Source organism: Nocardia carnea NBRC 14403 (assembly GCF_000308515.1).
Classification (GTDB): domain Bacteria; phylum Actinomycetota; class Actinomycetes; order Mycobacteriales; family Mycobacteriaceae; genus Nocardia; species Nocardia carnea.
Window position 1 is genome coordinate 1 of the sequence record NZ_BAFV01000126.1, and the last position, 57671, is coordinate 57671.

Genomic DNA, 57671 nt, shown 5'->3' on the forward strand with positions numbered 1-57671 from the left:
CCCAAATTAAACATTACTCCCGACATGAGCAAACGCCCCTGTCTCATATAAGCCTCAATCAAACTGGTCGGTACAGTATTAAACAAATTCTTTTGACACTGTTTCATTCTGCGCTGTTTTACTTTACTCTGAGTCGTACGAAACGGTTTCAGTGATTGGGCGGGGGCGACGGCAGCGAATTGCGCTGCACGACAACCACTGCTGAGACCGCCCAACTCGATGAGTCAGGGGTGAGTACATGCAGCTCGCAAGGCCACACGCTGTACTGATCAGTGGAGGGAAAACCGCAAGCGACCGGTGCGAGCGTTACCGCCGGATGAGGCTTCCCGCGAATGTCGCGCCAGGCACCGATCTGATCGTGGTGTCCCTGACCGAGGGCGTGGATTCGGTGCCCGCTCCGCGCCTGCTGGCCCGGATCGCCTTCGACACACCAACGGTCCGCGCGCCACTCGGCCCGGTCGTCGAGCACCGGCGCAGCGACCGGCTCACCTTCCTCACCGCTCCCGCCCCGGCCCGGCACGACTACAACAGCCGCCTGGTGTATCTCAACGTCATCGCCGGAGGACAGCTCACACTGCTGCCCTCACCCGCCGACGAGCAAACACGTACCCGGCGATGGGCCGTCGAACCCACCGGCTCGGAGCTCCCGGAGATGCCCGCGGTAATCCACGCGCTGAAAGAGGCCGCCACCCGGTTGAGAACGATCTCGCCCGCCGCGGACTGGGTGAGAAGTGGCGAGCGCTGATGGATCCCGAGCTTTCACCGAGGCCGCACGAGCCGGACACCCATATCCGGATCAAGTGGCGCGAGGTCGACTTCCACTTCCGTGCGTGCCTGACCGCGGCCCGCAACTTCCTCGAGAAGTGGGCCGACAGCCACGCGCCCACTGCCGACGCCGCTGAGATCGGCGACGGTTGCCTTCCTGCCCGCCGATTGCCCTGCGAGGAGCTCTGGATATGACAGTCTTGACCGATTCCGTTGACGTTGTCTGTGCCCGGTACTAGCGCAGTCATGACCTGGCCGCCGAGGTCGGTCCGGGCGACCGGATCTACGTCCCCGCCGGCCAGGTGGATGCGATCCAGATGTCGCGCCCGCTCGGCGATCTCGTCCGCCGGCAGTTAAACCTGTCCGGGATCCAGACTCCGATTGTAGAAAACCTCGGCACCCATTACCTGACAGTCATCAGTGATGGCGCTGGCGCACACCCTGGTGATCGGCGCCCGCTCGTGATCAGAGAATCCGAACCGGGTTCGGAGGTGCTGCGACGCGATTCCGCGCTGTTCCACAGCGCCACAATCCGGACCCGTGGTGGACGCGCCAATCATGCTCCCAGGCCCCGGCGACAAGCGGTTGGGCTGGTTCGACGCCCCGGTCGGCAAGGCACGCAGCGACTTCGAGCAGCTGAGCAGATTTACCGTGACGGCCTCCGACCGACTACGGCACTGATGAACGTCTACAGTTTCGTCTCAGCCTGGGGGACCGATCGTCAGACCGGTGCGAGGTCCTGTCGTGGTGCCGGTTCAGGCCCGAGGCGTCCGGATGATCACGGCGCGCGATGGCGAAGCCGCCGAGAACTCGCCGCCGCCGGGTGGCGACAAGCTCAAGCGGTAACGAACTGGCATGTATCACCCAACCGGAGCACTGCGCGGTCGAGAAACACGCTGCGGCGATCCGTCAACAACTCAGCGTTTCTCGGGCATGATCAGCGTGGTACAGCGGAACCCGGTGTCGTTGTCGCGCATGGTCCGGGAGGCGTCGTTGAATGCTGCTGGTTGTGCACGGTCGAATGGCGAGGTGAAGGCCGATCCCTTGAGTTCGTAGCGATCTGGCGTGGTTTCTGTTGCGAGCCATTCCCAGACGTTGCCGCACAGGTCGTAGACGCCGTAGGGGGAAGCGCCGGATTTGTAGCGGTCGACCGGTGTGGTGGTGCCGGGGCCCGATCCGCGGCAGTTGCATTTCGCCGGTGTCGGCTGGTTGCCCCAGGGCCAGGTGGCTCCGCCGGTGCCACGTGCGGCTTTTTCCCATTGCAGGCTGGTGGGGAGCTGTTTGCCTGCCCAGTGTGCGTAGGCTTCGGCGTCGTCGTGGCCGACCCATACGACGGGGTGGTCGGCGATCTCGGGCAGGGGCCGGTGGTCTGGCCAGTGTTGTGGTGGCCGGTGGCCGGTGGCGGAGACAAAGCGCGAGTAGTCGGCGTTGCTGACCGGATAGGTGTCAATGTAGAAGCCGGCCAGCCACTCCGGCTGGTCCTGGGGGCCCGAGAGGAAGACCCCTTCTGGTATCCAGGTCACGAGCTTTCCGTCGCCAGGGTGACGGATATATGCAGGTTGCACTACTACATCGGTGTCGTGGGCTTCACCGATTGCCTCGGGTGCGACCGAGCCGGTGAACCGTATTCGTTCAGCGGCATCGAGTCTGGCCAGCGAGGTGTCGAGCGCAGCTTGGTTGACAGGTCGTGGTGTGACTCGCGCGCCTCCCGCTTCCCATTTCGAGACCAAGCGCTCGTGGACGCCCAAGTGTGCAGCGAACTCCCTGATGCTCATGCGCCGCGCCTCGCGCAAGGCACGGACGTCGGCTCCTGTCCAGGGCCGAACCAGGCTGATCATGGCGTGCAGTGTCCTTTTCCCGTGTGGTCGGGGTTCAGCCTATCGACGCGGGCGACACTGCTTCGGTCAGAGTCGCTGGGGCGGAATAGATTCGTATTCTCTGCGCAATGTGTCGATCAGTTCGTGCTCGACGGGCCAACGGTGGTTGTCGAGGCCGGATACGGGCCGCACACCGACAGCAGCGTTGGTCGCTACGACGCCGGCAAGCCGGTCGAGCTGGGACAGCGTGATGCGGTCGGTGACGACGTCTTCGTCGCGGGCTTGGTTGATCAGTCGCATGGTGGTGCCGACCAGGACATCAGCGTGCGGCCAGACCAGCTGTCCGGCGGTGGTGATGAATCCGATATTGCTGGTGGCGATTTCGGTGATCGTGCCGTCGGGTTCGCTGAATACGACATCGTCGTAGCCGGCGCGTTGCGCGCTGGCGCGGTGGTGCATCGCGCCGAAGAGTCCGAGGTGTTTGACTTTGGGCAGGTCGCGGGCGTAGACCGCCGATTGCAGTCTGAGCGGGGGCGGCGGTGTCGAGGACGCCGCGCGCATGGTGACCAGGATGTGTGGCTCGGCGGCAGCGCCGGGCCGGCCCATCTGGATCGCGGGGTCGTAGACACTGACCCGCACGACGGCAGGCCGCTCGGTGTCGCGCAGTGCATGGCGGACGAGTTCGCGGACGCGTTCGGCGTCCAGATCGGTGTCGAACACTGCGCGACAGTCCCGGGTCAGCCGATCCAGGTGCAGCGTCAGTCCTCGGACAGCGCGGTCTTCGACTCGCATCGAGGTGAAGTGACCGAAGTTGACCAGCCCCAATGGAGCGAGGTCGGCGAGCGTGACCGGCACACCGTTGAGTTCCATGCGGCCAGTGTTTCACCGCCGCAGGGTGTGACGGGAGTCGCCTGGCACCGAAGTTCGGCGCAAGGGCGGCGAGGTTCAGTGGCAGGGCAGTTCCCGACGGACAGATCCGAACCGAAGCTGAAGCGTGTGACGCCGGCGCGTCGTACGTCGGCGGTCTCCGCGCTGTCCGGTTCGGCGGGGGGGCCGGCCGACAGGGCGCAGATGATCGGCACAAGCGGTTGCCGGTAGTAGGGGTCGTGGTCGGTGGTTTCGGGGTCGCTGCAGATGCCGGACAGGATGTTGTCGAGAGGTATGGCTCGGTGTTGCGGCACGAACGTGTCTTCGAGGGTCAGCGTGTTGGAGCCTGTGCCGATCAGACCGTTGACGTCCCATTCGTCGCCGACGGTGAATTCTGATCGGGGTACAAGCAGCGCCAGCCGTTCAGTGCCGTCGAGCATGGCCGGGACCAGTACCCAGCCGGAGTGATTCTGGCCCGAGACGAACTCCCAGCGGCCCGTGACGAGCATGCCGCCGGCGGTCGGGGTGGCGGTGCCTGTCAGTGCGAAAACTCCGCATGCCCGTGTGTTTTCGCTGTTCAGAACTTCCGACGTGGTGCGGTCGCCGAACAGGCTGATCATGTAGGGCATCGCGGCGTTGATGGCCATGGTCCAGGCGGTGGATCCGTCGTACTCGCCGAGTGTGCGCAGTACCCGGTGCTGGTCTGTCATCGGCAGCTGCGATCCGCCGTGGCCCTGGGCCCAAGTCATGCGCGTGATGCCCTTGGCGTCCAAGGCGAGTACGACACGGTCCGGCAGGGTGCGGAGTCGGAAGGACTCGGGAACCGACTTGGTGATGAGGCTCCCGATCTCCTCGACGGCGTGGACGAGATCGTCCGCGCAATCGGGTTCATCGGGAGCAGTCGGGATCGAGACAGTCAACGTCGTGCCCTTTCGAAATGGGTGATATCGGGGCTGGATAGGGAGCTATCCGGTCGTGAATGAGTGTGGGTTACGTGCCGGTGAAGGCGCCGGGTTGTGGCGATGGGCCCGGTAGTCTGCGTGCGCCCGACAGCAGGTCTTCGGTGAGGTGCTCGTAGCCGATTGCCAATTCGTACAGGCTGTTCCACAGGTGTTCGAGCTGGCACGGGTGGTGAGAGCCCGGGTCGGTGTCGATCAGGACAGATCGGTAGGCGAGGCGGTCGATGACGGCGCCGATGGTCTCGGTGTGCAATCGAGCCGTATGGTCCATGCATATCGTGTGGTACACTCAGGCATCGGCCTCCCTGATCATTGCGTGGCGCTGCTGCGAGATCCGGTGCAGGGTCATGGGGTCTTTGGCGGTGACTCGATAGTTGTATTGCAGCGTCAGATCCCGCACCAGGACGAGGAGCGGGTGATCATCGGAGCACAGGTTGCCCCACATACGCACCGCGGCAATCATTTGCGGACCAGTAGGCAGTTCCATTTCTAGCAATTGCCAGGGGCCCAGGTGGTGCCGCTCAGCGTCGCCCGAAGTGGCGCGGCGCATGTGTGCGTGCGCGCATTCATGCTGTTTCCTTCCGATTCGCCCGGTGCACCCGGTCGGTTGCGGTGTTTCCCTCGAACATCGGCCGCGAACTCCGCAAGGGGGCCGGGACGCGCCAACGCTGGACCACCGCTGCTTGCCCGTTTCGCCGCGGAAGCAAGCACGCCGACCGGGTGCTGGTTACGATGCTGACCGATCAGATACACACTTGACCAGGGGTTGCTGGGGACAGTTTGGGGCCAATATTCTTTGTCCCCAGCTTGTCCCCAGCGCGGTCGACAGAGGGGACTCCGTGAACTGGGAATTCGGTGACGCAATGAGGCGGCTGCGAATCGAACGTGATCTCTCAACCGGCGAGTTGGCCGCCGCGGTCAACTACGACCGCAGCGGCTTGAGTCGGATAGAACGCGGGGGCCGCTTGCCGACACCACGTGTCACCGAGCGAATCGACACTGCACTCAGAGCGGGCGGTAGTCTTGTTCGTCTCGCCGAAAAGATCCGGTCCAGCACCGGTCTCGACATCGATCGGGAAGAACTGGCTGCTGCGGCGCGTGAGTCGAGCCAGTTCGCAGAATGGGCGACCGGTATTCGAGGCGACCTGGATGTCGACCAGATCTCTGACGAACTGACATCGATCGGGCGCCAATTCGTGTCCGCTACGCCACTTCCGTTGGTCGGCCGGCTCCGGTCACTGCGTGACGACATCCGCACGGCCTTGCAGGCCGGACCGGCACCATCACGTGCACGTGACCTGATACTGCTGGGAGGCATCACCATCGACCTTCTTGCCCACATCACGGAAAACCTTGGCTACGCCGCCGCCGCCGAGCGCCATGCTCGCGCGGCCGAGGCGATAGGGATCGAGCTGGGGCATCCAGGGTTGCAGGCATGGGCGGAAGGAACCCGGGCGTTGATCTGGGAGTGGAACCATCGCCCAGCCGAAGCGATGGCGCTGGCCGCCAAGGCAGCTGCCATCGCCCCGACGGGCGAGCAGCAGGTACGCCTCGCGGCGATCGAGGCACGCTGCGCAGCGCGGGTCGGGCGTGCCGAGACCGCGCACGACGCCATCACGCGAGCGATCGAAGCATCGGAAGCCACCGCCAATGACGAGGTCACCATGTTCGGTGGTGCTCTGAGGTTTCCGCCCAGCAAAGCGGCCTACTATTTCGGGTCGACGCACCAGCTGCTCGGCGAGTACGACCAGGCGCAGCGGTGGGCGCTGGCGGCGATATCTGGTTACGAGACCGGGCCGCCGGCTGAGCGTTCCTATGGCGATGAAGCACTCGCCCGTGCCGATGCCGCGATCGGCCGCATCCACGCCGGCGAACTCGACGGCGCCAAAGAAATCCTGCAACCAGTGCTCCGATTGCCCAGCGAGCAACGAATCCAGCCGATTACCGATGGTCTGCGCGCAGTTGACACCGCCCTGTCGAGCACCCACTATGCCAACGACAAAGCCACCATCCAGTTCAGCGAGGAGATCAACATGCTCGCCCCGTCCCGCCACCCGGGATGACCGAGGAAATCCTGTCCACAGCATGCGAGCTGGCCGGCTTCCCTGCCGACGATGCCCGCCTGCTGCGTGCGCACAGCAATACCGTCTATCTCCTGCCGTCGACCGGCGTTGTGGCCCGCGTCAACGGCAATGACCACGCCGGGCTGCGGGCGAAAGCCTCACTCACCCTCACTCGCTGGCTGGCAGACAACGCTGTGCCGGTTACCGAGGCTGCCTTCGACCGCGCGGTCGAAGTCGCCGGCTCGACAGTCACGTTCTGGATCTACTACCCCCAGCTGCCTGGCAGGGAGCGACCGACTGCGCGGCACCTAGCTGGGATCCTGCGGCGCCTTCACGCGCTCCCAGCTCCACCGTTCCCCCTTCCCGACTATGAGCCGTTGATTGGCCTCACCAGCATCCTCGCCGCCGACGAGACGGCGGCGGTGCTGTCCGGCACCGATCGGCGCTGGCTGAACCAGCAAGCTCAGCAGGCGATCAGCGAGTATCGGGGCCTGCCCACTGTGTTGGGCCGAGGCATGGTCCACGGTGATGCCTACGCCGGAAACACCCTCTGGTCTGGAGATACGGTGCTACTGGGGGACTGGGACGAGGCCGCGATCGCTCCGCGCGAGCTCGACCTGGCCAATACCGTGCAGTCGCGGCGGTTCGGCGCACGAGAAACCGACATCGACGGCTTCCTGCGCATTTACGGTCATGACCCGCGCGACATTCCGCTCTTTGGGGCGCTGGTCCGCATGCGTGACCTGCACACCCTCACCAGCTACATCCGCCGCGCACAACGCGGCGACGGTAACGCACACACCGAACTCACGACGCGGATCCGCAGTCTACGAGACCCCGCCGCGCCAGCTCGCTGGAAGAGCTCGTAGCGCAGGAGGCTCCTCGTACTCGCCAATGCCCGCGCGGCTGTCGATGTTTCATCGAGATATGTGCCGCCCGCACACGTAAAGAGTTGTGTAGGCCTGATCCCGGCCGTGCTTCGGCGTATCGGCCAGACATTGCTTTGGGCCTGGGCTCTGCCCCAAGATCGGGCGGTGGACAGTGAGCTCCGCTCGTTCATATCTGTCGGCACAGAGTATGAATCGGGTTCTCTACCATGTCACAGGAATAGATAATGACGGGATACTGGTCGTTGTCCGCGCAGTCAGATCAGCGGGACGCTTGCCAGATAGGGCGTGAACAAGGTGGCAACTGTTCTTCTCGGACAGAAGCGCGGTCACAGCCCCCGGCATGCTCGGTAGCGGAGTTGGAAACGGTAACTTGGTTTTGACCGATGAGAGTGGGTCACAAGATGTGGCGTTGCCGATCAGCGAGCACGCGATTAGGTATGGGGTCCACCGTAGGACGGTCTACCGCAATCTCGAGCGCGCGTGGAAGCGGTACCGGGACGGTCGGTCTTCGGAGCAGCCTCCCTCGCCCGTCGCTTCAGGCGGGTACGGCCCGAAGCGGTACGTGATCAGCGAGTTCGATAGCTGGTGGAGGAGCCTGCCCGTCGACGGGCGATCCAAAGGACGTGAAATACGTGTCTCAGAACACGACCATGAAGTGCGTGAGCGCGTCGCCGCGGCCGCGCGCTCGCTGCTGGCCGCATCTGGGCCCTCGGCGGTGCGACACCGGTCGGTGGCAGTGACTGCCGGGGTTGATCCAGCTGCGGTGCGCCGCCTTTATCCGACCTGCGCCGCTCTCCTCGATGTGGCCGGATATCGCTCAAGCGCGGGCCGCCGGACCCCGCCAGAGGAGCGTCGTGCCAGGACAGAACCTGCTACTGCCGTCCGGAGTAGGGGCCGTCCTGCGTCTCGATTCACGGAGGAGCTTCAGGTTTCGTTGTTGACGAAAGTGGGGGAAGGCGCGACGGTGAAGCAGGCTGCCGCCGCCCTGGATATAACCTCCCACCTTGTGCATGCATATGCACGTAGGGATTCAGAGTTCGGAAGACGGTTGAACGAGGCCCTGATAAATGGGTGTCCGGCTGGAGACCTGTGCGGAACGTACACCGGGTACTTGACCGGAGGGCATTGCCCGGCATGCAGGAAGACCAGACCGACAAACCCAAGGAATAGGAAGCATGCCGAAACCGTGAATCCAAGTCCGGGATCGAGAAAGCGAACAGCTTGAGGTACGACCATGCGGTCCTGCGCTCGTCCAGGTCCGCCGTCCAGGTCAGCGCCACTCAGTACTGCCGATGGGCCGCGCTCCGCGTTCCGGCTTCGGTTCCAATACCAGAACCAATGTGAGCCTGGCGGGTCGATCGCCACGGACCCCGACTCCGGTACAACACGCTGGTACATCTCTGCTCATCGAGGCTTGGCACAGATGCATGCGAGTTGACGGCAGAACAATCGCCCGGAGGCTGATGTGGGTTCGCGTAGTGGTGTTCAGGTTTGTCGCTACTTGTCGTCGAGGATGGCTTGTAGCTGGTGGCCTCGCCGATCGAAGTTCAGCTTGGTGGGTCTTTGAGCAGCGCGAAGACCTCATCAGGTGTGATGTTCCATTTGTCTTTGGCTGCTGCGAGGCGCTCGAAGATCGCTTTTGCGCCGTCGGCGAGACCGGTCGGTAGGTTCGCTACTTTCAGGGTCGACGAGATTTCATTCATCTCGAAGGCCCAGCGCCATGCGCGAGCAGCGACGCTGGGAATATAGTCTCGGTCGGCGAGCATCGGTGCGCGGAGGTGGTGTGCTTCCTGGATCAACGCGTCAGTGACACCGTAATGGGCGGCCAGTGCGTGGGTTTCCATTGCAGCCGCTCTGGCCGCGCGCATGTACGATGCGGTCATCATTTTGAAGGCGCTGGCCGCACCTATCTCGTCGCCGAGACGACGGGAGTCAAGTCGGCTACTTACCAGTAGTTCATCGACTGTGGCCGCCGCTTCCGGGGGTCCCGCCAGATAGATGCGGGGTTCGCCTTCACCGCCGGGTGGTGCTCCGCTGATCACTGCGTCGATTACCGTCGCGGTGTCAGCGAGGGCGTCGTTTATTGCGCGTGCTCGATCTGGCTTGATGGCGTTGGCTTCGACGAAAATGCCGGTGTAGCGGTGCTTCATCACGGATTCCGCGACCTCGTCGGCTGCCTCTGCGGGGCAGATCGACAGCACGATCTCCGCGGTGGAAACGAGTTCGGGCAGGGTGCTCGGTTGCAGCTTTGCCGCGGCGGCCCGCTCAGCGGTGGCAGGACTGCGCCGTTCCGGAGTCCAAAGGACTGTGTGACCGGCGCGGGTGAGTCGTTCGGCGATCGCCGAACCCATTCGGCCGGGGTGTAGGAGACCGACGATCATTTCTCATCCTCACTCGCGGGAAGCGGTGGTAGGGCGTGCACGGAAGCGTCGGATATGCGATCACGGAGGCTGATCGCTGCAAGCACGCCACGGAAGGTTGGCCTGTCGAGTGCGGCGTGCAGCTCGAACAGGCGCCGGGAGACGGACTCGGTGCGTCGCCCCGCACCTACGGCAAGGACGTCGTCGATATGTTGGGCGGCAGCCTCAAGATTCTGCTGTATTAGGCCGATCTCGGCCAAATCCAGTAACGCCAGAGACATCTCACCCATTCGCCGGTCGGCGGCAGGGACTTGCATGTACAGGCCGACGGCTTCGCTGGACAAGTTTTCGGCCTCGACGAGGTTGGAACGACCTTCCAGCATAAGCCGTGCCGCGCCACCGTAGAGCAGCTGTTTGGCCATTGGAAACTCCATCATCCCGCCGATTTCGTCGGGATCCGTGATCGCCTCGCGTGCCTGCTCGGCTCGGCGCAGTGCCTCCTCCGCGCCCCGGGGGTCTCCCATTCGGGCACGGGCGCGGGCTTCGATAGCCGCGGCGCGCACGCGCGCGGTGCCCGACTCGGGAACAACGGCCCATCCAGCGGCGGCAGCTTGTGCTGCGTCACGGTAGCGCCCATCCCAGTAGGCAATCAAGGCCTGGGTTCCCTTCACCCACGTGCGCAGGCCGTTGTGGCCTGCCTCGTCAGCGGCTGCCAGGGCTGAGCGGGCATGGGTTTCGGCGACTGGAAAATAGCCGAGATCAAACGCGGCATTGGCGAGCACACCGGAAAGGGCAGCCGCGAATACATACAGATCACGACGGAACCCCAAGTGCTGCTGCCCCTTCAGCAGCGTGAACACCTCGCCCCTCAGCAGTGAAGCATCCAGGAATGACGGCGCCACCTGCCTACTCGGGTATCGGGTGACGATATTACGCACGCTGCCATACAGCTGATCAATCGTCTGCGGGCCGACGTTGGACGCTTCCGTGCGTTGGATGAAGTGGTAGGACTCCGATTCAGCCGCTGCCATTATTGTCGCCTCCTTGAAGTGAGCTGACCCGATAACGGGCCCGCCGTGTCTCCAAACGTCCGAGGTTACTGTCAGTTCCGGGCCGAGGTTGATCGGGGCAAGCCCTAGCGCCATGCGCGCTGGATCAGGCATTCTCAAGCATGCGGCAATACGCTCGAGCACCGTCAATGCGGTCACAGCACGCTTGCGGTTGACGATCAGGCTCAGGATCGCGGGATCGATCCCCAACTCGAGCGCCAAGCGGGATTGGGTCAGTCTCGGTACATGATGCGTCTTGACCAGCGACAGAACGGTGGCAACATCGCGCTGCGATAAGGCATGCCTCATCTCCTGCAAGTTCCAGACGGAGGCAGGCACGGTCAATTCGAAGAAATCTTCACGCATACGTGGGCCTTCCGCTTGCGTTGTCCAGCACCGATGCGTCCCGGATAGAAAAATTATCAGAAAATATTGACGGCCCGTAATTGATACCAGCACGAGGTTTTGGCCTACTTGTCAAGCGGCACTACGCATCCGCTTGTCAAAGCACAGAGAGGGCTTCATGGCCGAATCGGCTCCTCGGACGGGGGTTCGCGCACCGGTCGGGGTGGATACCACCCGGCCGAGCATCGCCCGCGTCTACGACTACAGCCTCGGCGGCAAGGACAACTACGACGTCGACCGGGTGGCCTTCGAGCAGGTCCTGGAATTCGCACCGCGGCAGGGCGATGTCTCCCGGATGAACCGGCGCTGGCTACACCGGGTCGTCAGATACCTTGCCGGACCGGCCGGCATCGACCAGTTCCTGGACATCGGCGCCGGCCTGCCAACCGTGGGCAACACCCATCAGATCGCGCAGCAGGAGAATCCGGAAGCCAAGGTCGTCTACGTCGACAACGATCCGGTGTGCAACGCGCACGGCCGAGTCCTGCTCGAGCAGAACGAGAACACCCACTACGTCTACGGTGACATCCTCGAAGAGGGCACCTTGCTGGAGAACAAGCAGATAATGCAGTACCTGGACCCGGACCGTCCGGTCGCGATACTCGTATGCGGTCTGCTGCATCACCTTGAAGACGATCTCGACCCTGCCGGCATGATGCACGAGTACGTCCAGCGCTTGTCCGCCGGATCCTACGTAGCAATCACTAACTTCTGGGACCCGGGCGACGAAGACTTCCAGCTACACGCGCTAGCCAAGCAGGTCGAGCGAGCTTTCACCGAAAAGGGATTGGGTTCGGGATGGTATCGCACCCGCGACCAGCAGCTCAAGTACTTCGAAGGGCTCGAGCTCATACCACCAGGACTTGCCGAGCTCGAGGACTGGTGGCCGTCGGGACCACCCGCCCGGATCCGGCTACCGGAAGAAAGAGTCGTCATCGGCGGAGTCGGTTACAAGCGCCACGTCGCCATCCGCCCCACCGTGATCAGCCCCCGCTCAGAGAAGTAGCGATGACCTTCACCCGAACTCATTTCCCCGACGCGGTCCTTCTTCAACATGCATGCCGCGGCTTTGCACTGGCCATCTCAACTGCGTTTCTCGACGCGTCAGCCGAGCTGGGCGAACTTCATGCTTCTCGGTTCACCAGTACGGCTTCTCGTGGTCTGCTGTTTCATCGACGGCGGCTGATCCGGGAGATCGATGCCGAGGTTCTTGCTGCCGATATCCCGCGGTCACAAGCGATGTCCGAGACGCAGATCAGGTCCGTCGGTGCGGTGGTCGACCAGATCGCGCAATGCTGCGCGGTCGCATTCCGGGCTCCCTTCTCACTGGTCCGCCCGGTGGAAGTCGGTGATGCCTTCGCCGAGTTGGAGCTGATCTGCGCTGAGTACGGCGTACTCGTCGACGAGATCGCCGCTGGCAGTGCTATCCCACCGATCAACTGCCACCGCCTGCACGCGCGTCCGTTGTCGTACCTACACCGCTCGGGATCCTCGCACTGAAAGAACCGGAACCACCCACGACAGCAGCACGCCGCATACCCTCCGCCCCCTGGCGGGCCGTCGGAGCCACTCGGTGGAGACCAGGGCAGCGTCATTTGTCCTGGTCTCGCCTGCTGTACCTGATGTCTCAACGACCGAATCGACGAGAAGGCGCTGCCAATGCGTGATGGCGACTACCGCTTGCCCAAATCGGGAGAGCTCATGACCAAGGGATTTTGCCGAGGCCGTGATTTCGATGAAAGCCAGCAGTTTTCATGCCCGATACTGAAATCGGCAGCGGGGCTCGTTCATGCCCACCGTAGGCTCAGGCACGCTGAGGTGGATGCCGACGACTTAGAGGTAACGTGCATCGGCCCGGGGGCCGACCTGCGACTCTGGGTCTCCAAACCGGCCGCCGACCCCTACTTCAGTATCTTGGAAGACATCTTCGGCTACATGTACTCGATAGATCAGGATGTCTCGGCCGCGCTCTCCGCGCCGAACCCATCGGCCACAACGCACCATGAAGACATCGGTTCGATAATCGGCCGGCTAGCCTTCTTCCATACGCTCGCATTTCCACTGGGCCCCGGTGTCTTGCTGGACGCTGAACCACTGATGAGGCTGTTCACCCCTGAGTGCGTCCTGTACGACCAGCTGGTCGATGCGCTGATGGAAGGCGAACTCCGACTGCCGGCGGTGGGCACTAAAGCAGGCTAAAGTCCCGACAATCCGGCCTGTTCCGTCAACCGGCGACCAGGCGATACCAGTACGGATTTTTCCCCAGGGTCCGTGTGCCGAATTGATACATAACATGAAGTGCTGGCATTGCCAGGGCCTCGCGCCACAGTCGGGTGCTTGCCAGGGGAGGGATCAGTAGCCCGTTGACACGGTATCTACCGCACCGCCTTTCGGATGCGTTCGTTCGTGTAGCGATGCCAGCGCTGCAGGTCGTGGGTCACCCAGGACCCATGGGCGGTAGCCGCACAAGACCGATCTCGAGATTATGTACTAAATTTGTGTATACGCTGGTTCTGCTGAGGAGCTGCTCGAACAACCTATTTCGGTTCTCGGCCCCGTACCGGCCCAGCGCGAATGGCGTCGGAGGCGCGCCGACCCACAGTCGCGCGAGTCGGCCGAGAAATGAACCAAATCGTTCGCTGTGTACCTCAGCCTCTGATCGCGGTTCAGGAAGCACCGCTGCTACAGCGCGATCGATCGCGCTTTCGAGCTCAACGACTTCCAACCTAGCACTCTCCCAGACACTGACAACACTGTCCGGGTCAGCTCCTTTGCCGGACGCGCGTAGGTGGCCCGCAGCAAGGCCGGATGCGAGCCAGTGGACAGTGCTTGGAAAGTAACCTTCCCCCTTTGAGAAGTGCGCGTGCTCCAGAAAGGCCCAGTTCAATCCGATCGACGTCGGCAACGCACCACAGTAGAACTGCGGCCGGCCCTGAATCATCAGCTCGGCATCGTGCTCCCGCCGGAAGGTCATCCTCTGATCCTCTCGGAGGCTGGTCTGATGGGCGGAACCGCCCAATGGCGCCAGCCTATCTCGAATAAGCAGTGGAACGTCGGGCGGTCAACTTCCACGCCATACCGTCTGGCGTGTGGCCAAAACCGCTCAAACCATGCCGGAAACGGTAGAGACTGCCATACATCGAAAATTGCTGTGCAAATAAGCTTCCGGCACATCAAAATGGTGGCTCAGCCACTTGAGCCCCTGCGCGGCACACTCTGTATTCGCCGCTGCTTAGCGGCTGGGGCAGCCAGCCATGGCTACCGGCCAGTAACCGGCAGCTACAGCCTGCGTCCACAGCGAGACACCGAGTAGAATCCTCGCGGTGCCCAAATCGGTTCCTGTGATGGACATTTGACTCACGCGGTCAGTGACAGCACGGGCACCTGCGATCACAGCCAGTGATCCCAGGTCACAGGCCCGAGATGTGTTGACGTTTGCCCGGAGGAACCCGCTGTGAGATTGCACCCCACCTCGAACATCACCGCACCCCCGGCCATGTCATCACGAACATCCGATACACAACACCAACCCAATTGGCCCAGACCATATCAGGGCGCTCCGCACCGGTATAGCCCGACACAAAGGCCGTTCGCTAGCCGGCTCAGCAGACGTCTGGGTGCAAACCCCCTCGTTTCCAACTTGGCCCAGAGTTACCGTGGACCTCGACCATTCGGTCCCGACCCCGCGATACAATCAGGGCGCCACGTATCATTCGATGATGCCCGAAACGGTTGCCTGAACCAGTTTTTCGCTGAATGTTGCACGGCGGGTAACCGCGCGGCAAGTTGCGCCATGTGGGGGGCCGCACAGTTCGGGTCCCGGCTACCGACCCATGTGAATCGGGTGAGCGAGGTCCAGCCGTTACCGCGCGCATTGTTGTTTCGTCCCGTAGTTCAGGCGTGCCCACTGCGCTGTTGCCCTGTAGTAGGCGACCAGCTCGGGCATGGCACTGGCCATTCTGATCATTCAAAAGGAGTTTCCGGGTGACCTACGCCCCACATACCGCAGCACAGCAACCAATGACTGTCGATGCACTCGGGCCACGCATACCCATTTACACCCCGGAGTTCGCTGCCGACCCGCACGGGCACTACCGGGCGATGCGGGAGCAGTACGGCGATCTGGTGCCAGTGGAGATCTGGCCCGGCCTCACCGCCACACTTGTGATCGGCTATAACACCGCGTTGGCCATCGGTAATGACACCGCGCACTACAGCTCCGATCCGACCCGGTGGGAGCGAACGTTGACTCCGGAACTGCGGTCCGCGCCGGTCATGGGTATGCTCAAGCACCGGCGCAACGCCCTGTTCAGCGACGCCGACACACACAAGCGCTACCGGGACGCAACCAATTATGCACTGGATAACGTCGACCTCAGTGCGGTCCGTAAATCCGTCGGTGAGATCGCATCCCGGCATATCAATCGATTCATATCGCGAAAAGCGTCAGACGGGTACGGGTATGCCGACCTCCTCGCCGAGTACGCTCAGCCACTCGCATTCGAGGTGCTGTGCACGATCGTTGGTTGCCCGGCACACCTGGGCGAGCAGGTCGCGGCAGCCTCGGGGATGCTGTTCGAGGGCGCTAACCCCGACACTGTTGCCGCGGTCGACCGGTCGTTCGGCGAGACATTCGGCGAGCTGGCGGCACTGAAAAAGACGATGCCCAGCGACGATATCGCGACTCGGCTCCTGCAGCACCCGGCAGGTCTGGACGCTGACGAGTTCGTGGCCAATTCGCTGACGTTTTTCTCTGCTGGGTCGGAGATTCCACAGAACTGGATCGCCAACACCCTGTGCCTGATACTGACCGACGACCGCTACCTCACTACCCGCAGCACGCTGCAACTGTCCACGCGTACTGCGCTGGAAGAGGTTCTGCACACCGACCCGCCGTTGGCGAACTACTGCGCATTGTATCCGCGAGGCCCACAGCAGACCGAGATCATGCGGCATGGCCGCGTTACGCCAATTTGGTTGGACGCCAATCAGCCCGTCCTGGTAAGCATGGCCGCCTGCACCACCAGCCCAGAGGTCCAGGTGGCTAACGCGACGTTTACCGAGGCTCGGCACAACCTCGCGTGGGGTCTGGGCGCTCACGAATGCCCGGGCGGTGCGCAGCGTGCTGCGAAGATCATCGCAGAGGAAGCGATCGACTACTTGTTGGACTGTATTCCCGAAGTCGAGACGAACTTCCCGGAGGGCCGGCCTGAGTGGCGGCCCGGGCCGTTTCATCGAGCCTTGGCGGCCCTGCCTGTGCGCTTTCCGCCGGGGCCACCGATCCCTTACGTCGGGTAGATCCGACAGGGGGCACAAAGAGGTACGAGGTCCGGCACTGTTGTGTTCCGGGCGGTTAGTGGGTGAGTGGCAATGACAATTTCAGATGCTCGTGTGGACGTTGCTTGCGAAGATATCGCGGCCGACCCAGCGACGGCAGTGACCGAGGCGCTGCAGAAGGCGCTCTTCGGTGGTCACCTGGCAACGCATTTGCAGGTGCGTGACGCGTTGCTCGCCGGAGTTGACGACCGGCCCCGCCACGATCTGCGACACCTCGAAGAGGGCGAGCTAGCGACCGGGCTGTGGCAAAAGGCCTTGCCTGCTGTAGGCACCACCATCACCGAATTGGCTACGAACACCCCGCTGCGCGGCGCGGTCCTGGACTGGGCCCAGGTCCTCGCGCCGAGGATGTTTCTCACCGGGACCGGCCAAATCGACCTGTCGACCTACACGATCCTGGCCCTTGGCGACGGCTCGGACTACCAGCAGCGATGTCTATCCGAGCTGGACACCGCCACAGCGACCGGTGGTCTGGCGTTGACCGAGGTCGGCGGCACCAACGGCAACGACTGCTTGACCCGCGCGGAGTACGACCCGGTCACCGATGGCTATTGGGTGGACTCGGTGACCGCGGCCGGTGCCAAGAAGATGCCCAATGTCGCCCGGGGCCGGAAGACGTTCGTCATTACCGCCCGCCTGATCGTCGGCGGCGTGGACCAGGGGGTGTTGCCGTTCCTGGCGCGGTTGCGGACCGACAAAGGGCTGGCCGAGGGCGTGCGAGTGTTCCGGCTGGGCGGTAAGGGCACCGGCCCGATGGATCACGCCTTGATCTTCATGCGCCGGTTCTGGCTGCCGCGCGAAGCGCTCGTGGCTGGGGCCACGGCACGCATCGACGCCGACGGCCGATTCAGCTCCGATGAGCCGGAGCCGCGGCGCCGGTTCGGCAAGGTCATCGCCGTATTGAGCCGGGGCCGGTTGGATTTGGCGACCGCGGCCGCGGCCGGGGCCCGCGCTGGTTTTGTTGGCGCGTTCCGGTATGCCATGGAGCGGACCTCGGGGGGTGGGACGGTGATGATCGAGCGTGACAACGTACTGGCGCAGTACCTTCCCGCAGTGGCGGCGGCCTATGCCACCAGCACGCTGGGCCGGATCCTGCGCGATATGCTCACAGACACCCCGGACGATCCGCGGCATGTGGTGCTGGCGATGCTGGCCAAACCGCTGCTGTCCGATACCGCGGCCGCTATCTTGCAGGTCTGCCGACGCCGGACCGGCGCCGAGGGGGTGATGCGGGATAACCGCATCATCGACTGGGTTGCCGGCACCGAGGACATCATCACTGCCGAGGGCGAGAACAACATCATGGCGGTGGCGGCTGGCGGGTTGGGTGTCGACTTGACCGCGATGCAGCTTCCCGGTACCCCTGCGGTGCTGCCTTGGTATGCCGATGTGCTCGCCCAACGCGCGCAGATCATCGGGGAGGGGTTGACCAGCGGGAACTACGCGGACGCAGGGGTGGTGTTGGGCCGCGACGACGCACGCGTGCAGTACACCACCACCACCGGGTATCGGCTGGCGACCACTGCCCTGGTCATCGCAGCTCGCGAGGCCACGGACCCGACCGGGGAACAACTCCTGTTGCTGCTGGCCGAGGCGTATGCGCTCGACAGGATCAAAGAGCACGGGAACTGGTACAACGCGCGGGGATTGATGACCCCAGCGCATGCCGCTCGGCTGGAAAAACGGCTGGTGGTGGTGTGGCGGCTGCTGGCCGAGGCGCTGCCGGTTCTGGTTGATGCGTTCGCCATTCCACCGATTCATGGGGCGCCGTTGTTCGCGCCTGAGGGCTATAAGGCCGCTATTGCGGCGGCGGCCGAGGCTGACCAGCCGGGTTTCTTCGACTGATCCACGCGGCCATCGGTTCTCCGGTATACACCCACAGGCCCCCACCCAAGAATCTTCTGGGTGGGGGTTGTGTCATTCAGAGCCTGGCCGGGTTCACTCCTTCAGGTACACCAGCACCTGGGCGACATCGTTGGAGATGTAGCCCGGCCTCGTGCCCATCTCGCTCGGAGGCACAGCCAGCTGCATGTCGGGGAACCGCGTGAAAAGCGCTGGCAGTCCGATAGCTGCCTCGAGGCGCGCCAGAGGCGCGCCCAGGCAGTGGTGCGCGCCGCGCCCGAACGCGAGATGGTGGTTGACGGTGGGACGGGTGGGATCGAATACATCGGCGTTGGGCCCGTGTACTTTCGGATCCCGGCAGGCGGCGGCGTAGCCGGCGAGGATCGGTTCGCCCTTCTTGATTTCCACGCCGCCGAGGGTGATATCTTCCACCGCGAACCGCAGCGGAAGGTGTGCCACCGGAGCCTGGAATCGCAACGTTTCTTCGATCACGTTCGTCCAGGAAACCCGGCCCGCGAGGACGGCCTCAAGCCAGTGCGGTTGGGAGAGCAGTTGGATAACCGCCTGGTTGAACAGGGTAACCGTGGTTTCGTGACCGGCGGTGACCATCAGCAACTGTGTGCTGACAGCCTGGTTGCGTGTCAGGTCGTTGTTCTTGTCATCGATGTCCCGCACGAGCATGGTGGTGACGTCGCCGTCGCCGGGGTGATCACGACGGAAGTCGATCATCTCGTTGAGTAGCCCGAACATTCGTGCGTAGTTGGCCTGTGTTGCTTCCCGAGTGAGGGTGGTGTCGAATATGCCGTTGGCGCACTGGTGCAACCCGGGGGTCAGGTGATCGGGAACGCCGAGCAGCTCGCCTACCACCCGGATCGGCAGCGGGTTACAGAATCGCTGTCGCAGGTCGACCACCTCACCCGCCGGGATGTCGGCGAGTTCGTCGAGGAGTTCGGCGGTGAACGCTTCGATCTGCGCTGCCCGCTCCTGGGTTCTGCGGTTGGTGAATTGGCCAGCAACGAGTTTACGTAGCTTCCTGTGGTCGGCACCGTAGTGGGTGAACATGTTTTCCGGCGTCAGCCACGGCAGAACCGGGTGGTCATCGGGGATCTCAACGTTGCGGAATGCGCTCCAGTGAAGGCGGGCGTCTTTCGACACCAGTGGGCTGGTCAGCGCTTCGTCCAGAACTTTGGCGTCGGTGATCGACCAGGCAAGCAATCCGTCTTGCAGTTCGACCTGGGTAACCGGTCCGCGGGCGCGGATTTCGGCGTTCTGTTCTTGGATGTTCGTGCCGGTCAAGTCCATGACGATGGGATTGGGATAGTGGGTCACAGCAGGTCTCTCCTCACAAAAAGAGCAGGTCAGAGGGTGGGCAGCGGGCGGCTGAGGTTAATCGGTGGGCTCGGGGGGAAGTTCACCGGCAGCTCCGTCAGAGCACGGTGGAACCCTCCTGGCCTCCAGTGCAGCTCGTGCTCCGGAATCGCGAGAGTGATCTCAGGCAGTGCATCCAAGAGCTGGTCGATGGCGTCTCGGGCTATGATCTCGGCGACCTGACGCGCCGGGCAGGCGTGTGGCCCTGCGCCGAAGGCGAGGTGTGATCGGTTTTGGGTTACCGCGGCGCCGCGAATCGCGGGATCGGTGTTGCAGGCGGCCAGGCTGATCAAAACTGGTTGATCCGCTGGAAGCCATTTGTTGTCGACCAGGATCGGTTGACGCGGGTAGCTCATACAAAAGTTGGCCATCGGCGAGTCATCGAACAGTACTTCGTCGAGCGCGTCGCGGGTGGCGAGGCTGCCGCCGAGTATTCCGGCGGCGAACCGGTCGTCGGTGAGCATCAGCAACAGTGTGTTGACAATCAGATTCTGACCAGGTTCGACGGCTGCTACGTAGATGGTGACCAGCTGGTTTACAATCTCTTCGTCGCTCAGATCGACTGGGTGCCCGATCAACCAGCTCGTGACATCATTGCCCGGATCCTTCCGTTTCTGCGCAGTCAGCTCCGCCAGCGCTTCGGTGAAGATCCTGTTCCCTTCCGCAGCATCGATGCCGTCGAACATCGCGGCGGCACCTTCGGAAACACGCCTGCCGATGCCTGGGGAACATCCGACCAGTTCGTTGACGGTCGCGAACACCAGTGGCTTGGCATACTGCGTGATGATCTCGCAGTTCCCGGTGGTGCTGAACATGTTGATCAGCGGTGTGGTGACTCGTTCGATCGTGTCGCTCAGCCGGTAGAGATCGATCGCGTCCAGTGCTGCCGAGTTGGCAGCCCGGTATCTGGCGTGTTCGAAGCCGGCCGTGCGGAGCGCGTTGGGCCGGTACTGCATCATCGGCAGAACGGGGCAGTCGGCAGGGATGCCTTTCTGCCAGGTCCGAGGGTCGGCCGGGAATCGACTGGGGTCGTTGAGGATCTGCAGCGCGGTGCGGTAGCCGATCACCAATGTTGCCGGCACTCCGGGTGCGAGCTCCACTGGAACCAGTGAGCCGTAACGGCTGCGCATCATCCGATAGTGCCCGTATGGGTCGGCGCCGAATTCAGCGCTGTAGAGCGGAATTCGCGGCCCATCGAGGTCATGGGGCACTGGGCCTGGGGTGGTCTTCGGGTATTCGGTGCTCGAGGTCAATGCGGTACTCCCTTGCTTCCCCCTGCCTGGGGACAGCTCGACGAGGTGCGGTCGACGCGGGCGGCAGCGGCCTTCCCGCGCGGGCGCGCAATCAAGCTTGTAGCTGAAACATGTTGTCTTACAGCGCTTTTACCGCGCCCGGCGTAGTTTAACAACGATCGGTTCAAAGAGCGGCTCAAGACGGCGACGCTAAAGACGTGCCAGGAGGCCACGTGTGATGCACCCGAGTCGCTTCCGATCGCCGTGTGGTTCACGGGAGTACATGCGTGTGTGAACCCCCTGGTCTCCGCCACACAGTGGGGGCAGTCGTCCGGAACGTGCGCTGCCCTGCGTCGCAGAGCCGGTTCCCGCAGCTTGATCGCAGCCTTTAACCGGCACGACCACTATGTATGAGGTTCGGTGCGGCAGTTACGGTCATGCTCGAGCGCTGTCGGAACTCGTAGCCTTTCTCCCTCATTCGGCAGGCGGATCCTCGGGCGGTGGTGTGACTGCTCACGGCGCAGCGGCGCCGAGTGATCCCCCTGGTGATACCTCCCGGCGGCCCCATGCCGCGAACAATCACAACACCCCCGGACAATCCGACGGGCTACCCCTCGATACGCTCGCCGCAGCGGGAGGGTTCACAAACGAAGCAGGACAGGCAGGGGCGCGCATCCCGCTACGCTCCGGTAGGGCGGCCATTGCGCGGCCATCGGCCGCCCCAGGAGAAGGGCGCCCGTGCCGGTTACATATGGCGGAAACCGTTGCGCCGAAGTCGGATTGTCCAGGAGCAAGCACCGACCCGCATCCTGGTGAGCGAACGATGACCACCCGAACGCCCGCCACTGTCGTATCAAGCCGGGCTGGCTCATCGCGTGTGGCGAGGCCGGAACAGTCGATCGCAGAGCTTCCTTATCCGTGCGATGCCGGTACATCCCAGAAGTAGTAGCCTCGGTTACTGGGCGATCCCACTGGATCTGCGCACAGTGAGCGCCGGCTCTACGGACTACTGGCCTGCAGGGGCAGCGCGTGACGATGACTAGCAGTTTTCCGAGTTTCACACCGACACCGCAACCCTGACGACGGGCAGCATTACGGATCGTACATAACCTGATCCCTTCCCTTGCCGAAGATGAACCGGCGTGTTGTCGGTTCGAATAGGGAGAGGCTAGGCGGCAGAAAGCGCTGAGTTCTACCGTTTTTCGGAAATCTTGCGGACAATTTCGGAAATCTATCCTGGGCAGAGGTGCTCGCAGCGCCGGTCTCCGTGCTGTAGGCGTCCAGCAGTCGCAGCCGTGCGAATACCACTGACCCGCACAAACATCCCGCCGCCTCACCAAGGACGCCAACAGCGACGCGGATCCAGCGGGGACTGGCCATGGCACGCTCCGGATGGATGGCACCGTCGCATGGCCGCGACACCATCACAATGCCCCCTGAAGCCCTGGTGCGATCGGGTTTCGGGTCGGCGCCGGGCCGCGCCGCCTTCGTCGCGCACCGCGCTGTGCCGCCGGGGCTGGCTCCGCGCCGTCACGGCAACGGCATGAAGCCCGCATCATCAATAGCCGTTGACGGAGGGCTCGTCACCGCCTAGTTGTGGGTGGCACACGCTGGACGCGGCTACACCCACACACCGACCCGGCTTCCGGCGTGCGGGAACGAGGTGTGGGCATTGAGAAACCGGAGACATAGTTGATGGACGCAAAGCCTCACGCACAGCGGCGATCCGCTCAACCAGCCGTGACGCCTCAAGGCCTCATCGGGAGCCCCTGTGTGCCGTTCGGCGCCGACCGGATGCTACGCCGCCATGGGCGCAGTCGAATCACGTGGCAACCATGCTCGAGGGCGATTGGCCCGGTCTCTTGACTGGGCGGCCGGGCTGCCTTGTTGTAGATTTGCGAGCAGTTGATGACCGACGCTGGCGCGGGGAAAGGGGGGTGTGTGACCGAATCGGGGTACTGGAGTGAGGACTTCGACACGGAGCGGGATGCCACCGACCCGGCTGCGGCGTGGCATGAGTATCTGCATACCAAGCAGGGCAGCGTCAGCCTTCGTTTCGGCCGGGACACTGACTTCCGATCGACCGCTTTCGCCCAGCGTGCCGGCAGGTTTCAAGTCGTGAAGTTCACGAACAGTGCACTGGATTACCGTCGCTCCCGCCGCGATGTGAACCAGGACGGCGATGACAGCTACCGCCTGCTGATTTCGTTGAAGGGCCAGTTCAAAGCATCTCGACGCGACGCCCGCGACCGATTGAGGCCTGGGGAAGCAGTGTTCTTCCGCTGGGGCGACCCGTTCTGGGTGGCCAATGACGAGCCGAGCACCGCGCTGATCCTGACCGTGCCGGAGGAACTGATCGATCCTGATCGCGTGAGAGCAGCCTCCGTGCGGCTGGATACGAGCAGGGCCCTGGTGCGCACGCTTATCGGGCACGTGAATGAGCTCAACAGTACCCGGGAAGGCTGGAACGCAGACGATTTCCGAGTGGCCTATTCTGCCGTGGTGCAGGAGCTGAACTGGGCGCTGGCTCCACCTGGTCCCATCACCCCGGACGAGCCGAAACGGGTCGACTACGTGCGCCGACTGATGAATGAACACGCCTCCGACCTCAGTGTGACGCCGGAGTCCATCGCCGAACTGTGCGGCGGTGTGACGATACGGACCTTGCAGAACTGGCTGAAAGAGGAGGGACTGTCCCCGGGGCAGATGCTACGAGACATCCGCCTCGAGCAGGCTCATCACCGGCTGGCTCAACCGGTCGACCTGGACACCATTGCCTCTCTGGCCGGATTTTCCACCACGCGGCGCTTTGTCGACGCCTATCAAAGGCGTTACGGGATGACACCCAGCGAAATGCGCCGCAAGCTTGCCGCCGAAGAGACCCGTGCACTCCCTCTGAAGCTGTCCGATCAGGAGTAACCACTCAGCTTCGGGCCGTCTCACCGCGGGACTGGTGGTAGGTAGACGTCTCCAGCTTCCAGGGCACTGGACAGTGTCGAATAGGCGCGCTCAGCAGCGATGAGCTGTCCTTGGTCGGAGCTGAATCCGTGCTTGAGATAGCCGAAGTTGTTGTGCAGCAGCGCGTAGTGGCAGGCGACGCGGGCGATCACCGTACTGAGTGGTTCTTGGTAAGGCTCTGCGCCGGACAGTGGTCGGGGTAGTAATTGATAGGCGTCGATATCGATGCTGATCTGGTAGCCGAGGATTTCCTCGATGGCTACATGGAACGCTTCGGCGTGTGGACCAGATATTGTCACTCCGTCGGGAACGAGGACGTCGTTGGGCCAGTCGAGAGGGAGTTCGCCGGTGTCGTGCCAGATTACGACCGACCGCCGGTACGCGTCGACCAAGCCTGCTGTGCATTTCGAGAAGGTGTCGGGAAAGGCCTGATCGTTCTCGTCGAAGCCGATTCCTCGCGTACACGCCGTCCACAGCTCCTTATTTGTGGGCAGCAGTTTTCCCGGACCCTGCTCGATCACGACTTCCTCCAACGTTCTTCCACACCCGAGCCTGCGGAACCCCACCCTGCCACAGACGTTAGCGAGAACATAGCTAGGCACGTCAGTCCAGCCAATAGCGTATGCGAATTGCACTGGAGGCGCTAGGTGTACGTCACACTTGAGACGGACGTTGTCTGCGGCGTAGTGCAATTCGGACTCACCATGCCTATGTGCCGGTCGGGACGACAGCGAGAAGACTCAGCGCGTCGCCGTGCCCGCCGAAGAGATAGGTCCGCATGGTGTAGTCGTGCCACACCGAATCATCGCCGAGCAGGGTGAGTGTGGGGTCGTCGAGTAGCTCGGGGCTGGGGTCGCTCTGCCACATCGCGTCGAACTCGGGAGCCTGCTGGCATGCGGCGGTAATTTCTTCGATTCGCTGGGCGGATGCCGAACCTGGGCCTTGGATTCGGAATCGGGTGAGCATCACGTGTGTGCGGTCGTACCAGCGGCCGATCAGTACCCGTGCCGACGGGTGGCGCATCTGCCATACCAGCAGGTTCGGCGGTCCGTCGACGAGCGCGTCTAGCTGCTTCAACCCCTGGAAATGCTGGTAGAAAGCGTCGTTGGCGGCGTTGATATCGAAAACGCCGGTGTCGTGGTAGCAGGCCGGGTGGGGGAATGCGTCGAGGTGGCGTACGTCGTATTCGTCGATTCGCGATCGGCCAGGTGGCTGTCCCAGTTCTTTCAGAAACATCTTCCGAAAGGTAAGCGACAGAATCGTGTCACGGTAGATGCGAGGAGGGTTTATGGCGATAAACCATCCCGCCAGACTGTCCGGGGTAGGTATGCTTCCCTGTAGTTCCCATTTCTCGATACTCGACGCGCTGATATTTCCACGGATTGCGACTTGAGCTCGAGAAAGTCCTGCGCGGTCTCGACATTCGCGCAGGAAGTACGCGAGCAGCGATGGTGCCTGCTCGACTTTCCTGTGATCCAGCATCAGTGTCCTCCTGACGTTCACCCGCCAGCCCCCGGTGAGGAAAGATTGCAGCTTGTCACTGGTTTAACCCCCATGACCCCCTCGCAAAACCCGGCCTCACAACTGCTGCCGACGGAGACTATCCACACGCGGACCGGCGACCCGACGCCGATCCGGGATCCGATGCACGCTCACCGCCTGATTCGGCAGAGCAGCGTCCATTACGGATCGTCCATAGCCTGACCCCTCCCCTTGCCGGTAGGTGAACCGGTGCGTTGCCGGTTCGAATAGGGAGAGGCTAGACGGCAGAATGTGCCGACTTCTACCGTTTTTCGGAAAGTTTGCGGACAATTTCGGAAATGCGCTTTGGGGATGCGCGTAGCGCCGGACCTCCGGCTGCCAGTGCGCGGCCCGGCAGGGGCTACTGAGCGGCGATGGCCTCGTCTGCTTTTTTTTGGGGGGGGGTGACTTCCTCCTCTGAGCCGAGCTCTGTGGCACTGCGGCGTTTTCCGATCGCGGATGCGACCTTCTCGGCGTCGACCACATCGGGTGACGGTGAAGCAGGTGGGTTCTCGGCGCCGCGTTGGGAATGAGCGGCCGGAACTCGTAATTACCGTCCGAATTCGGTGAATTGACAGCGCATTCTCCATCACGAATGCTTGATGCCAGTTCCGACGGCACCGAATTTCATCTATTTCATTTGAGGGAAACCGGGGCGGGTCATATTCGATATGGACTGCTTTTCCGCGATGGCCGGAGTGGCACGGAAAACACGTCGTCGCGCTCGTCATAGGCCGATATTCATGTTGGAGGCATATTCGTGATAGGAGCGGTTTCTCCAGACTGCGAGCGTCTTACCGCAGCTGGGGCACGTGGGACCGTGGTTGTGATCGGTGGTGGTCTGGCCGGCATGCTCAACGCTTGGGCATTGCGGGGGCTGGCGAGCCGGGTGATCGTGATCGAACGCGATCACTACCCCGAGGCGCCACAGTTCCGGCCGGGAGTTCCACAGGCGCGCCACGCGCATCTTGTCCTGGAGGCGGGCCACCGCGCGTTGGAAGCGCTGCTGCCGGGTATCGGTGTCCAGCTGCAAGCCGCGGGGGCGACCACGGTGGCGATGTCGCGAGATCTTCGATGGCTCAGCTCGGCCGGGTGGATGGCCGAGCACGACAGTCGTCTCGGTTTCCTGTCGTGTACCAGGCCGGTGCTCGATCATGTGGTGCGTGCCCGGGTGCACGCCGAGGCTGGCGTCCAGCGCGTCGACGGCATGGATCTGGGTGTGCTCGACGGCACCGAAGTGCAGTTCTGGCAAGGCTTCGAGGTCGTTGGTTTGCTGGGGACACCGCACCAGCTGCGCGGTGTCCGGGTGCGCCGGCGGGGAGAAGGACAGAAGGAATCCCTCGTCGCGGCCAAGTGGGTGATCGACGCGTCCGGTCGGTCCACGCGGGTTCCCCGATGGCTGGACGAGCTCGGGTGCGCACCGCCGCCGACCTCGCAGATCAACCCCCAGGTCGCTTATCAATCTCGGATTGTGACGCGACCGCAGGCCGATCTCGGGTTCCGTGCCTTGTATTTGCAGACCCGGGCTCCTGATTCCCCGGTCACCGCTGCGCTTCTGCCGGTGGAGCCGGATAGGTGGCTGCTCTCCGTGGGCGTCATGAACAGTGGTGCGGAGGGCGCGAAACAGGGTTTCGACGCCATAGTGAGTCAGCTCCGCGATCCGATCGTGGCAGAGGTTCTTGCCCGCACCGAGCCGGTGAGCGATGTGTGGGGGTTCCGTCCCGGTGCGAGTGTGCGGCGCCGTTACGAACGCCGCGCGCCCGAAGGTCTGGTGGCGATCGGGGACGCCGCGTGCACGTTCAATCCAGTTTATGGACAGGGTTGCACTGTAGCGATCTTGGGCACGAACGCCTTGCGGGAGGCTGTTCTTCGGCAGGGAGGGATCAACGAGAAGGCGGCCCGGTCGGCGCGCCACCGGATTGCCGCGGTCGCGGCGCCTGCCTGGATGATCTCTTCCAGTGAGGATCTGAGGTTTCCTGCGACAATCGGCGGCTCGGCGAATGCCTTCACCCGCACGCAACACCACTATCTGGATCGCGTGCTGGCTGCATCGACCAGCGATACTCGTGTCACTGCGGCATTTCACGAGGTGATGTCGCTGGTTGCCCCTCCGACGAGGTTGTTCCGGCCGCAGATCCTGGGCCGGGTACTGCGGGGATCCGGGGTCCGCTGATGGCGATGGGCGATGGCCAGCGGCTTGCGGATCCGCCGTTGTTGAAGCAGTTCCCGTTCACGGTCGCGCTGCGCCGGTTCGGGGGCGATGTGCGGGCGAGCGCGGGGCAGCGCAGTGCCTTTCTGGACGCTGCGACGCGAACGGGTGATCCGGAGGCCGATGCGCTGGTGTCGATGTTTCGACGGCTCCCGGCCGGTGAAGGGCGGCGCCTGTTCGATGCGGCTGTGGATCACGGCATCACCGCGGTCGAGGACCCCTCGCCGGAATTGGTCGCATTTTTCGCCTCGGTCGATGCGGAGCCGTATTGGCTGGATCGCGGGCAACTCGACCTCGCTGCGCGGGCGGTCGGTCGCAGCGGTGTGGTCGGCGATATCGCGTTGTCGATGGGTGCGCTGCTGGGCGGCTATCTGGCGCACAGAGTAGCGAAAACCTTGGTCGGTACTCATGATTTGGAGCGGATGGCGCCGCGTCGGATCGCCGAGACCATGCATTGGTATGTCGAGGCGACCGCAGTGGGCGGTTTGTACCGGTTCGCGCCGGGGTTCCGGTCCACGCTGCGGGTTCGGTTGATGCATGCCATGGTGCGGGCGGGGATGAGCCGGCGACCGGACTGGGATTGGGATGGCTGGGAGCATCCGGTCAACCGAAGCCAGCTCGCCGGCACGATCACGTTTTTCGCGGTCGCGCAGATTTCGGGGGCTCAGGCGCTCGGACTGCACTACTCTGCGGAGGAGAAGGCCGCGATCTGCGCGTTCTTCCGTTACCTCGCTTATCTTCTCGGGATCGGCCCGGATCTGCTTGCGGCGACCGAGCGTGATTACTGGCGGTTGTTCTGGTTGCAGATCGACCACGAGTTCAGTGCGCCCGACCAGGATTCCGTCCGCCTGGCGCAGGCGCTCGTTCGCGCGATCGGGCCGGCCGTGGCCGGTGACGGCGCGGACGTCGCACATCGGGTCGCCCGCTGGGCTGCTACCGGCTTCCTCTGCGGATATGCACGACTGATCGTCGGAAAACCGAATGCCGATTTCCTCGGCCTCCCCGACAGCACAGCATTCCAGGCTCTGGTGGCCGCTACGGCGGCGACGCTGTCCACGGTGGAAGCGGTGCGGCGTGTCACGCCGGGCGCCACCCGACTGTGTGAGCACTACGGGCGGCGCAGCAGGGTGCGGTCGGTCGAGAAGATGATGGCCCGTCACTACGGCGATCACCGCTTTTCCCGCAGCGACCGGCACCTGCATGAGCACGACCGCCCAGTCCATTCACCGCCGAATCTGCGGCCGATCGCTGAGTCCTTGGAGATTTCATGACCATTACCCAGCCCTCCGACGCGCCACCGGCCGCGACACTGCAGACGAGTCCACTGCCGAATCCGGGCCCGCCGCAGGACGCGGACGCGCTTCTGCGGCGGGCGCGTCGCCTGGTCGCCCCGGCGCTGCGTGCGGCGGTCGATGCCTTGCCCGAACAGACCCGCGCGCTGGCCTCCTATCATTTCGGGTGGACCGACCTGGCCGGCAATCCCGATTCGGCGTCGTGGGGCAAGGGCGTGCGCACTGCGTTCGCTCTGGCGTGCGCCCGCGCTGTCGGCGGGAACGAAGTAGCGGCGGTGCCCGCTGCGGCGGCGGTGGAGCTGGTACACAACGCGAGCTTGATCCATGACGATTTGCTCGACGCCGACACACTACGCAGGCATCGGCCGGCGGTGTGGGCGGCGTCGGGTACCGCGGCCGCCGTCCTGCTCGGCGATGCGTTGTTCCACGCCGGGGTCCGCGCCCTGCACAGCGAGCCGGGCGAGCACACTACGGCCGCGACCTTGGTGTTGCTCGATGCTGTGCTCGAGCTGATCGAGGGCGAGAAGGCCGACACAGCATTCGAAACGCGACACGATGTGACGCTGGATGAATGCCTGACCATGGTGGAGGCGAAAACCGGTGCGTTGCTCGGTGCGGCGTGCGCGCTCGGCGCCCGCTATGGCGGAGTCACCGACCCGGACCGTCTCGACGCGTTGACCCGGTTCGGCCGTCACCTCGGCCTGGCCTACCAGGCAGTCGACGACTATCTGGGTATCTGGGGTGTGACGGAGGGGACCGGCAAACCTGTGCTGGCCGACCTGGTACGACGCAAGAAGTCGTTACCGGTCGTCTATGCCCTGAACACGGCCACGCCAGCGGCGGCCGAGCTCGCGGAGTTGTATTTCGGCGACGGGGATCTGTCCCCGTGCCATGTGCATCGTGCGGCGGAGCTGGTTGAACAGACCGGCGCCCGTGACTGGGTGCGTGAGTTCAGCCGCCGACACACCGCAACCGCGCACGAGTATCTGGCAGGTGCGCGACCGACTCCCGGCGGACTCGCCGACCTGTGTTCCCTGGTTCGCCTTGTCAGCGAACGCGACGCCTGACTGCCTGCTGGAGTTACTGTGACCTTCTTTCCCTCCCCATCGGCAACCGCCGCTCTCCATTCCTCCCCTAAGGGGCTGCCCCGAGAGATCGGTCTGTACTGCCCGTTTCCGGACAGTACGTATCCGGGTGATGTGGCGGCCCTCGACGAAGACGCGGTCGACTGGTGCCTGCGGCACCGGCTGTTCGAGCCGAATGACGTCTCGGTCCGGATGGGTTGCGGCTACGGGATCGCTCGTGCGTTGCCGTACGCGCCGGAATCGACCATCGCCGCTGCGACCCGCCACTTCTATTGGGGGGCAGCGTTCGACGACTATTGCGACACCCACCCCGATCCGGTGATGTTGGCCGCAGAGGTGGGGGAGTTGCACCGGGTGATGGACGCGGCGCCGGCCGCCGCCGGCCCAGGCGGAAACCGGTGGGTCGCGAGCCTGCGCGCGCTACGCCACGAGCTCGAGGCTGTGCTCACCGACGACGAGTTTGCGGTCTTCACCCACGCACACGCCGTGTGGCTCACCGGCCAACTCTGGTTCACCGCGTTGCAGCAGCGTCCCGCAGCCCCCCGGGTCGAGGAATGGCTCCGCATGCGGTGGGCGAAATCCGGGGTCGCCACCCTCGTACCATTCACAGGCTCGACCTGCGGAATCGGTGCACTCACTGCCCGCCACCGCAAGGATCCGGCGGTGCGCGCGTTCACCGAGTCGGTCATGATGTCGTGCGCCCTGCTCAACGATCTGGCCAGCGCCGCCAAAGAAATCGCGGCCGGCACCGCCGTCACCAACCTGCTGACCGTGCTGGCCGGGCCCGGCGGCACCACGGTGGATCCGGTGGCCGCGGTAGAGCTCTACGAGAGGATCGTGGTGCTGGCCTACAGGCTGCAGCAGCAGTTGCTGACCAATCACCGCCCAGAGGTGGCCCGCTACGCCCTCGAGCTACCGCGCTGGATCCCCGCGGGCATCGCCTGGGCCGCCACCACCGCCCGCTACCACGACCTACCTACTGCGGACACCGTCGAAAGCGTGGCGCCGCAGGTGAGCGTCACAGCCATCCCGACTGTGTGGGATCCCGACGACCCCACACCACCGCCGTATCCCGAAATTGCCTGGTGGTGGGAGCAAGTGCGATGAACCCTGAGCTGGTCGCCAGCGGCGCCGAGGCCGACGAGACGACGGTTTTGCTGGCGTCACCCCGGAGTTGGTGCGCTGGCGTGCGGATGGCGATCGAGACGGTCGAGCGCGCACTCGAGCAGGCAGGCGGCTCTCCGGTGTATGTCCGCCGCCAGATCGTGCACAACCGCACGGTGGTGGAGGATCTCGCGTCCCGGGGCGTCATTTTCGTCGATGAACTCGCATCGATTCCCGACGACGCGCACGAGGCGACGGTGGTGTTCTCCGCTCACGGTGTGTCACCGGCAGTGGCGACCGAGGCCGACCGACGCGGGCTGCGGGTGATCGACGCAACCTGTCCATTAGTGCGCAAGGTCCACGCCGAGGCGAGACGTTTCTCCGAGCAGGGCAAAACGATCGTGCTGATCGGCCACGCCGGTCATGAGGAAGCCGAGGGCACGATGGGTATTGCACCGGACTCCACTGTTCTTGTCGAGACCGTCGAGGACGTCGCCGGACTGGAGCTTGCTGCCGACGCCGAGGTCGCAGTCCTTACACAGACGACCCTGGCGGTCGATGAGACCACGGCAGTGGTCCATGCTCTACGCGAGCGCTTCCCGACGCTGGCACAGCCGCCGTCGGACGACATCTGCTACGCCACCACCAACCGTCAACAGTCCGCTATCTCGGTCGTGTCCGAAGCACAGGTTCTGCTGGTGATCGGGTCGGCCAACAGCAGCAATTCTCAACGCCTAGTGGAATTGGCGCGCCGCCACGACACCCCGGCATACCGCATCGACGGCCCGACAGACCTAGAGCCTGCGTGGCTGCGCGGTGTCACCACAGTCGGCATCACTGCCGGCGCCTCCACACCGCCGGACCTGGTCACACAGGTCGTCGCCGCGCTCCGAGAACGGGGCCCGGTGCGAGTGATCGAACGCGAAACCACGACGGAGAACATGCGATTCACCCTGCCTCGCCCCCGCCCTGCCCGCAAGGGCGGCCGGTCATGACAGCATCGACAGCCACTGACCGCGCGGGGATTCTCGACTCTCTGAGCGGCCCGCAGGATCTCGCCACGCTCGACGACGAGCAGACTCTGGCACTGGCCTGCGAGATTCGCGAACTGCTGATCACGACAGTGACCGCCACTGGCGGTCACCTCGGGGCGAGTTTGGGCACGGTCGAGCTGACACTGGCCGTGCACCGGGTTTTCCGGTCTCCGGAGGATGTCCTGATTTGGGATACCGGACACCAGGCGTACACACATAAACTGGTCACCGGCCGCCGGGCAGAATTCGACACCCTGCGGACCGCAGGCGGGCTGTCCGGATATCCCAGCCGCAGCGAGTCCAAGCACGACCAAGTCGAAAACTCTCACGCTTCGGTGAGTATCGCCTGGGCACATGGTGTGGCCAGGGCCTTGGCCCTGCGCGACGAGACCGCACGCCGCGTTGTTGCCGTCATCGGTGACGGCGCACTCACCGGCGGTGTCGCATGGGAGGGCCTGAACAACCTCGGGTCCTCCGACCTGCCCGTTGTCGTCATTGTCAACGACAACACCCTGTCTTACGACCCGACCGCCGGCGCGCTCGGCGCCCATCTGGCCCAGCTGCGGCGCGGCTACGGCCACGACAATCTGTTCGCCACGTTGGGGTTCGGCTACCTCGGCCCGGTCGACGGCCACGACGTCGCCGCCACCGAGCAGGCGTTGCGGCGCGCGGCCGCGCTCGGGACTCCTGTGGTGGTGCATGTGGAGACCGAGAAGGGCCGTGGGTACCCGCCGGCAGCTCAGTCTCCGGACCGGATGCATGCCTGTGGTGTGGTCGACGCCTCCACCGGGCGGCCGCGCAGCCCGAGTGCGCCGACGTGGACCGATGTGTTCGAGGCCGCGCTGGCGGAGGTAGCCGATTCCCTGCCCGGAGTGGTGGCCGCAACAGCGGCGATGCGGTTGCCGACCGGGCTGGGCACGATGTCGCGGGCCCATCCGCAGCGGGTGTTCGACTCCGGGATCGCCGAACAGCACTTGCTGGCCTCGGCCGCGGGTATGGCGGCTGCGGGCTTGCATCCCGTGGCAGCTCTGTACGCGACGTTCTTCGGACGAGCCGTGGACCAGGCGCTATATGACATCGGGTTACATCAACTGCCGGTCACGCTGGTCTTCGACCGTGCAGGGATCACCGGCCCGGACGGCCCCAGCCACCACGGGATCTACGACCTCGCGTTGCTGGGCTGTGTACCGGGGATGCAGGTGGCCTGCCCACGCGATCCTGCTCGGGTACGGGAGCTTTTGACCGAAGCCGTCACCTTGACCACGCCTTCCGCCCTGCGGTTCCCCAAATCCACTGCCGGAAAAGATATTGCGGCAGAGACCCGAATCGGCGGTATCGACATCCTCTACCGCAGCCCACAACGGCGCGACCACCCAGATGTTCTGCTCGTGGCTATCGGCGCGATGGCCGATGCATGTGTGGACGCGGCGACCCAGCTCACCGCCGAGGGTGTCGCGGTGACCGTGGCCGACCCCCGGTGGGTCCTGCCAATAAATCCGGCGTTGACAATGCTGGCCGGGCATCACCGTGCGGTGGTGTGTGTCGAAGACGGTGTGCGTAACGGCGGCATCGGTTCACGCCTTGCCAGCGCGATCTCCGAGCGGGACCTGCACTCGATCATGGTGCGGGCACTCGGAGTTCCGAACGCGTTCCTTCCACAGGGCACACGCTCACAATTGCTCGCCCACTATGGCCTGACCGGCGCCGGTATCGCGGCCGCTGCGCAGGCGCTGCTGATCCGGCAGGACCGAACCGGCCTGCCGGAGCCCGCGCTGTCTCCTGGGGGCTCACCATGCGCATGACCACCACACGACCGACCGATCTCCCCATCCCGACAATCCTGTCATCGACGGTGCGGCCGCGGCGACAGTGCCGCCAGCTGCGAGTGGGCCATGATTCACGCGCGGTGCTGGTCGGAGGCAATGCTCCGATATCAGTACAGTCGATGACGACCACCAAGACTCATGATGTGGATGCGACGCTGCAGCAGATCGCGCAGCTGACAGCTGCGGGCTGCGATATCGTGCGCGTCGCCTGCCCGCGGCAGAAAGACGCGGACGCGTTGACCGCGATCGCAGCCAAGTCACCGATCCCGGTGATCGCCGATATCCATTTTCAGCCACGCTATATCTTCGCCGCCATCGACGCCGGATGCGCTGCGGTGCGGGTGAACCCGGGAAACATCAAGGAATTCGACGGACGCGTAAAAGAGGTCGCGCGCGCGGCCGGCGCGGCCGGAATCCCGATCCGGATCGGCGTCAACGCCGGGTCCCTCGACCAGCGGATCATGGCCAAGCACGGCCGTGCCACGCCCGAAGCACTCGTCGAGTCGGCGCTATGGGAGGCCAGCCTTTTCGAAGAGCACGGATTCAGTGACTTGAAGCTTTCGGTCAAACACCACGATCCAGGGGTCGTGATCGATACTTACCGCCTGCTGGCCACGCGCTGCGACTACCCGCTGCACCTGGGAGTCACCGAGGCCGGACCGCTCCTACAGGGCACCACCAAATCCGCGGTGGCGTTCGGGGTGCTGCTCGCCGAAGGCATCGGCGACACCATCCGGGTATCGCTGTCGGCGCCACCGGTGGAGGAAGTCAAAGTCGGGACCCAGATCCTGACCGGCCTCGGCTTGCGTGAACGCCACCTCGAAATCGTCTCCTGCCCGAGCTGCGGCCGCTCCCAAGTCGATGTCTACACCCTCGCCGAGCGCGTGCAAGCAGCATTCGACGGGTTCCCGTCCCCGCTGCGCGTCGCCGTAATGGGCTGCGTGGTGAACGGACCGGGGGAGGCCAGCGCGGCCGATATCGGCGTCAGCTCCGGAAACGGCAAAGGCCAGATCTTCGTCCGGGGCGAAGTCGTACGGACCGTCCCGGAGAGCCAGATCGTCGACGCGCTCCTCGAAGAAGCAATGAAACTGGCCGACCGCGACACCGAATCCAAAACGCCCCAAGGTATGCCGTGACAGCTCCACTGGGCGGGAACGCACCGGGAAACCGGAGTGCACCGAACGGTTCCGGACGACGATCCGGCCATGGACTGACGCGAGCGCTGTCCGGGCAGCAGGCAACGCCGGTGCCGTCGCCAGTTCCGGTGCCGCAGACCAGTGGCACCGGAACCGACACGGCCGCGCCGACCGCGCACCGGTGGACCCATCGTGTCCGGAAACGGCGCCGGCGTCGGCCTTCCGAGCGATTCGCCGCCTACCTCGATCTGCCCAACCCGGGCGCAGACGGATCGATGGCCGGAGGAATCCACCCTGATCTCCCCTTGACCCTCTCGCCGCTGCGCGACGCCCTCGACGACGCGGCCGCCGCCGGGGTCGCGCCGCACCGGTACTCGGCGCTGTTGCATCACTACTGGCTGGTGATCGCCACCCGCAACGCCGACATCGACCTGGCGACCTGGGATCCACACCGCGGGCCCGCCGCCAATGCCTACACGTTCGACCAGGTGTACGTGAACTACCTGCGCCTGGCGCGAGAGAATCCGCACTATTGGTGGATTGGCATGGCCGGTCTCGCCGGCGCCCCGTTCGCGGGGGGCTGGGCCGATATCGGTGGCCTCGGCACCGTTGTCGGCCGCCCGCTGATCCGATGCGCGCTCGATGCCCTCGACGCTGTCGGCAGAGTGGTCCGGTCACCTGGGCCGTTCAGCATTCCTGCCGACATTCGCCTCACCCTGCGCCGCGCAGCAAATCTGACCTCCGCGGACCTCGAGTGGTACCAGAAACGTCTCTCGATCATGCAAAAACATATCTTCACCGACCTGGTGACCCAGCACGAGGCCTACCGCCTGGCGGGCATGTCGGGGATCGAGGAGATGTATCGGGCGGGGCTGATCGACGACAGTGCCCGCACAGCGTGGCACGGTATCGCCTCGGGCCGCATGCCCGGACTCGCGGACGCCTTGGTGCGGATGGCCGACCGGGAGCAAAACCAGATCATCGCCGACCAATGGGACGCCACCGCCGCCGGCCGCGACGGTCTGGGCCGTGTCATGACCTACGCCTCCACAGTCGTCGGCCGCCCGATCATTCCCGGTGTCCGCCCACCAGGGGTATTTGCTCCCACCACCCTCACCACCCGCCTCGGCGGGCGAATGCTGGCGCTGCGGATGCCGCTACCGGACTTCAATTGGGCCGATCGCATCGGGCGCTGGAACTACATCGCCGCCGACCTGATCCCCCGGCACGAAGAGATGGAACGACAACCGCACTACGCCGCCTCAGTCCTGCGAACCCCGTTTCCCGAGATCCTGGCTCGGGGACGGCTGGTCAACCGCCTCCCCGACCTGGCCTCCACCCTCACCGCCCACTGGCAAATCACCTGGACCGACTCCGCCCCGGCCCCGGGGGCCGGGCACTCGCATGGCCGGTCGCCCGCCGACGCCCCGCAGCACGAGCCTTCAGAAAGCAGGGAAAACGATGACGAACACGATCACTGACCAGGCCACCGTCACCGGCGTGGATCCGCTGCACTCAGTCACCGAAATGGCCGATCTGATCAGCGGCGCGGTCTCGGAATCAGTCGCTCTGCGCAGAGCACCGGACCACGTCATCGCCGAATTGCATGCACGCGGCATCACCCGGATCAGCTGGCCGCACAGTCAAGGAGGCGCGCAACTCTCGGTAACGCAGCAGGTGCAGGTACTCAAGGCCCTCGGCGAGCTCGACGGCTCGACCGCGTGGGTCACCGCGATCTATATCGCCATGCCCTATATGGTCCACCAATTCGGCCCGCACGTCTTCGACCGGTTCCTCGACAGCGACACCCCCTACTCGGCGGGAGTGTTCTCCGTGACCGGCACCGCAACCAGCGTCCCCGGCGGCTACCGCCTGACCGGAACCTGGCCGTTCTGCTCCGGACAACACCACGCCGGCTGGATCTTTGTCCCCGCGAACCCCGAGGACGGCGGCCCGCCGATCGCCGCGCTCATCCCGCGATCGGACTTCCAGCTCGCCGGCGCCTGGGACCTCACCGGACTCATCGGCACCGGATCCAACGCACTGTCACTCACCGACGTATTCGTGCCCGCCGACCACGTGATCTCGTTCCAGAACATCCTGGAAGGCAAGAACGTCGGTTCCGGCGTTCTGCCCCACTATTACGCGCAGCCCATCGTGCCGATAATCTGCGCCCACTCGGCCGGGCCTGCGGTCGGGATGCCTGCGACATCATCGAGAAAGCCTCCGGCGCCAGCGCCCGCCGCGAGGGCGACCCCTTGATGGCCATCCTGCGCGACATTCACGCCCTCAGCCTCCACGCATTGACACCGTCGCCGAGCAATTCGGAGAAGTCCTCGCGGGCAAAACACCGTCCTACCCGGTGTACTGACCGGTCCCGGACCGTACTCAGCGAACGGCGACACGTAGTTCACGCAGCCGTGTATGTGAAAGCCTCGGTGGTCGAGTCACGTGATTGCCACGGCTCCGAGTTCGTCCTGGAGTAAGGCCAGTGCGAGGAGGTCGTCTTCGCGGCTGTCGTCGAGGTCAAGGTCGGGGGGCAGTGGCGTGGAGGGCTGTGGTGGTCCGGTGGCGAGCTGAGCTGCCCAGATGGCTTCGTTCAGTTCGATGTCGACGTCCCAGGGTGCTGAGAGGACCGGGCTCGCGCGGGGGTCAACAGGATCGGGTAGGAGCCCGTATCGGATGTCCAGCCAGCGTCGCCAATCTCGTCGTTCGATCCTGTAGTGGGCGACGCGTTCGGCGCGCTCGAAATGCAGGCCGTGGTGGTGTGCGATGTCGTCGAGTGTGGTGTCACCCAGCGCCACCTCACCGCGGCCGCCTCGAAGGAGCCCGGCCTGTTTGAGCGCGGCCAGCGCGTCGTAGCCGGCGCGGGTGCCGATGTGGGCTGCGGCAAAGATATCCGCGGGTCGCGACAGCCCCCCGTAGGCCACGAGGTCGTAGATTAGGCGCTTGCTCAGGCCCAGGACACGCCATGCGTCGTGGATGGGAGCGACACGAAATCGTTCGATGTGTACTGCTGCTACTGCAACCTCCATGTCGTCATAGCGGCGCGCGGGAATGAGGCTGTACTGATCCGCCAGAACACCGGCCGCTCGCCGAATCCGGTGGATAGGAGACCCCGGCAGATCCCGGATGTGGGCGAGCACGTCAGCAATGGTGGTGACCGGCATCAGCCCAGCAAATAGACTCAACCCTCGGACTCCGACATCAACGAGGGGAGTCCCGTCGTTACCTACTACGCCCTGGCATTTGGCCCCGTAAGCAAGTGCTTGCAAGACAGCAGACACAGTCCAACGGTATGGCTGTCCAGGCCAAGTCATCTGAATCCACTCGATAGCGGATGCGAGCCACCGATCGTATACATCGACGACATGTGCGCGGTTTTTTTGACCGAGTTCCCTACGGGGGGGCGTGTGCCTTCTAGTGGTCTTGTGTCCGGGGGACCGCAATACCTGTATATGCAGTGAGACCCAGCGACACGCGTTGGCCCAGTCTTGGGCGAGCCGATCGCTGGCCCTGTTGCCGTATTTGGCTTGGTACGAGTCGTTGAGACCGGGCCATGCGTTGGCCCCGGTCCCTTTCATTCGTGCCTGGACGTCGCCGAGACACAGCCCGCGTAATGCGCTGGCCGTAAGTACTGCCTGCCGTGCTTCCGAAGGGCTTTGGTAGCGCCCGTCGGCCGGGAGGACACCGGTAACCGCGAACGAGCTGGGAGCCGCCGGCATCGCTGACGAAAGCTGCCAGTGCGGTCGTAGTCGTGCCTGAGCCGCTTCACGCTCCCAGAACTCGGGCGCCGAAGGCACGGGCGCGATATGCGCTGCGGCCTCACCTGTGTCTGAGGCCAGTGGCCGGTGAGGAAGCGTGTCGCCGAGCAGCGCTCGCATGCGCGCGACCAGCCGCGGCTCCGATCGCTTCTCGAACACGGCCACGGCGTCTTCGATCGCACCGTCGAGCTGACGGTGCGAGCCTTGGCGCGTGGCGGAGCCAGGAGGTGTTATCCCGCCGGTCGCGGCGTTGAGCATCGGTGCAAGGTCGAGCGTGGGAAGGCGTGCCGCAAGCAGGCGGAGCAAGGGCTCGATGTTGACCCGTCGGAACGCTTCCCCACTGGCCAGGGGCGTGATCACATGCCGACCACCATTGCTGGGGTTACGGTCTGAGATCCATCGCCCACCGCACTCGTCGAGCCAAGCACACAGACGTGCGACGTCACGCTCGGCGGACTCTGGGCCGTGGGCCTTGGTGTCGAAGTCGAAGACCAGTTTGTCGGTGCGGCGGCTCTTGTCGAAGATCGGCACAGCTGCCGGTCGCGACGGTGGACGTTTCGATAACCTACGCGCCCGGCTCGCCTTATTGGTTTCCGGGTCGATGAGCCTCATCGACGCTCGAGCGGCAATCCGGGGAGCGAGCTCCGCCCAGACCTGCGTGTCCGCAACAGAAGCGGAACTCCCAGGACCGCAGGTCGATCGTGACCGAATCGATACGTCGAGTGTGAGTTTTAGCTCATTGTCGGGGCTAGCTGCGGAAACGCTGCCGCCCTGACCAGCGAAAAGGTGTGAAACGTGCCCAGTAGCCTCCGAGCTTACTGGACCCATTTTTGGGTGTGCAGTATTATGGGACGTGGCATTTAACGGCTGTCCTATCAATTGCGGGACAGCGATGGGAGATGAGCTCCACACTCATCGACCTACATCGACAAATAGGGCCCCTCGACTTGCTCGGTCGGGGGGCCCTCTATCTGTCTTAGGCCCATTGCCGTCCATGTGTTGAGTTGTCAGCTACCCGGGGTGTCCGGGTCACACGTTCAGACCTTCAGATAGGTCTACCTCCTGGGTCGGTTGCGATCGCTGGATCGTGATTGGGCAAGCTACGAGGCCTCGGCAAGAGCCCTCTTCACGTCGTGGCGCCCAGTTAGAAGCAGACGCTCTCGCGGCGAAGCGCATCCGCCTTGACTCGAATCGATCATGTAACCGAGCCGCCGTGCCAAAAGCCTAGTGATCATCCTGTTTCTCGCCTGCTGGCCAGGTCCTGCAGGAATGTTTTCCTCGCGGGCCATCGCGGTCAGACGATTATGGACTTGGGTTGGCACCCTACATTTCAGCCACGACGTCGCAGCCGGATCCGGATCTGGACGGAAGGCTGTGGGATGTGGAATCTCGAACAGGATCATCGGAGAACCCACTTGCGGGTAGCCGGTCAGTTCTGCGAGAAGGCCGGAAACCACCTGGCTGAACGGTATTCCGTCCTTCACAGCCTGGGACAACATCAAAGCATCGACGATGACCTTCGGTGCTCGGTAGCGAATCTGCACCCGGTCGCCAAGGTGGGGTTGAGCCATGCGTGAAGTCAACCACGTACCTGGTACGTCCGCCACATCGACACGCCGTACCAGGTACGCGCAGCCAAGCGAAAATGTTCGCCAGGCAACGAATGGACTGCTCACACCAGGCTCTTTCCATGCACGGAGCCGCGTCATTCCACCGGGACTGTCAGCGGCGGATCGCCCCGTCGGCCGAGATGGGTTCACCGGGTATGCGCATCCGACTGCAGAAAATGTACGACCACATCGACTCAACACCTTCACTCGGCGAGAATCGGCAAACGCCGGGCACTTTGCTGGTGCACATCCCGATTCCGTGGTTCCCACGGTGGCCGCAACACCGCCGGCGGCGGCGTGTTCGTACAAGCACCCGCCGCGCATAAGCACCGCCGACGCCGACAGGTGTGCTGGATACGCTGGCGACACGGGCATTTCCTCCCTCCTGAGACTGGCTCATCGGGTCCCAACCAGAGGCCGCGAAACCCGACTTTCACGGTGCCGGTAGTTTGCAACCCCGCGCTCATGGAGCCATAGGGAACCAGGTCCGTTTGCGGTTCAACCCTAGTCGCAAGTCAACTCCCTTATTTCCCATATCTTTTGGGAATGGTTTCTCGCAAACGGTCTTGTGATCGGCACTTCAGTGTGCTATTCCGCCCGGTCGCCTGACGATTCCGCCCCGACGACCGACCGCACGCGACGATCGCTGAGGCGGGCCGCCTGGCGTCACCAGGAGGTGCCTGCGGCCCCTCATTGGCGCCGGGTGGTCCCGATGCGACGACTTGGCCCAATGACTGGGAATGCCCCATGGCGTTGTGAATACAGAAGTCGCCTTCGCAGTGTGGATGGGAGGTGTGCCGAAAATTCTCATTAAGCGCGGGGATTTTCTGGGCAAAATCCGACTCATGATGCGACTTTCCGTGCATATCCTCAGTGATCGTGGGAGTCCGATTCGTTGACACTACGCGTCCGCTCGACGAATGTTATACGCAGTTCCGATTCGTCCTCCGAGGGCGATTCTGGATCTGGGCAACCAAAGTGAGAATGAGGGGATCTGCACCGAAAATTTGGTTCCTGAACGGCGTATTCATCGGTGCGCCTTACAGGGAGGATCCGTATTCTTCTTCGTCGGGTTGCCGAGGGTGGGGCGTTGTTAAGCAGCTAGTTCGCGTACTTCTCCGCTGCCCACATTCGAGTCGGTGCGCGACATCGGGCACCTTTATGGAAGGGAAGTGAATGTTATGGATCCGGTAGGCATCATTATCACTGGCGCGAACCTCGCATCGGCGGTTCTGAATTTCGTCTACGCAGCCATTCCGCTTGTCGTGTCCCTCCTGCCCTGACGCAGGGGCGGGTAGTTGCTTCGGTTGCTGCGGGGCTCTTTTTGCCGAGTTCTCGCAGCAACTGAAGCATTTTCTCGGGGGGCCATGACGCCTCTGCCAGAAACTTCCATTTCGTTCTTGCGCTCCGTTTGTCGGAGTTCTGGCTCAGTGAGGATCAGTTCAAATCATGCAGGGTTGTCGTTTGCGCAGGAATTTCCGTCGGTTGGGGTGGCGGGGTGCTGTCTGCGCAGTCGCAGCGGCTGGGTTGTTCCCAATTTCGGCCGCTACCGCTCACGCCGGGGTGCCGGATCCGATTCGCGGTGGGTGCCCTGGTTTGGTGGTTTTGGGCGTTCAGGGGACTTCGGAGTCCTCACCTACTGCCGACGCTTTTACCGATAGCGGGATGCTGGCGCATGTTTTCGTTCCTATGCTCGCTACGGGCGTGTCGATCGAGCGTGCTTATGTCCCGTATCCGGCCAGTTTCGGCGGTGCGCCGCTCACCGGTTCCGGGGTGACGCCGTTTGCCGATTCCGTGGCAGCGGGCCGGGTCAATCTGGATCAGATGGCCGCGTCGGCGGCCACTCAGTGCCCGCACTCGGATCTCGCGGTCGCGGGTTTCAGCGGCGGTGCCGCGGTGGTCAGTAGTTTCGCTGAGGCGGTCGGTTCTGGATATGGCCCGGTGTCGGCCGACCGTATCGCGGGTGTTGCGCTGATCAGCAACCCTGTTCGCCGTGCCGGCAGCGGGTCCGTTCCCGGGCGGGCAGGCCAGATCGCGCCGAGTCCGGCACCGGGTACCTCGGGAGCGGCGGTCGGGCAGATTCGGCTCGGTCCGGTGCCTGCGAGCGGTGGTATCGCCGACACTGGAATCGATTTCGGGGCGTTGAGTGGCCGGGTCGCTGAGTTCTGCTTGCCCGGCGACTTGGCTTGTGACGCACCCGGAAATGCGGCCGCGCTGCACTTGGCCGCCGCGATCGCGGCTCAGGCTGACTTGCGTGACCCGATCGCCGCGCTCAACTCGCTACTCGGAGTTCTCACCACCACGCTCGGGCAAGCCCGCTCCACGATCATTCTTGAGGATTTCCAGATTCATGGCGGTCAGGTGAATTATGTGCCAGCCCGCAGCGCGTCGCAGCGGATCGCTGCTGCCGCGGATCCTCGCGTGCCGGATCCGGGACCGCAGGATATCCACGCCGCAGCGGTGAAGGAGGGCCAGATCGTCGCGGCCATTACCGGCGATCCCTTCGGGCAGCTGCCTCGTGTGCTCGGGCAGCTGGGTGCGGCGATTGCGCAGAACTTCGCCGACAACGCCGGTTTGCTCGATCCGGCCGTGCTGGGCCGCTACATCAATCTCGTCGCCAGCCACGCCGGCTACGCGACGGGGGGGCAAACACAACAGGTCGCCGACTGGTTCGCGGCGTTGTCCCACGACCTCGGAGGCAACCCGTGACTTCCTCGACACGGAGGTTTCGACACTGGTGTGGCAGCCGCCGGCAGTTGTAGCCGATCAGTGTCAGCGCCACTCACGGCTCCCGGGGCCGCGGACAGGGCAGCTGAGTCGATCCCGGGGCAAGAAAGGCAGACGCCATGAATGATCCGAATCAGCAGCCCTCACCCGCACCGACTGGGCCTGCCGACCGAAGCGCGGCGGCCGCGCCGATCAACCGCAGGCCATCGAGGCCGGTGCTCGCCTCGATGGCCAGTTGCGGTGGCGAGGTCGTTCTGGAGCGGGACCGGTTGCGGCTCTTGGTGCGTGCTGCGGCAACTGTCAGCCTCACCGAGGCCGAGTTCGTTCGCCGAGTACGCCGCGTTGGAGTGACGATGTGGCCGGCGAGCTACCATCACGACCGCGCCGTGGTGAGTCGCTACGCGTTGGAGGCGACACCCGGATCTGGGCGAACTCACCACGGTACCGACCTCGATGCCGATCTGGCGCTTTCGGTGCTGCGTGACGACTGGGCCAAGAACGTGCAGGCGCGGCAACAGGCTACGAGGGAGTGGCGGGGGTTGCGGAAGGCAGGGCTCCTCGACCGCGAGGTCATGGTCCTGCGGGATCAGGTGGTCTGGCGGCGGATGTTCGAGGACGCGGGCACATTCAACGACTATCTGCGCTCGCTCGATGTTTCCCAGCGCACTCCGTGGGCGTGGGCGTCCGGACGCGTGGCAGGTGTTCTGGCCCTCTGGGCGATTCGACAACAGGGCACCGAACCAGCGCGGGCATTGCAGGCCGCGGCGCTGGAGCTGGCACGGTCGGCACAGACCGACGTTCGCGCCGGACGCTCGCCCATCGATGCCCCCTCGACGTGCGGCACGGTCGCCAGCGGGCTGGCACACCTCGAGATCAGCGCGCAGGGCGATCCCACGCGCGAATCGTTGCTGTTGCTGATCCAAATCGTTGCCGCGATGGACGATATCGCCAAGGCACACCGCCGCCGAGGTGAGCTGACCGAATCGATCGCCGTCAACGAAAGCACGGAGCCCTTGGCGCGGTGGTCCCGGGAGTTGCATCGCCGCGCCGGAAACGGAGGGATGAGCGATGGACAGCTCTGAGCCGCACACCGCAGGCGAGACCCCCCTGGTCCATACGAGCGGGCGTGGTCAGGCCATTCGTCTTTCTGAGCTGCTCGCCCTCTGCGCTGGTGACGCCACAAGGGCGCTGTGTCCGAGCCGGGAAGGAAGCGGTCGTTGACCGGGCCGCCGCCGAGGTTGGAATCGGCGTTGACAGCGGTACGCGGCCTCGATCCGGCTGAGGGCGGGGTGCTGCTGGCCGCGTTGTGTGGTGAGCAGGTGGTGGCCGCCCGTCACTTCGGATTGAGCGACGTGCAGCGTTCGGCGGTCGAGGCGGCTGTGGTCGGCGCCGACAGTATCGTGCTGGTGGCCCTCGGCTCGATGAAGGTGGCCTCTCGTGCTCTGGCCGTCGCCGAGTCGATCGAGCGGCTCGCCGGTGACCGCGTGCAAATTCTGGCGTCGGTCTATCTGCCGGATCTCGCCGACGGCACCGCCTGGACTGATTTGAGCGGTCGGGTGGGCGATGGGGTCGTGCAGGCCGGCAGGCCCCGCCCTGCTGTCGGTCGCCGTTGGTTCCGGATGCCTACATGGCGCAGAGGACGGTGAATACGATGACAGAATCTGCGCAGGACAGCGGTGTGGGCGAATCGGCTCAGCCGGTCAGGTCGCCGCACACCAGCGCTGTGCGTCCTTGGGTGTTGGTTGAAGCGCTGGGCAGCAAGGGTGAGGAACGTCGTGTGGTCGCCGAAGGGCTGCATCCACGGCGGTATACGCGCCTGACGCGTACGCGGATCGCTGGGAGTCGCGCGATCGCCGAGCATTTGCCCGCAGTGGTCGACGCGGCCGTGGACAGTGGCGAACCTCAGGTCAAGGTCGCTTACCCGCCGTCGGGTGCTCATATCCGTATTACCGCTGTGCCGGTGATCGGGCCGGACGGGTCGGTGCTCGCGGTCCAGGTCTGGGCCGGGCCCAGAGCGCAGGTCGCACCGGAGCGCCCCGCGGTAGGCACTCTGCTGTGGCAGACGCCGGGCACCGGGATCGCGCTCACCTCTTCGGTCGCCGAGCAGCTGCTCGACACGGGTATCTCTGTGTCCGCCGAGCGGGCGCTACCGGATCTCATTCGCCATCTCGAGGGTCTGGACAACCGTGCTGATCTGTTGCGGCTGTTCGATTCCGGTAGTCCGCCGGCCCTGTACGCCGGGTTCGCGGTGACCACTGGCGAATCGTCACAGACCCGGCGGACCCTCTACATCACGGCGCGAAGCCGAGGCAGTGGGTCGCAGCGACGGGCCTCGGCGTTGATTGCCGATGTCAGTCTGACGCGCCCTGCACCTGCGCCGGCGTTCACGATGCGATTGATCGATGCGATGCCCACCCCTGCCGATCATGCGATCGGTGTGATGGACGTGCGCACGGGTCTGGTGCACGACTGGGTTCGTCGAGGCCGGGCCCCCTTGGATCGCTGGATGAACGAGATCCCCCACGTGCACCCCCATGACCTAAACGAACTGTCGATTGTCCGCGCCGCGCTGCTCGACGGCGTGGGCTCAGCACGGGGCAGCTGGCGGTTGCGGTTCGATGAAAAATCGCCCTGGACAAGGGTCCACGCGCAGTGGCGGGTGCTGGCCTGGGATCCCTCCCCGCAGGCGCTACTCGAGCTCCACGCCCTCGATCTCCACGTTCCAGATCCATCGCCCCGGCAGGTGTTGCATCCCCCGAATGCCCGTCTATGACAGCACAACACGAACGGGGCTGCCGCCCTCCCCGTATCGATTGGAACTCTGGGCAATCGATCACGCTCGACAGACAGTGTCGTCAACGAGAGCGCCGTCGACGTGGTGCAGGGGGATTGCCAAGCCCGACTGTGAACCTTAAGCTAAAATCGCGCTCCGTCTTGGGGTTTCCCGGAGTCCTGTCATTCACGGATCCGGATGTAGCACTGCGGCTGGCTCGGCTGTTGCCAACAGTCCGATCCGTGCGCAGTTCGTCGAACCTAGTCGATGTTGCGATACACGGTGCGCGCAGGAGACGACGCGCTGACATCCTGCCTCCCGATTTGCCGCGGCCCCTCGATGTTTCGGTTCGACCTCCAGATCGATTGAGGGGTATCACCACCATGGACGATTCTTTTTGCCGCCGCTTGCAGCGCGCCGTAGTCACTGGGGCACTTCCGGTGGCGGTCGCCGTGGCAATGGTGTCCACCGCGCATGCCGAACCGGGGCAGGCTGGTGTAACGCCGGAGACACAGGCGGGGATGATCACGCCAGCCGAGCCTGCGGCGCCGGAGCATGGCATCGCGGTGCTGGTACCCGATCCGCCACCGCCGTCGGTGCCCGACCGGCCAGCTCCCGAGCATCAGGCAGAAATCTTGACCGCTGCACCGGAAGTCCAGTCTGCGACCCCCGCTATGCAGTGGCCTGCCGAACCCGAACCCGAACCCGAACCCGAACCGTGGCCGGAACAGACCGCGCCCGCGTCGCCACCTGCCCCGGCGCCGCCAGCCCCGCGCACCATCCGCGCCGGCGACGTAGAGTTCGTGGTTCCTGACATCATCGACCCCTACCTCGAAGAGGATATCGAGGCGTGGTTGCGGTGGGCCGAGACTGAGATCGCCATCGGCTACGACGGCCTCGGCATCCCACGCAGCGAGTCCGACCGCCGCGCGCTGTCGACGGTGACCGGCGGCGCGATCGGTGGATTGGTGGGCGCGGAGCTCGTTGGTGTCCCCACCACCGCCCTCGGTGCATTGCTCGGCGCCGGTGCTGGCGCTCTCGTCGGGTCCGGTGTCGGTTCGCTTGCCGGAGGTGTCGGTGCGGTGCCGGGAGCTCTGCTTGGGGTTGCAGTGGGAATCCCGGTCGGGGGTGCATTGCTGGGCATCCCGGGTGTCGTGGTCGGCGGCGTGGTCGGCGCAGCCGCAGGCGGTGGACTCGCTGCGGCGCTCGGCGCGAGCACCGACCCCACACCCGCACCGCCCCCGCCCGCCCTGCACGAGTTCGGCGCCCCACTCCCGGCCCCGGCCGAATCCGGATGTGGCTGCCACAATGAATCCGCGCTCAATACACAGCCCGCGCCCGCACCGATGCCGGATCCGCTGCCCGCGATTGTGGAGGCGGCGGCCCCGGCGGTTGACGCGGTCGAAGCAGCGGCCGCGCCGATCGTGCAGGCCGCCGCCCCGGTCATCGATGCGGTGCGGGTGGCAGCCGCGCCGATCGTCGACGCACTTGCCGGTGCCGCGGCCCAGCTGCTGCCCCCGCCGCCGCCAGCACCCGCACCACCGCCGTGCTGATGGACGGGCAGCGCAGCGAGGTGGGAGCCATGGCCACAAACCGAGACACCCACCATGAAGTGGAGCAGTGGTGGGACGCACTCATTCTCGACGATTCGCACTCACCCAATGCGCCGACAACGATGACACCGACAGTGGTCGGGGGCCGTGGTGATGCGAGCGCCCGAGCGGGAATCGATGAACTGGCGGATCGGCGACTCGTAGATCCAGCTGCCGAAGCACCAAGGCGGGCGCGGCCGGTGTCCCGACGCCGTGCGTTGCTCGGCGCAGTCGGCGCCGTAGGGCTGGGAGTGGCGGTCATGCTGGCCGTGTCGATCAGTGATACCGCGGAACCACGTACCGACGCCGCCGAGGTCTCGCTTGCCCCCGCTACCCCGGCGCCGGCCGCAGCCCCGCACTGCCCCGACCGAATCGACGGAGACACAGTGTTGGGCGCGGGGCGAGGCGGCACCGATAGGGCACCCGAGGCAATTCTGGGTTTCGAGCATGCCTACTACATCGAGCGCAACGGCACGGCCGCGCGCGCGTTCACCACACCTGATGCTGCGGTCCCCGCTGCCGGGGTGATCCAGGCCGGTATCGACTCGGTGCCCCAGGGCACGACCCACTGCGTCCGAATCACCGCATTGGGCCCGGACACCTGGGCGGTGGATCTGTCGGAGCACCGCCCAGGTGAACGAGCGCAGCTGTACCTACAGACCGTGACCACCACCAACCGCGACGGTCAGATTCTGATCACCCGGATCAGTCAGCGATGACCGCGGCAACCACACTGCCTGTACCTCTCGCCCGGCCAAACAGGCTTGAGGCCCGCCGGGCGTCTTTCCCGCGGGCGCCGACCGTCCGGCTTTGGCGGGATGTCCACCTCCGAGTACGCAGAGATCACAGGGCTCGGCTTCTCTCGGCCGCGAAGGTTGCTGGCGCCGACCACACCGTGCGGTCTATCTGCGTTTGATGGGAGAACTGCGATGAGCACACCCGACCGGCATGCCACGTGGGCGCGGATCGTGGTCGCCGCGGCCGCGGCCGCCGCCGTTGTTTGCGGCTCCGCGCCCGCCGTGGCCCAACCGACAAGCGCCCCCGCCGCACCGCCACCTCCGGTGGGGCAGGCGATTCCGTGCACGCCGCTGCATGTTGTCGGTTTTCAGGGCACCGGCCAGTCCGGGGAGCAGGCCAATCCCACGGTCGATTCCGGATTTCTCGGCGATGCGGTGACTCGTCCGCTTCTTCAGGCTGCGCAGCCTTTCGTCTCGCGGCAGCTCGTGGCCTACGCCGCGGATTTCGGGTTCGCGAACAAGCCTTATGTCGATTCGATGACTGCGGGTCTGGCCGAGGGGTTGCGCACGATCGCTGAGTACGGTGATCGTTGCCCGGACGCCAAGATCGCGATCATCGGCTATTCGCAGGGCGCTCAGATCGCTGATGAGATCGCGCGCATGATCGGCAATGGTGATTTGAATTCGCCGGTGAAGGCTGATCGGATCGCTGCGGTCTCGCTGTTTTCGTCCCCGATCCGGGAGAACGATGCCGCAGTGTTTCCTGGGACGCGGCAGCGACTCACCCCGGCCGCGCCGGCGGGGGTGCCGCAGTCGGTGCTGTCGCAGTTGCTGCTGGCCGATCCGGCTCCGGCCCCGGGCGCGGGGCTTGCGCCGAAGGTCGGCAAGTATCTCGGGTATGGGCGCCTGACCGGGCTGGTGGCTTCCTGGTGCAATGGCGGGGATATCGCCTGCTCAACCCCGGCGGATGCTCCGCTGGCACGCACTGTGGCCAATCTCGGTGGCCAGATCCATTTCTCGGCGCAGGACCCGTTGCAGACCGTCGCCGATATCGCCGAGGCATTGGGCGGCTCGGTCTTGCGGACCGCGGCCGGGGTTATCAACAACGACGTGAACTTCAGCAACGGCCGGTTTTCGATCAACAACTCCGGCACGACGATTCTGGGCCGGCTGGCACAGAACTCCGATCCACGGGCCGCGACCACCCAGGCCGATACCGACGTCATCCGGGCGGTGATCAAGACCGGCGTCATGGGGTTCAATGCCGCGATTACCCTGGCGCGCAAGATTTTGACCCCGACCAACATCGCCTCTCTGGTCGCGGTCGGGATGACCAACCCGACCGCTGCGGTGGCCGATCTGGGTATGAAGCTTGCCGGTGCGGTGCTCGACCTGGTCCCACCGGCAACGATCTCGGCGGGGGTGCGCTACATCTTCAACGAGGTCACCAGGGACGTCACCGACAACGCGGGCCTGGTCAAGATGGCCACCGATCTGCGGTATTGGAATTCCGGTGCTCAGCACACCTCCTACGACATCGCTCAGGTCGGCGTCGACGGCCAGACCCCGGCGCGCTACACCGTCGACTGGTTCGCGGCGCTGGCCAATGCGCTCGGCGAGAAGGCCGTCGCGACCTCCACCACGACCCGCCCGACCACGGTGGCACCCACTACGTCGAGGCCGGCCGTCGTGCCGACGAACTAGGTCATGGGGAATCGGCGAGGTGATGAGTGATGACGGCGGCAGACATCGGGACCGGGCGTGAGTGTCGGCGGCGCGGCGTCCGCGGCGGCGGCCGGTGGGGTCGCGATGATGATGGTGACCGCGGTGATGCTCGTGCTGTTCGACGACGCCGAGCAATCCTCGACGGGCTGCATGCCCGGCGATACTCCGCCGCCAGTGCTGGCCGGTGCGGCGTCCTCTTCCACGCCGGTGCCCGCACCGGCGATGGCGCCGGGAAGTGGTGGGCAGCGGGTGGTGCCGATGGCTGAGGGCACCTACACGTTGTCGAGCGGGTACGGCCCGCGGTGGGGCGGCATGCACAAGGGGGTGGATCTGGCCGCCGAGGTCGGCACCCCGATCTATGCCGCGGCCGCCGGAAGGGTCGTCGCAGCCGGTCCCGCATCGGGTTTCGGCAATTGGATCGTGATCGATTCCGTCGATGACCAGGGCCAGCCGTTTTCCACCGTCTACGGGCACATGTTCGACGACGGCGTCGGGGTGTCGGTGGGTAAGCAGGTCGAGGCGGGCCAGCAGATCGGCGCGGTCGGCAACGCGGGCGAATCCAACGGTCCGCACCTGCATTTCGAGGTCGTGCCCGGTGGCCGCCTGGCCGGCGGGGAACCGATAGACCCGATGTCGTGGTTGTCCGGTGCGGCCACCACCGCCGGTCCGGCAGTTGCGGACCCGAGTGCCTCCGCGCCTGCGAGTTGCCCGCCGGGTTTCGGGACCCCGGGCGGTCAGCTCGCCGAGGGCAAAGTCCCGGCCGAACTCGATCAGTGGTATCGGCGGGCGGGTTCGTTGTGTCCGCAGATCAGCTCCTCGCTGCTGGCAGCCCAAGGCCGTCAGGAATCGGGGTTTCGCCGCGAATTGACCTCCCCGGCCGGGGCGCAGGGTCTGGCGCAGTTCCTTCCTGGGACCGCAGCCTCACTCGCCCCCGATGGACAGCCCTACGTCATCGACGCCGACGGCAACGGCGCGGCCAGTGTGTGGGACGACGGGGACGCGATCGTCGGCCAAGGCCGCCTGATGTGCGCGCTGGCAGAGCGGATCGAGGGCTGGAAAGGGCAGGGCAAAGTATCCGGTGACATGGTCACCCTGGCGCTGGCGGCCTACAACGCCGGCGAGGGCGCGGTGCTCGAGTACGGCGGTGTGCCTCCGTACCGGGAGACGCAAAACTATGTGCAGGCGATCGTGGCCGCCGAACCGGAGTTTCGGGCGGCGGGAGCCAGCGGCCGGTTCGTCCCGGCACCCGGTAGCCCGCGCAGCGAGCAGACGGTGGCCGCGGCCCGCGAATATCTGGACACACCCTATGTCTGGGGCGGGGGAGGACCGAGCGGCCCCTCCGGGGGAGGGTTCGACTGTTCCGGGCTGACCTCGTATGCGATCCATGCCGCCTCGGGCGGCTCGGTGACGTTGCCGCGCACCAGCGAACAGCAATGGACGGTGGGTGTGGAGATCCCCATCGAGCAAGCTCAGCCCGGCGATCTGGTCTTCGGCGCCTGGGGCGATGCGGGCCCGGGGCATGTCGGGATCGTGGTCGCACCGGGCCGGATGATCCACGCCCCGCAGACGGGGGAATCGGTGACCGAGGCCGACTTTCAGCCAGGCATGCGGGCACGGCGGGTGATGTGATGCGCACACGAGCCCTGACCATCGTGTCCGGCGCAGCAGGCTGCCTGATGGCGTGCACGGTCGCCGGATGCGGGAGCAACAACGCGCCCGCCCCACTACCTTCCTTGCCACCTGCCCGACCGGCCGCGGCCGTGCCGCTGACGGCGCCCGGGCCGGCGGTGGGGGAGGGCCCCGAGGCTGTGGCTGCGAGAGCTATGCGGGAGCTCTACACGCTGCGGCCCGGCCGGGAACGCTCCGGTGATTCGTTGCGCCGCATCGTGGGCTGGTTGAGCCCGGCGATGCGCGCGAGGGTCGCGCAGTTGCCGCCTGCCCCAGGGGAGGCGGTGCAGTGGGCGTCCTGGGCCCAGCGGGGCGCGCGGATCGAGGCGGCGACGTTCGTCAGCGCTGAACGTCCACCTGGTGAGGAGCCAGGCCAGGCGCGGCGAAAGGTCGCGGTGCACCAGACGGTGAGCTGGCCCGACGGTCGCGTCGAGTCGCTGCCGGCGTTCACGGTGGTCGTTCTCGTCGTCGAGGGCAACGAGGGCTGGCGTGTCGATGACTACCGGAGTTGGTGACGGCGATGGTGGGCGATTCGACGTGGCCGCCGGTTCCTCTGTGGAACCAGCCGGTGCCTGGTCATGTTGGTCGACCGCCGGTGCTGTGGCTGGTCGGGGCGCATGGTGGCGCGGGTGTCACCGTGCTGGCGCGGTCGTTGAGTTTTGCGGGGGATGCTGCGCGGCGGTGGCCGGGATTGATCGGCCTGGGCCGCGGCCTGGATTCTCCGTTCGTCGTAGTGGTGGGCCGCACGCATATGTCGGGGCTGGCCGCGGTGCATCAGGCCTTGCTCTCGCACGCGCACCGCGCGACGCCTGCGGGGGTGAGGGTGCTCGGTGTACTCATCGTCGCCGATTCCGATCGGCCGTTGTCGAAGTCGGCTGCTACCCGCCGAGATACCGTCGAGGCCTTGGCCTGCGATCTGGGCGCGCAGCCTTTTCGGCTCGGCTGGATCGAGCCCTGGCGCTCGCTGGAACCCCACGAACTGCCGGCATGGACACCGGATCAGCCGCGCCGCATCGGCGACCGCGATGCCACGAAGTTTCCACCTGCCCCGGTCGCCGGCCTCGCCGAGAACCTGTTCGCCGCTGCGCGCGGCGCGTTCACCAAGCTGCGCCAACAGCAGCCACCCACCACCGGACGCTCGATCGCCGGATGACTCGCACGAAACCGTTCACGACCATGAAGAAAGGGAATCGACCATGAGCGTCACGCTTGCCGCCTTCGATGTTGTGGCCCAGCAAACTGGAGAGCAGATCTCGGTCACGCCTGTTCAGCCGCCGGGTTCGGAGAAGATCCAGTTGCTGTTGGGTGTGGTGTTGTGGCTGGTCACCGCCGCGCTGACCGGGCTGGGGATCTTCTCCGGGTTCAAGTTCGCGGCCGCCTTCAGCGAAGGGCATGCCTCGCCGGGGCAGAAGATGGCCCCGCTCGCGTGCGCGGTCGGAGCGATAATTTCGACCACGGCTGCGCTGTGGGTGTCGTTCTTCTCATGAGCGATCCCGTGCTGGTCTATGCCCTGATCATGCCGCCTGCCGAGGTCAGCGGGCCGGTGTTGTCGCTGCTCGGCCATGTGCTGTGGCTGGTGCTGGCGGCCTGCGTCGCCAGCGGTATCTGGGCCGGGATCGAATTCGCGCGCGACTACGAGTCCGGGAAAGGGTTGAACCAGGCCAGTTCCCGGGTGCTCACCGTCGCGATCTGCTCTCTGGTCTCCGGCAGCGCCAGCGCCTGGGGCGTACTCCTACTGAATTGAGGACATCACGGCGATGAGGATTCATTGGACACTGTTCGCCGTCGCGGTGATCGTGGTGGCCACGCTCGCCGGCTGCGGACGCGACGACACCGATCCTGGCCCTGTGGTGATAGATATTTCGGCACCGCCACCTGGGGCGACGTGGCAGCTCTACCGCGGCGTGTATGTGCCCTACACTGCGGCGGGCCCCGCCGACACCAGCGGTGCAGCACCGGCACGCTACGAGCACACTCCGCAAGGCGCGGTCGCGGCCGCGATGCAGGGCCAGGCGCGGCTATCCCTCGCTCCGGACGACAGCTGGCCCGCAGTGACCACCGCGGTCACTGTTGCCGGGCCCGGCCGTGACCGCTTCGCCCTCGAACGGGTCATGGCCTCGATCACTGCGCCGGCCGACCCCGGGGCGACCGCCCAATACGCCGGGTTCCGCCTCGAGAGCTGGAGCCTCGCGGCGGTGACGGTGTGGCTGGCCACCCGCATGCCGACAGGGCAGCTGTCGGCGCAGCCGACGCGGATGGTGTGGCACGCCGGTGACTGGAAAATCGAGCTTCCCGCCACCGTGGCCACCGGTCCAGACGGCCGCGTGCCCACCGACCCCGTCGCGCTTGAAAACCTCTACAGGTACACCGAATTTCACCGCTGACCGAACCTTGGGGAAGGGAGACCACGTCGTGACCGACGACACCGACAACAGCTCCGAGACACGCACAGGATGGACACGCAACCGAACCACACTCGTCTTGGCCATCGGGTTCGTGGTTTTCGTGGTGGTGGCCGCCGCCGGAGTCTTGGGTGGACGGCTCCTGACCGGGAACCAACACTCCGATCCACAGTCGACATCCACACTCTCGACGCCGCCGGGGCCCACCCCTTCCCCTCCGAGGGAGGGCGGGTTCGGGCCGCTGTCGGCCGACGGCCTGGGCCGGCCTGTCGCGCACCCGTTCAATGCTGCGGGGCAGGCGCTTCCGCAGTCGGCGGTGTCGCGGCCCGACTACCGGTGTGAATTGCCGCCCAACTGTGCGCCGGTGCCTGCGCCCGAGGCGATGATGTGGCAGGAGATCAAGCCGTCGGTGCTGCCGTTCTCGACCAGCGATGGCCCCGCCCGCATCGACGGTGTAGCCGCCACCGGCTACACCCGCACCCCGCAGGGGGCCGCGCTCGCGGCGCTGCAAATCTTCTGGCGCGCCGTGGCCAGCCGCACCAACTTCGATGTGATCACCGACCGGCAGATGGTCGGCAGCCCCGAGGACCTCGAGGCGCTCAAGGCGACCAAGGACTGGGATTACACCAGCCGACCCGCAACAATTCCGCGGCCGTCGGCCTTCCGGGTGACGGCCTGGCAGGACGAGTTCGCAGCACTCCAATTCGCTGTCCCGACCAAGGACCCCGGCATCTACAGCACGTTGGCGCTCGAGGTCGTGTGGCGTGACGGCGACTGGAAGCTGAGGGCGCCGAGCACGCCCAGCCCACAGCGCAAGGTGATTTCGCTGGTCGGATGGACCCAATGGTGAGACGGGTGCTGATCATGGTGGCCGCCGCCCTGGCGGCCACCATGATCTTCCCGACGGTCGCCGTGGCCCAAGTGCCCTGGGAGCCCGGATTGCCCTGGGAAGACCCCGGCACCACTCAGCGGCCCGCCGATCCCGGTGACCCCACCACCGAAGACGACATGTATGCCGATTGTCGGGAGTGGGGCGAGAATGTGCCCGGTCCGCTCGGGTCGGTTGTCGAGGGTGTCTGCGATGTCGGCACCGCGGCGCTCAACCCGGGCGAAGCCGCTGGCGAAGCGCTCAAGGGCGTGGTGGGCCGGGCAGCCGAGGAGTTTGCAGACGGCTGGAAAAAGGGCATCGCTCTGATGTTCTCATGGTGGTATCGCACACCGATCACTTCCTCGACCAGCTCGGACGGCACCTCGGACCTGGTGGGCAGCGTCCACGAGTACCTGCGGTTCTTCCAGGTCTGCGCGTTCATCGTGAGCGTGCTGATCGCGGTGGGTCGCGTAGCGCTGGCTTCCGCGCAGCTTCGTAGTCAGCACGCGACCGAGGCCGCCACCATGGTCGTGCGCACCGTGGTGGTCTCCAGCATGGGTGTCGGGCTGATCGTGCTGGCCGACGATGCGATGCGGGCGTCCTCGGTCTGGCTGCTCGAAACCATGGCCGGCGGGGTCGACCCCGGCCAAGCCCTCGAACGGATCATCCAGATCAATACGTTGGGCAGTCTGCTCGGCGCCGGTCTGTTGTTCGTGTTCGCGGTGATGGGTGTGTGTGGCGTCATCGCCCAGATGGTGTTCATCCTGATCCAGATCGCGGTGTCCAAACTGGTGCTGGGAGTACTGCCACTGGCGGCATCGTTCTCCGGCACCGAAGCGGGTAAGCAGGCCTACAACAAGCTCACCGCCTGGACCGCAGTGTTCCTCCTGTTCCCGCCGGTGACTGCGCTGATCTACGGCACGGCGTTCTCACTCACCCTCGGCGCCGAGGACGCCCAAGGCGCGCTGGCGGGAATGATCTTGTTGACTCTCTCGGCGCTGGCGCTGCCCGCATTGGTGCGGTTGATGGTGCCGATGGCCGGCCAGGTGTCCGGCGGCAGCGGCGCGGCTGTAATGAGCGGGGCGCTGCTGGCCTCCGGCGCCGCTCCGCTGCTGGGCGGATTCGCCGGCGGTGCGTCCAAGATTGGTGAGGGCGGCCAGGACCCGGCGGCGTCCGGTGGTCGCTCCGACAGTGACGCGCCCACCGGCGCGGTTGCCGCACCCACTTCGACATCACCGCCCGGTGGGTCCTCCGGACCCGCCGGTGCCGCCCCCTCCGGGGGCGGGGCGGCCGGTTCCGGTGCAGCATCGTCCGGCGGCGCGGCCGCGGGAGCCGCTGGTGCTGCGGCGGGGCCGATCGGGGCCGCCGCAGGCGAAATCAAGCAACGGGTGGAGGGCGCAGGCCAGGGGGCAGGCCAGATCCTTGCCGACGGCGCTCAACGCGGCACCGGATCCCCGGACGTGCCGCCACCCCCGCCGGGGCCGCCTGGCTCGGTACCGCCCTCGGGTGGACGCTCCGATGGCGAATTCTGATCAGGAAAGGCGACCGTGACCGGACAGCGAAAACCCTCAAAGACACATCACGCCTGGCGGTTACGCGGGCCACGTCGCCCCGGGCCTGCACGCTTCGCCTGGAGTCGGCTGCGCTCCCCGCACACCCAGCGGGAGGCGAAGACGGCGCGGCCCAGCAGCGATGGGAGGCCGCGCGGTCAGGACCCGGTGATGGGCACCGAAATGTGGTGGGGCACCGACACAGCAGGTCGACGCTTCGGGGTGATCTGTGATCGCAGGCTCGGGCAGTTCACCGCCATCCTGCGGTGCACGGCGGGCCCGTTGGCCGCGATCGAGCAGGGCACGGTTCCCGGGTGGGGCCAGTTCCTCGCTGAGGCCGCCGCCAGCGGCGACCTCGCCACGATCGCAACCGCGCGCCCGCACCGTGGCCGGGACGCGCACATCACGCTCACCTGGCAGGCCCGCACTACCCCAGGCATCGACGACCCGGCGGTGATGATCGGTGAGCTGGCCAGCCGCATACCGGCTTTGTGTGAACGCTTGGGCTGCTACCAGGTGATCGCCGCACCGATGTCGGACCACGAACTATCCACGACGTAGCGAAAGGCGGCGGCAACGATGGGCAATCAGCTGGACTCCAATGCGCGGCGCACCTACGGCGCCGGCCATGAAGTGCGCCGCACCTTCGCCTTCGGCTTGCCACGCAAGGTGTTCTACGGCATCTTCGCCTCGATCGTGGTCGGGGTGATCATCTCGATGATCGGCATGCCCATTATCGGCCTGGGCTGGTCACTGTTGTCGGTCTTGGCGGCGCTGCCTTTGAGCCTGCGACTCACCGGCAAGACCGGCTACGAGTTCTTCCTGCTGGAATGGGCGTGGCGGCGCCAGAAACGATCCGGCCGCAACATTCTTCGCGCCGGACCTCTCTCGCACGCACCCGGCGGCCGAACCCGGCTGCCCGGCATCGCCGCGGGCACCGAAATGTGGTGGGGCACCGACAAGTACGGGCGCCGCTTCGGCATGATCCGGATGCACTCCACCAGCCAATACACCGCAGTCCTACGCTGCTCACCTCGCGGTCTGGCCGGCATGGAGCAGGACATGATCAACATCATGGTCGCCGAATGGGGCGCGTTCCTGGCCAAGATCGCCGAACCGGGCGATATCGCCGCCAC

The 57671-nt window shown here is 65.1% G+C and carries 50 protein-coding genes (1 of these 50 running past the window's edge); 37 read left to right on the forward strand and 13 right to left on the reverse strand.

Going from position 1 to position 57671, the window contains the following annotated elements:
* Nucleotides 1–316: 316 nt before the first annotated feature.
* The 3 genes from ON22_RS33510 to ON22_RS37085 all read left to right on the forward strand — a co-directional run bounded on the left by ON22_RS33510 (nt 317) and on the right by ON22_RS37085 (nt 1446).
* The gene (locus ON22_RS33510) at nt 317–745 is read left to right on the forward strand and encodes a hypothetical protein (protein ID WP_033247423.1); all 429 of its coding nucleotides are present in this window, start codon (nt 317–319) and stop codon (nt 743–745) included.
* Nucleotides 745–960, forward strand: coding sequence for a hypothetical protein (locus ON22_RS33515; protein WP_033247422.1), 216 nt, complete (start codon nt 745–747; stop codon nt 958–960). Before ON22_RS33510 ends, ON22_RS33515 begins: the two co-directional genes overlap by 1 nt.
* A 345-nt stretch (nt 961–1305) precedes the next feature.
* A complete protein-coding gene (locus ON22_RS37085) occupies nt 1306–1446 on the forward strand; it encodes a hypothetical protein (protein ID WP_156052468.1) in 141 nt (46 codons plus the stop codon).
* Nucleotides 1447–1682: 236 nt separating this feature from the next.
* Here ON22_RS37085 and ON22_RS33520 read toward each other — a convergent pair whose 3' ends face one another.
* The 5 genes from ON22_RS33520 to ON22_RS37090 form a co-directional block, all read right to left on the reverse strand.
* Complete coding sequence (locus ON22_RS33520) at nt 1683–2603, reverse strand: SUMF1/EgtB/PvdO family nonheme iron enzyme (RefSeq protein ID WP_033247421.1); 921 nt, start codon at nt 2601–2603, stop codon at nt 1683–1685.
* Between the two features lie 66 nt (nt 2604–2669).
* On the reverse strand, nt 2670–3452 hold the full coding sequence (locus tag ON22_RS33525; protein ID WP_033247420.1) for an aminotransferase class IV family protein: 783 nt from the start codon (nt 3450–3452) through the stop codon (nt 2670–2672).
* Nucleotides 3341–4369 (reverse strand): acyl-CoA dehydrogenase family protein, encoded by a 1029-nt coding sequence (locus ON22_RS35115; protein ID WP_051158413.1) that lies wholly within the window; start codon nt 4367–4369, stop codon nt 3341–3343. The genes ON22_RS33525 and ON22_RS35115 overlap by 112 nt, the downstream gene beginning before the upstream one ends.
* Before the next feature lie 70 nt (nt 4370–4439).
* Nucleotides 4440–4679 (reverse strand): hypothetical protein, encoded by a 240-nt coding sequence (locus tag ON22_RS33535; protein WP_051158414.1) that lies wholly within the window; start codon nt 4677–4679, stop codon nt 4440–4442.
* An 18-nt stretch (nt 4680–4697) separates the two neighbouring features.
* Nucleotides 4698–4859, reverse strand: a complete 162-nt coding sequence (locus tag ON22_RS37090; RefSeq protein WP_156052466.1) for a hypothetical protein — start codon at nt 4857–4859, stop codon at nt 4698–4700.
* Between the two features lie 388 nt (nt 4860–5247).
* Here ON22_RS37090 and ON22_RS33545 point away from each other — a divergent pair, with 388 nt between their 5' ends.
* Both ON22_RS33545 and ON22_RS33550 read left to right on the forward strand, forming a co-directional pair.
* Nucleotides 5248–6471, forward strand: a complete 1224-nt coding sequence (locus ON22_RS33545; protein WP_051158415.1) for a helix-turn-helix domain-containing protein — start codon at nt 5248–5250, stop codon at nt 6469–6471.
* On the forward strand, nt 6468–7340 hold the full coding sequence (locus ON22_RS33550; RefSeq protein WP_051158416.1) for a phosphotransferase: 873 nt from the start codon (nt 6468–6470) through the stop codon (nt 7338–7340). Before ON22_RS33545 ends, ON22_RS33550 begins: the two co-directional genes overlap by 4 nt.
* Nucleotides 7341–8908: 1568 nt before the next feature.
* Here the strand turns inward: ON22_RS33550 and ON22_RS33555 are convergent.
* Complete coding sequence (locus tag ON22_RS33555) at nt 8909–9742, reverse strand: DUF1932 domain-containing protein (protein WP_033247418.1); 834 nt, start codon at nt 9740–9742, stop codon at nt 8909–8911.
* Nucleotides 9739–11136, reverse strand: coding sequence for an NsdA family TPR-like regulatory protein (locus ON22_RS33560; RefSeq protein ID WP_051158418.1), 1398 nt, complete (start codon nt 11134–11136; stop codon nt 9739–9741). The genes ON22_RS33555 and ON22_RS33560 overlap by 4 nt, the downstream gene beginning before the upstream one ends.
* A 157-nt stretch (nt 11137–11293) precedes the next feature.
* Between ON22_RS33560 and ON22_RS33565 the strand changes: the two genes are divergently transcribed.
* The 5 genes from ON22_RS33565 (at nt 11294) to ON22_RS33585 (ending at nt 18357) form a co-directional block, all read left to right on the forward strand.
* Nucleotides 11294–12181, forward strand: coding sequence for an SAM-dependent methyltransferase (locus tag ON22_RS33565; protein WP_051158419.1), 888 nt, complete (start codon nt 11294–11296; stop codon nt 12179–12181).
* A gap of 2 nt (nt 12182–12183) precedes the next feature.
* Nucleotides 12184–12675: a hypothetical protein gene (locus ON22_RS37095; protein ID WP_156052464.1), complete on the forward strand. Its 492-nt coding sequence runs from the start codon at nt 12184–12186 to the stop codon at nt 12673–12675.
* Nucleotides 12676–12834: 159 nt separating this feature from the next.
* Nucleotides 12835–13374 carry a hypothetical protein gene (locus ON22_RS33575; protein ID WP_033247416.1) on the forward strand — a complete coding sequence of 180 codons (540 nt, stop codon included), beginning with the start codon at nt 12835–12837 and terminating at the stop codon, nt 13372–13374.
* A 1785-nt stretch (nt 13375–15159) separates the two neighbouring features.
* Nucleotides 15160–16473: a cytochrome P450 family protein gene (locus ON22_RS33580; protein ID WP_231508768.1), complete on the forward strand. Its 1314-nt coding sequence runs from the start codon at nt 15160–15162 to the stop codon at nt 16471–16473.
* Between the two features lie 138 nt (nt 16474–16611).
* Nucleotides 16612–18357, forward strand: coding sequence for an acyl-CoA dehydrogenase family protein (locus ON22_RS33585; protein WP_033247172.1), 1746 nt, complete (start codon nt 16612–16614; stop codon nt 18355–18357).
* 93 nt (nt 18358–18450) lie between these two features.
* On the opposite strand, the gene ON22_RS33590 is transcribed toward ON22_RS33585, so the two are convergent.
* On the reverse strand, nt 18451–19683 hold the full coding sequence (locus tag ON22_RS33590; protein ID WP_231508767.1) for a cytochrome P450 family protein: 1233 nt from the start codon (nt 19681–19683) through the stop codon (nt 18451–18453).
* Nucleotides 19684–19712: 29 nt separating this feature from the next.
* The gene (locus tag ON22_RS33595; protein ID WP_033247170.1) at nt 19713–20975 is read right to left on the reverse strand and encodes a cytochrome P450; all 1263 of its coding nucleotides are present in this window, start codon (nt 20973–20975) and stop codon (nt 19713–19715) included.
* 1920 nt (nt 20976–22895) lie between these two features.
* Here ON22_RS33595 and ON22_RS33600 point away from each other — a divergent pair.
* The gene (locus ON22_RS33600; protein WP_033247169.1) at nt 22896–23873 is read left to right on the forward strand and encodes an AraC family transcriptional regulator; all 978 of its coding nucleotides are present in this window, start codon (nt 22896–22898) and stop codon (nt 23871–23873) included.
* 20 nt (nt 23874–23893) lie between these two features.
* On the opposite strand, the gene ON22_RS33605 is transcribed toward ON22_RS33600, so the two are convergent.
* Complete coding sequence (locus ON22_RS33605) at nt 23894–24433, reverse strand: hypothetical protein (protein ID WP_033247168.1); 540 nt, start codon at nt 24431–24433, stop codon at nt 23894–23896.
* Nucleotides 24434–24620: 187 nt separating this feature from the next.
* A complete protein-coding gene (locus ON22_RS33610) occupies nt 24621–25148 on the reverse strand; it encodes an MmyB family transcriptional regulator (protein WP_033247167.1) in 528 nt (175 codons plus the stop codon).
* Between the two features lie 1105 nt (nt 25149–26253).
* Here ON22_RS33610 and ON22_RS33615 point away from each other — a divergent pair.
* The 9 genes from ON22_RS33615 to ON22_RS33655 all read left to right on the forward strand — a co-directional run bounded on the left by ON22_RS33615 (nt 26254) and on the right by ON22_RS33655 (nt 37381).
* On the forward strand, nt 26254–27606 hold the full coding sequence (locus ON22_RS33615; protein WP_197039737.1) for an NAD(P)/FAD-dependent oxidoreductase: 1353 nt from the start codon (nt 26254–26256) through the stop codon (nt 27604–27606).
* Nucleotides 27606–28913 carry an oxygenase MpaB family protein gene (locus tag ON22_RS33620; RefSeq protein WP_063820702.1) on the forward strand — a complete coding sequence of 436 codons (1308 nt, stop codon included), beginning with the start codon at nt 27606–27608 and terminating at the stop codon, nt 28911–28913. Before ON22_RS33615 ends, ON22_RS33620 begins: the two co-directional genes overlap by 1 nt.
* The gene (locus tag ON22_RS33625; RefSeq protein ID WP_081596034.1) at nt 28910–30001 is read left to right on the forward strand and encodes a polyprenyl synthetase family protein; all 1092 of its coding nucleotides are present in this window, start codon (nt 28910–28912) and stop codon (nt 29999–30001) included. The genes ON22_RS33620 and ON22_RS33625 overlap by 4 nt, the downstream gene beginning before the upstream one ends.
* A gap of 132 nt (nt 30002–30133) precedes the next feature.
* Nucleotides 30134–31126 (forward strand): terpene synthase family protein, encoded by a 993-nt coding sequence (locus ON22_RS33630; RefSeq protein ID WP_033247166.1) that lies wholly within the window; start codon nt 30134–30136, stop codon nt 31124–31126.
* The gene (gene ispH / locus ON22_RS33635; RefSeq protein WP_033247165.1) at nt 31123–32118 is read left to right on the forward strand and encodes a 4-hydroxy-3-methylbut-2-enyl diphosphate reductase; all 996 of its coding nucleotides are present in this window, start codon (nt 31123–31125) and stop codon (nt 32116–32118) included. Before ON22_RS33630 ends, ispH begins: the two co-directional genes overlap by 4 nt.
* On the forward strand, nt 32115–33959 hold the full coding sequence (locus ON22_RS33640) for a 1-deoxy-D-xylulose-5-phosphate synthase (RefSeq protein ID WP_033247164.1): 1845 nt from the start codon (nt 32115–32117) through the stop codon (nt 33957–33959). Before ispH ends, ON22_RS33640 begins: the two co-directional genes overlap by 4 nt.
* Nucleotides 33956–35119: a flavodoxin-dependent (E)-4-hydroxy-3-methylbut-2-enyl-diphosphate synthase gene (gene ispG, locus ON22_RS33645; protein WP_231508765.1), complete on the forward strand. Its 1164-nt coding sequence runs from the start codon at nt 33956–33958 to the stop codon at nt 35117–35119. Before ON22_RS33640 ends, ispG begins: the two co-directional genes overlap by 4 nt.
* Before the next feature lie 275 nt (nt 35120–35394).
* Complete coding sequence (locus tag ON22_RS33650; protein ID WP_156052447.1) at nt 35395–36600, forward strand: hypothetical protein; 1206 nt, start codon at nt 35395–35397, stop codon at nt 36598–36600.
* Nucleotides 36581–37381: an acyl-CoA dehydrogenase family protein gene (locus ON22_RS33655; RefSeq protein ID WP_043740993.1), complete on the forward strand. Its 801-nt coding sequence runs from the start codon at nt 36581–36583 to the stop codon at nt 37379–37381. The genes ON22_RS33650 and ON22_RS33655 overlap by 20 nt, the downstream gene beginning before the upstream one ends.
* Nucleotides 37382–37566: 185 nt before the next feature.
* Here ON22_RS33655 and ON22_RS37450 read toward each other — a convergent pair whose 3' ends face one another.
* Both ON22_RS37450 and ON22_RS37100 read right to left on the reverse strand, forming a co-directional pair.
* Entirely contained in the window at nt 37567–38289 is a 723-nt protein-coding gene (locus ON22_RS37450; RefSeq protein ID WP_051158423.1) for a hypothetical protein, read from the reverse strand.
* Between the two features lie 1694 nt (nt 38290–39983).
* Entirely contained in the window at nt 39984–40559 is a 576-nt protein-coding gene (locus ON22_RS37100) for a hypothetical protein (protein WP_156052445.1), read from the reverse strand.
* Between the two features lie 1383 nt (nt 40560–41942).
* Here ON22_RS37100 and ON22_RS33665 point away from each other — a divergent pair.
* The 17 genes from ON22_RS33665 to ON22_RS33745 form a co-directional block, all read left to right on the forward strand.
* Nucleotides 41943–43202, forward strand: coding sequence for a cutinase family protein (locus ON22_RS33665; RefSeq protein WP_081596035.1), 1260 nt, complete (start codon nt 41943–41945; stop codon nt 43200–43202).
* Between the two features lie 137 nt (nt 43203–43339).
* Nucleotides 43340–44302 (forward strand): hypothetical protein, encoded by a 963-nt coding sequence (locus tag ON22_RS33670; protein WP_156052444.1) that lies wholly within the window; start codon nt 43340–43342, stop codon nt 44300–44302.
* Between the two features lie 135 nt (nt 44303–44437).
* Nucleotides 44438–44866, forward strand: coding sequence for a hypothetical protein (locus tag ON22_RS33675; protein WP_156052443.1), 429 nt, complete (start codon nt 44438–44440; stop codon nt 44864–44866).
* A 5-nt stretch (nt 44867–44871) separates the two neighbouring features.
* Nucleotides 44872–45993, forward strand: a complete 1122-nt coding sequence (locus tag ON22_RS33680; RefSeq protein WP_156052442.1) for a GAF domain-containing protein — start codon at nt 44872–44874, stop codon at nt 45991–45993.
* A gap of 635 nt (nt 45994–46628) precedes the next feature.
* Nucleotides 46629–47546 carry a hypothetical protein gene (locus ON22_RS35125; protein ID WP_156052441.1) on the forward strand — a complete coding sequence of 306 codons (918 nt, stop codon included), beginning with the start codon at nt 46629–46631 and terminating at the stop codon, nt 47544–47546.
* A gap of 29 nt (nt 47547–47575) precedes the next feature.
* Nucleotides 47576–48304 carry a DUF8176 domain-containing protein gene (locus ON22_RS37105; RefSeq protein ID WP_156052440.1) on the forward strand — a complete coding sequence of 243 codons (729 nt, stop codon included), beginning with the start codon at nt 47576–47578 and terminating at the stop codon, nt 48302–48304.
* A gap of 249 nt (nt 48305–48553) precedes the next feature.
* Nucleotides 48554–50026, forward strand: a complete 1473-nt coding sequence (locus ON22_RS33695; protein ID WP_157170460.1) for a cutinase family protein — start codon at nt 48554–48556, stop codon at nt 50024–50026.
* 105 nt (nt 50027–50131) lie between these two features.
* Nucleotides 50132–51676, forward strand: a complete 1545-nt coding sequence (locus tag ON22_RS33700; RefSeq protein WP_051158455.1) for a peptidoglycan DD-metalloendopeptidase family protein — start codon at nt 50132–50134, stop codon at nt 51674–51676.
* Entirely contained in the window at nt 51676–52230 is a 555-nt protein-coding gene (locus ON22_RS33705; RefSeq protein ID WP_156052438.1) for a hypothetical protein, read from the forward strand. Before ON22_RS33700 ends, ON22_RS33705 begins: the two co-directional genes overlap by 1 nt.
* 53 nt (nt 52231–52283) lie before the next feature.
* Nucleotides 52284–52868: a hypothetical protein gene (locus ON22_RS33710; RefSeq protein ID WP_156052437.1), complete on the forward strand. Its 585-nt coding sequence runs from the start codon at nt 52284–52286 to the stop codon at nt 52866–52868.
* 43 nt (nt 52869–52911) lie between these two features.
* Nucleotides 52912–53202, forward strand: coding sequence for a hypothetical protein (locus ON22_RS33715; protein WP_033247156.1), 291 nt, complete (start codon nt 52912–52914; stop codon nt 53200–53202).
* Nucleotides 53199–53459 (forward strand): hypothetical protein, encoded by a 261-nt coding sequence (locus ON22_RS33720; protein WP_033247155.1) that lies wholly within the window; start codon nt 53199–53201, stop codon nt 53457–53459. The genes ON22_RS33715 and ON22_RS33720 overlap by 4 nt, the downstream gene beginning before the upstream one ends.
* A 13-nt stretch (nt 53460–53472) precedes the next feature.
* On the forward strand, nt 53473–54099 hold the full coding sequence (locus tag ON22_RS35130) for a DUF8175 domain-containg protein (RefSeq protein ID WP_051158430.1): 627 nt from the start codon (nt 53473–53475) through the stop codon (nt 54097–54099).
* Nucleotides 54100–54127: 28 nt separating this feature from the next.
* On the forward strand, nt 54128–54967 hold the full coding sequence (locus ON22_RS35135; RefSeq protein ID WP_051158431.1) for a DUF8175 domain-containg protein: 840 nt from the start codon (nt 54128–54130) through the stop codon (nt 54965–54967).
* Complete coding sequence (locus ON22_RS33735) at nt 54961–56517, forward strand: hypothetical protein (protein ID WP_156052436.1); 1557 nt, start codon at nt 54961–54963, stop codon at nt 56515–56517. The genes ON22_RS35135 and ON22_RS33735 overlap by 7 nt, the downstream gene beginning before the upstream one ends.
* A 189-nt stretch (nt 56518–56706) precedes the next feature.
* The gene (locus ON22_RS33740; RefSeq protein ID WP_033247153.1) at nt 56707–57096 is read left to right on the forward strand and encodes a hypothetical protein; all 390 of its coding nucleotides are present in this window, start codon (nt 56707–56709) and stop codon (nt 57094–57096) included.
* A gap of 18 nt (nt 57097–57114) precedes the next feature.
* Nucleotides 57115–57671, forward strand: the start of a protein-coding gene (locus tag ON22_RS33745; RefSeq protein ID WP_033247152.1) for an SCO6880 family protein. It continues 967 nt past the right edge of the window; only the first 557 of its 1524 coding nucleotides appear in the window; the start codon lies at nt 57115–57117; its stop codon lies off the right edge, out of view.

Bases quoted from the DNA above. Each gene is read 5' to 3' on its own strand.
- ON22_RS33555 (WP_033247418.1), bottom strand. From the start codon at position 9,742: ATGATCGTCGGTCTCCTACACCCCGGCCGAATGGGTTCGGCGATCGCC.
- ON22_RS33655 (WP_043740993.1), top strand. From the start codon at position 36,581: ATGACGAACACGATCACTGACCAGGCCACCGTCACCGGCGTGGATCCG.
- ON22_RS33700 (WP_051158455.1), top strand. From the start codon at position 50,132: ATGATGATGGTGACCGCGGTGATGCTCGTGCTGTTCGACGACGCCGAG.
- ON22_RS33720 (WP_033247155.1), top strand. From the start codon at position 53,199: ATGAGCGATCCCGTGCTGGTCTATGCCCTGATCATGCCGCCTGCCGAG.
- ON22_RS33560 (WP_051158418.1), bottom strand. From the start codon at position 11,136: ATGCGTGAAGATTTCTTCGAATTGACCGTGCCTGCCTCCGTCTGGAAC.
- ON22_RS37450 (WP_051158423.1), bottom strand. From the start codon at position 38,289: ATGCCGGTCACCACCATTGCTGACGTGCTCGCCCACATCCGGGATCTG.
- ON22_RS33515 (WP_033247422.1), top strand. From the start codon at position 745: ATGGATCCCGAGCTTTCACCGAGGCCGCACGAGCCGGACACCCATATC.
- ON22_RS33670 (WP_156052444.1), top strand. From the start codon at position 43,340: ATGAATGATCCGAATCAGCAGCCCTCACCCGCACCGACTGGGCCTGCC.
- ON22_RS33735 (WP_156052436.1), top strand. From the start codon at position 54,961: ATGGTGAGACGGGTGCTGATCATGGTGGCCGCCGCCCTGGCGGCCACC.
- ON22_RS33525 (WP_033247420.1), bottom strand. From the start codon at position 3,452: ATGGAACTCAACGGTGTGCCGGTCACGCTCGCCGACCTCGCTCCATTG.
- ON22_RS33510 (WP_033247423.1), top strand. From the start codon at position 317: ATGAGGCTTCCCGCGAATGTCGCGCCAGGCACCGATCTGATCGTGGTG.
- ON22_RS33565 (WP_051158419.1), top strand. From the start codon at position 11,294: ATGGCCGAATCGGCTCCTCGGACGGGGGTTCGCGCACCGGTCGGGGTG.
- ispG (WP_231508765.1), top strand. From the start codon at position 33,956: ATGACCACCACACGACCGACCGATCTCCCCATCCCGACAATCCTGTCA.
- ON22_RS33550 (WP_051158416.1), top strand. From the start codon at position 6,468: ATGACCGAGGAAATCCTGTCCACAGCATGCGAGCTGGCCGGCTTCCCT.
- ON22_RS33680 (WP_156052442.1), top strand. From the start codon at position 44,872: ATGACAGAATCTGCGCAGGACAGCGGTGTGGGCGAATCGGCTCAGCCG.
- ON22_RS33520 (WP_033247421.1), bottom strand. From the start codon at position 2,603: ATGATCAGCCTGGTTCGGCCCTGGACAGGAGCCGACGTCCGTGCCTTG.
- ON22_RS33620 (WP_063820702.1), top strand. From the start codon at position 27,606: ATGGCGATGGGCGATGGCCAGCGGCTTGCGGATCCGCCGTTGTTGAAG.
- ispH (WP_033247165.1), top strand. From the start codon at position 31,123: ATGAACCCTGAGCTGGTCGCCAGCGGCGCCGAGGCCGACGAGACGACG.
- ON22_RS33610 (WP_033247167.1), bottom strand. From the start codon at position 25,148: ATGTTTCTGAAAGAACTGGGACAGCCACCTGGCCGATCGCGAATCGAC.
- ON22_RS33705 (WP_156052438.1), top strand. From the start codon at position 51,676: ATGCGCACACGAGCCCTGACCATCGTGTCCGGCGCAGCAGGCTGCCTG.
- ON22_RS33625 (WP_081596034.1), top strand. From the start codon at position 28,910: ATGACCATTACCCAGCCCTCCGACGCGCCACCGGCCGCGACACTGCAG.
- ON22_RS33665 (WP_081596035.1), top strand. From the start codon at position 41,943: ATGCAGGGTTGTCGTTTGCGCAGGAATTTCCGTCGGTTGGGGTGGCGG.
- ON22_RS33650 (WP_156052447.1), top strand. From the start codon at position 35,395: ATGGCCGGAGGAATCCACCCTGATCTCCCCTTGACCCTCTCGCCGCTG.
- ON22_RS35130 (WP_051158430.1), top strand. From the start codon at position 53,473: ATGAGGATTCATTGGACACTGTTCGCCGTCGCGGTGATCGTGGTGGCC.
- ON22_RS37095 (WP_156052464.1), top strand. From the start codon at position 12,184: ATGACCTTCACCCGAACTCATTTCCCCGACGCGGTCCTTCTTCAACAT.
- ON22_RS33535 (WP_051158414.1), bottom strand. From the start codon at position 4,679: ATGGACCATACGGCTCGATTGCACACCGAGACCATCGGCGCCGTCATC.
- ON22_RS33715 (WP_033247156.1), top strand. From the start codon at position 52,912: ATGAGCGTCACGCTTGCCGCCTTCGATGTTGTGGCCCAGCAAACTGGA.
- ON22_RS37105 (WP_156052440.1), top strand. From the start codon at position 47,576: ATGGCCACAAACCGAGACACCCACCATGAAGTGGAGCAGTGGTGGGAC.
- ON22_RS33740 (WP_033247153.1), top strand. From the start codon at position 56,707: ATGGGCACCGAAATGTGGTGGGGCACCGACACAGCAGGTCGACGCTTC.
- ON22_RS33640 (WP_033247164.1), top strand. From the start codon at position 32,115: ATGACAGCATCGACAGCCACTGACCGCGCGGGGATTCTCGACTCTCTG.
- ON22_RS33575 (WP_033247416.1), top strand. From the start codon at position 12,835: ATGCGTGATGGCGACTACCGCTTGCCCAAATCGGGAGAGCTCATGACC.